35 protein-coding genes and 3 pseudogenes are annotated in these 40,444 nt (G+C 73.5%); 20 read left to right on the top strand and 18 right to left on the bottom strand.

The features are described from left to right. The 4 genes from ACZ4UB_RS04480 to ACZ4UB_RS04465 form a co-directional block, all read left to right on the top strand. On the top strand, nt 1-1,393 hold a 1,393-nt coding region (locus ACZ4UB_RS04480; RefSeq protein WP_468068169.1), incomplete at its 5' end, for a tetratricopeptide repeat protein. Continuing rightward, nucleotides 1,390-2,202, top strand: a complete 813-nt coding sequence (locus ACZ4UB_RS04475) for a CHAT domain-containing protein (RefSeq protein ID WP_468068168.1) — start codon at nt 1,390-1,392, stop codon at nt 2,200-2,202. The genes ACZ4UB_RS04480 and ACZ4UB_RS04475, both read left to right, overlap by 4 nt. Before the next feature lie 88 nt (nt 2,203-2,290). Beyond that, complete coding sequence (locus ACZ4UB_RS04470) at nt 2,291-3,280, top strand: hypothetical protein (RefSeq protein ID WP_468068167.1); 990 nt, start codon at nt 2,291-2,293, stop codon at nt 3,278-3,280. Between the two features lie 104 nt (nt 3,281-3,384). Next, nucleotides 3,385-3,777, top strand: coding sequence for a hypothetical protein (locus tag ACZ4UB_RS04465; protein ID WP_468068165.1), 393 nt, complete (start codon nt 3,385-3,387; stop codon nt 3,775-3,777). On the opposite strand, the gene ACZ4UB_RS04460 is transcribed toward ACZ4UB_RS04465, so the two are convergent. Genes ACZ4UB_RS04460 through ACZ4UB_RS04450 form a run of 3 tightly spaced genes read right to left on the bottom strand, consistent with a single transcriptional unit; the run spans nt 3,764 to nt 5,738 of the window. Then, nucleotides 3,764-4,432, bottom strand: a complete 669-nt coding sequence (locus ACZ4UB_RS04460) for a phosphatase PAP2 family protein (protein WP_468068164.1) — start codon at nt 4,430-4,432, stop codon at nt 3,764-3,766. The genes ACZ4UB_RS04465 and ACZ4UB_RS04460 overlap by 14 nt on opposite strands. Next, nucleotides 4,429-5,070, bottom strand: coding sequence for a phosphatase PAP2 family protein (locus ACZ4UB_RS04455; protein ID WP_468068162.1), 642 nt, complete (start codon nt 5,068-5,070; stop codon nt 4,429-4,431). Before ACZ4UB_RS04455 ends, ACZ4UB_RS04460 begins: the two co-directional genes overlap by 4 nt. Next, nucleotides 5,067-5,738: a DedA family protein gene (locus tag ACZ4UB_RS04450; protein ID WP_468068160.1), complete on the bottom strand. Its 672-nt coding sequence runs from the start codon at nt 5,736-5,738 to the stop codon at nt 5,067-5,069. Before ACZ4UB_RS04450 ends, ACZ4UB_RS04455 begins: the two co-directional genes overlap by 4 nt. Nucleotides 5,739-5,993: 255 nt before the next feature. On the opposite strand from ACZ4UB_RS04450, the gene ACZ4UB_RS04445 reads away from it, so the two are divergent. Next, nucleotides 5,994-6,590, top strand: coding sequence for a hypothetical protein (locus ACZ4UB_RS04445; protein WP_468068158.1), 597 nt, complete (start codon nt 5,994-5,996; stop codon nt 6,588-6,590). A 150-nt stretch (nt 6,591-6,740) separates the two neighbouring features. Continuing rightward, a pseudogene (locus tag ACZ4UB_RS04440) lies at nt 6,741-6,881 on the top strand (DUF4158 domain-containing protein); the annotation flags it as partial. A gap of 196 nt (nt 6,882-7,077) precedes the next feature. Here the strand turns inward: ACZ4UB_RS04440 and ACZ4UB_RS04435 are convergent. Continuing rightward, nucleotides 7,078-7,554 (bottom strand): MarR family winged helix-turn-helix transcriptional regulator, encoded by a 477-nt coding sequence (locus ACZ4UB_RS04435; RefSeq protein ID WP_468068190.1) that lies wholly within the window; start codon nt 7,552-7,554, stop codon nt 7,078-7,080. Nucleotides 7,555-7,713: 159 nt separating this feature from the next. On the opposite strand from ACZ4UB_RS04435, the gene ACZ4UB_RS04430 reads away from it, so the two are divergent. The 3 genes from ACZ4UB_RS04430 (at nt 7,714) to ACZ4UB_RS04420 (ending at nt 10,843) form a co-directional block, all read left to right on the top strand. Next, entirely contained in the window at nt 7,714-9,216 is a 1,503-nt protein-coding gene (locus tag ACZ4UB_RS04430) for an MFS transporter (protein ID WP_468068157.1), read from the top strand. Between the two features lie 351 nt (nt 9,217-9,567). Continuing rightward, a complete protein-coding gene (locus tag ACZ4UB_RS04425) occupies nt 9,568-9,852 on the top strand; it encodes a hypothetical protein (RefSeq protein ID WP_468068156.1) in 285 nt (94 codons plus the stop codon). A 55-nt stretch (nt 9,853-9,907) separates the two neighbouring features. Then, nucleotides 9,908-10,843: an NAD-dependent epimerase/dehydratase family protein gene (locus ACZ4UB_RS04420; RefSeq protein ID WP_468068155.1), complete on the top strand. Its 936-nt coding sequence runs from the start codon at nt 9,908-9,910 to the stop codon at nt 10,841-10,843. A gap of 20 nt (nt 10,844-10,863) precedes the next feature. Here the strand turns inward: ACZ4UB_RS04420 and ACZ4UB_RS04415 are convergent, their stop codons facing one another. The 8 genes from ACZ4UB_RS04415 to ACZ4UB_RS04380 form a co-directional block, all read right to left on the bottom strand. Further along, complete coding sequence (locus ACZ4UB_RS04415) at nt 10,864-12,102, bottom strand: cytochrome P450 (RefSeq protein ID WP_468068154.1); 1,239 nt, start codon at nt 12,100-12,102, stop codon at nt 10,864-10,866. 25 nt (nt 12,103-12,127) lie between these two features. Further along, a complete protein-coding gene (locus ACZ4UB_RS04410; RefSeq protein ID WP_468068153.1) occupies nt 12,128-13,519 on the bottom strand; it encodes an NAD(P)/FAD-dependent oxidoreductase in 1,392 nt (463 codons plus the stop codon). Beyond that, on the bottom strand, nt 13,512-13,760 hold the full coding sequence (locus tag ACZ4UB_RS04405) for a ferredoxin (protein ID WP_468068188.1): 249 nt from the start codon (nt 13,758-13,760) through the stop codon (nt 13,512-13,514). Before ACZ4UB_RS04405 ends, ACZ4UB_RS04410 begins: the two co-directional genes overlap by 8 nt. Before the next feature lie 128 nt (nt 13,761-13,888). Continuing rightward, nucleotides 13,889-14,488 (bottom strand): hypothetical protein, encoded by a 600-nt coding sequence (locus ACZ4UB_RS04400; RefSeq protein ID WP_468068152.1) that lies wholly within the window; start codon nt 14,486-14,488, stop codon nt 13,889-13,891. A gap of 165 nt (nt 14,489-14,653) precedes the next feature. After that, entirely contained in the window at nt 14,654-17,044 is a 2,391-nt protein-coding gene (locus tag ACZ4UB_RS04395) for an ATP-binding cassette domain-containing protein (protein ID WP_468068151.1), read from the bottom strand. A gap of 134 nt (nt 17,045-17,178) precedes the next feature. Next, nucleotides 17,179-17,595, bottom strand: coding sequence for a VOC family protein (locus ACZ4UB_RS04390; RefSeq protein WP_468068150.1), 417 nt, complete (start codon nt 17,593-17,595; stop codon nt 17,179-17,181). A gap of 10 nt (nt 17,596-17,605) precedes the next feature. Continuing rightward, nucleotides 17,606-19,003 (bottom strand): uracil-xanthine permease family protein, encoded by a 1,398-nt coding sequence (locus ACZ4UB_RS04385; protein WP_468068149.1) that lies wholly within the window; start codon nt 19,001-19,003, stop codon nt 17,606-17,608. Then, nucleotides 19,000-20,121 carry an aryl-sulfate sulfotransferase gene (locus ACZ4UB_RS04380; protein ID WP_468068148.1) on the bottom strand — a complete coding sequence of 374 codons (1,122 nt, stop codon included), beginning with the start codon at nt 20,119-20,121 and terminating at the stop codon, nt 19,000-19,002. Before ACZ4UB_RS04380 ends, ACZ4UB_RS04385 begins: the two co-directional genes overlap by 4 nt. A 132-nt stretch (nt 20,122-20,253) precedes the next feature. On the opposite strand from ACZ4UB_RS04380, the gene ACZ4UB_RS04375 reads away from it, so the two are divergent. Beyond that, nucleotides 20,254-20,823 carry a helix-turn-helix domain-containing protein gene (locus tag ACZ4UB_RS04375; RefSeq protein WP_468068147.1) on the top strand — a complete coding sequence of 190 codons (570 nt, stop codon included), beginning with the start codon at nt 20,254-20,256 and terminating at the stop codon, nt 20,821-20,823. Nucleotides 20,824-20,866: 43 nt separating this feature from the next. On the opposite strand, the gene ACZ4UB_RS04370 is transcribed toward ACZ4UB_RS04375, so the two are convergent. The 3 genes from ACZ4UB_RS04370 to ACZ4UB_RS04360 all read right to left on the bottom strand — a co-directional run bounded on the left by ACZ4UB_RS04370 (nt 20,867) and on the right by ACZ4UB_RS04360 (nt 25,606). Continuing rightward, on the bottom strand, nt 20,867-22,849 hold the full coding sequence (locus ACZ4UB_RS04370) for a Dyp-type peroxidase (protein WP_468068146.1): 1,983 nt from the start codon (nt 22,847-22,849) through the stop codon (nt 20,867-20,869). Between the two features lie 237 nt (nt 22,850-23,086). After that, nucleotides 23,087-24,655: an oleate hydratase gene (locus ACZ4UB_RS04365; RefSeq protein WP_468068145.1), complete on the bottom strand. Its 1,569-nt coding sequence runs from the start codon at nt 24,653-24,655 to the stop codon at nt 23,087-23,089. A 207-nt stretch (nt 24,656-24,862) separates the two neighbouring features. Beyond that, on the bottom strand, nt 24,863-25,606 hold the full coding sequence (locus tag ACZ4UB_RS04360) for a hypothetical protein (protein WP_468068144.1): 744 nt from the start codon (nt 25,604-25,606) through the stop codon (nt 24,863-24,865). 263 nt (nt 25,607-25,869) lie between these two features. Between ACZ4UB_RS04360 and ACZ4UB_RS04355 the strand changes: the two genes are divergently transcribed. Together ACZ4UB_RS04355 and ACZ4UB_RS04350 are read left to right on the top strand one after the other, a co-directional pair. Beyond that, nucleotides 25,870-28,971: a helix-turn-helix transcriptional regulator gene (locus tag ACZ4UB_RS04355; RefSeq protein WP_468068143.1), complete on the top strand. Its 3,102-nt coding sequence runs from the start codon at nt 25,870-25,872 to the stop codon at nt 28,969-28,971. 270 nt (nt 28,972-29,241) lie between these two features. Then, nucleotides 29,242-31,101 carry a M1 family aminopeptidase gene (locus ACZ4UB_RS04350; RefSeq protein ID WP_468068142.1) on the top strand — a complete coding sequence of 620 codons (1,860 nt, stop codon included), beginning with the start codon at nt 29,242-29,244 and terminating at the stop codon, nt 31,099-31,101. 36 nt (nt 31,102-31,137) lie between these two features. Here the strand turns inward: ACZ4UB_RS04350 and ACZ4UB_RS04345 are convergent, their stop codons facing one another. Continuing rightward, nucleotides 31,138-31,701: an HPP family protein gene (locus tag ACZ4UB_RS04345; RefSeq protein WP_468068141.1), complete on the bottom strand. Its 564-nt coding sequence runs from the start codon at nt 31,699-31,701 to the stop codon at nt 31,138-31,140. Nucleotides 31,702-31,990: 289 nt separating this feature from the next. On the opposite strand from ACZ4UB_RS04345, the gene ACZ4UB_RS04340 reads away from it, so the two are divergent. The 6 genes from ACZ4UB_RS04340 to ACZ4UB_RS04315 all read left to right on the top strand — a co-directional run bounded on the left by ACZ4UB_RS04340 (nt 31,991) and on the right by ACZ4UB_RS04315 (nt 37,984). Then, nucleotides 31,991-32,557, top strand: a complete 567-nt coding sequence (locus ACZ4UB_RS04340; RefSeq protein ID WP_468068187.1) for a cupin domain-containing protein — start codon at nt 31,991-31,993, stop codon at nt 32,555-32,557. 265 nt (nt 32,558-32,822) lie between these two features. After that, nucleotides 32,823-33,308, top strand: coding sequence for a hypothetical protein (locus ACZ4UB_RS04335; protein ID WP_468068140.1), 486 nt, complete (start codon nt 32,823-32,825; stop codon nt 33,306-33,308). An 83-nt stretch (nt 33,309-33,391) separates the two neighbouring features. Beyond that, the gene (locus ACZ4UB_RS04330; RefSeq protein WP_468068139.1) at nt 33,392-33,943 is read left to right on the top strand and encodes a hypothetical protein; all 552 of its coding nucleotides are present in this window, start codon (nt 33,392-33,394) and stop codon (nt 33,941-33,943) included. Between the two features lie 15 nt (nt 33,944-33,958). Next, complete coding sequence (locus ACZ4UB_RS04325; RefSeq protein ID WP_468068138.1) at nt 33,959-35,182, top strand: MAB_1171c family putative transporter; 1,224 nt, start codon at nt 33,959-33,961, stop codon at nt 35,180-35,182. After that, the gene (locus ACZ4UB_RS04320) at nt 35,179-36,750 is read left to right on the top strand and encodes an amidase (protein WP_468068137.1); all 1,572 of its coding nucleotides are present in this window, start codon (nt 35,179-35,181) and stop codon (nt 36,748-36,750) included. Before ACZ4UB_RS04325 ends, ACZ4UB_RS04320 begins: the two co-directional genes overlap by 4 nt. Before the next feature lie 94 nt (nt 36,751-36,844). Beyond that, entirely contained in the window at nt 36,845-37,984 is a 1,140-nt protein-coding gene (locus ACZ4UB_RS04315) for a hypothetical protein (protein ID WP_468068136.1), read from the top strand. On the opposite strand, the gene ACZ4UB_RS04310 is transcribed toward ACZ4UB_RS04315, so the two are convergent. Further along, nucleotides 37,981-38,253, bottom strand: a complete 273-nt coding sequence (locus ACZ4UB_RS04310) for a hypothetical protein (RefSeq protein WP_468068135.1) — start codon at nt 38,251-38,253, stop codon at nt 37,981-37,983. The two genes, ACZ4UB_RS04315 and ACZ4UB_RS04310, sit on opposite strands and share 4 nt — an antisense overlap. A 117-nt stretch (nt 38,254-38,370) precedes the next feature. Next, nucleotides 38,371-38,775: pseudogene (locus tag ACZ4UB_RS04305) on the bottom strand (type II toxin-antitoxin system PemK/MazF family toxin). Nucleotides 38,776-38,824: 49 nt separating this feature from the next. Here ACZ4UB_RS04305 and ACZ4UB_RS04300 point away from each other — a divergent pair. Both ACZ4UB_RS04300 and ACZ4UB_RS04295 read left to right on the top strand, forming a co-directional pair. Then, nucleotides 38,825-39,237: pseudogene (locus tag ACZ4UB_RS04300) on the top strand (transposase); the annotation flags it as partial. A gap of 468 nt (nt 39,238-39,705) precedes the next feature. Next, complete coding sequence (locus ACZ4UB_RS04295; protein WP_468068134.1) at nt 39,706-40,110, top strand: aggregation-promoting factor C-terminal-like domain-containing protein; 405 nt, start codon at nt 39,706-39,708, stop codon at nt 40,108-40,110. Nucleotides 40,111-40,444: the final 334 nt, after the last annotated feature.

Raw genomic sequence — 40,444 nt, 5'->3', positions numbered from 1 at the left:
AGCCGCCACCATCCACCGCGCACTCGCCCAAGCCAACCCCGACGCCCACCTCCCCAACCTCGCCAGCTCCCTCAACAACCTCGCCAACCGGCTCGGTGAAGTCGGACGGCGCGACGAAGCACTCGCCCCAGCCGAAGAAGCCGCCACCATCCACCGCGCACTCGCCCAAGCCAACCCCGACGCCCACCTCCCCAACCTCGCCAACTCCCTCACCAACCTCGCCAACCGGCTCGCTGAGATCGGACGGATTGACGAGGCCCTCAGGCTGTACGCGGAGGTCATCGGCTCGTGGCACGGAGAGCCGCATGCCGTAGCTCAGATCTCCTACCGGCGAGCCGTGTTCGTCCTGGACCACATCGGGACAGTCGAAGGGGCCGAGGCGTTGTGCGCACTGCTGGCTTCGCCCGCTGGGCTAGATGGGCCGACCATCTTCCAGGTCCGCCAGCTCCTGCGGTATGTGGTCGAGTCGGACCCCATACAGCGCGAGGCAGTCGTGCGCCTCTGCGGAGAAGGTGGCGGCGCTGCCGAACCACCGACGTGGCTGGACGTCAGCGATACGGCCCTCAAACTGACAGCGGACTGGATGCGCACCAACACCTGGGCCGACTCGCGCGACTTCTTGGCAGGCCACACCGCTCTGCTCAATGCAGGTTCCGTCCTGGCCTTGCGTGAATGGGCGCTGCTGGGCGGTCTTGCGGACCGGCATGCGGAGCTGCTCGAACAGGCGACGGCAGGTGTACCAGTTGACGTGGTGTATCGGCCGCTGTTGCTGAGCGAGACCCTGATCGCATGGATCCGGGCAAGTGCCCGGGACGGAGGCTGGGCGGGATCGGCCGCGTTCCTGGCCGCGCACGCCGAGGACCTCTTCGCTCCCGACGTGGACGGAGTACTGGCCGGCATGGGCGAGGGGCCCGAGGGCGAGAGCCCAGTGATCACCGTGCACCGCGCGATCCTGGCGCTGGCCGCCGGAGACGGCATCGAAGCCGTCTACGGCCTGTTGGAGGACCGGCAGGCGCTGCACGCCCGGGTCCAGCGGGCTCTGGAGGCCGCGGACGCGCAGGCGCTCGGATGGCTCGCGGTGATCGAGGAGATCGTTTTCGACGAGTCCTGGACGGCAACGGTGCACTGGCTGGCCGCCCGCGCCCTGGACGACGCCCCCGAGGTCGCCGACCCGTCCGGGGTGGTGGTGCGTGCGGCCCGGCGGGCCGCCGCACCGGACCCGGGGGACGTGCTGTCTGCCGCGGCGCACGGGGCCGCGCCCGGTGCCGAGGAGCGCAACCGGGCCGTGGCCGAACTCGCGGCTCTGCTCGCGGCCCAGCCCGCGAGGGCCGTCGCGCTGAGCGCCGTCCTGCAGGCGGTCCTGACCACCACGGCCCCGGCGCCCGAAGGGTGAGCGGCCCGCCGCCGGCGAACGTGTTGATGCTGTCCGCGGTCGCCACCCGGCTCGGCGGCCCCGACACCGGTGAGGAGCAGCGCGAGGTGACTCAGGTCGTCCGCTCGGCCCGCTACCGCGACGGGCTGGCGGTGCACACCGCCCAGGCGGTGCGCGGCGAGGACATCCTCGAACATCTGCTGGACCGGGCACCGACGGTGGTCCACTTCTCCGGCCACGCGACCGACGAAGGTCTGCGGGTCCTGACCGTGGACGGCGGTGACGCCCCGCTGATCACCGCGGGGCTCGGCGAGCTGCTGGCGGCAGCCGGCAAGGGCGTGCGGCTCGTGCTGCTCAGCGCCTGTGCCACCGGCGCTGCGGCCGAGGAGTTGGCGCGGACCGCCGGGTGTGCGATCGGCTATCCAGGTCGGGTGGGGGACGTGATGGCCATCACCTTCGCCCGCGAGTTCTACCGGTGCGTCGGTGCGGGTCTGGCGGTGGGACCCGCCCATCGCGCCGCGGTGGCGGTGACCCGGATGTACGGGGCGGAGCCGGGGGAGATCGCCGTCCTGCACCACGGGCCGGAGGTCGACCCCGAGACCTGGCACCTGTTGCACCCCGCCCACCTGGTCCCGCTGCCCGGCGCGGGGAACGTGCCGGATCCGACCGCCTTCCTCGCCCACCGCGCCGGAGCGAAGCGCTTCACCGCCGTGGTGACCGGCACGACGGACTCCGAGGCCCTCCTGCGCTCCACCTTCGCGTCCACCGGCGACCTGGAGGTCCAGTGGATACGGATCGACGACGACACGGGCACGGACCGGCGGGCCTGACGCGGCGCCGCACGTCATCCGGTGAACCGCTCCCCACCAGGGGCGACTTGGGGCAGGATGGGCCGACGCGGACGTCGAGGGGGCGCGGGTGTGGGAGAGAGTGTTCGGGGACGGCCGCTGGGCGCTGGAACTGGTCTGCGTCTGTTACCTGGGGATCGTGTACATCACCAGTAGGGGGCTGATCGCGGCCCCCCGCTACCGGCTGCTCCAAGGCCGCATCCGGGACTGCCGGGCCCGGGCGTCCGTACTGGCCGCCGCGCACGCCGGCGACCCCGTCACGACGGCGGTGCTGGTCGCCGTGACCGGGCGGTTGGACGAGCTGGAGAAGAGCGGCCTGGTGGTGTGGCGGCTGCTGCCCAGCTCATGGGTGATCGCGATCCCGCTGTCCAAACTGGCCGCTGCCTGGCGGATGTTGCACAGCGCGGAGCGCCAGCTCCTGCGCCTGGAGACACCCGAGGAGATCGCCGCGCACGTCCGGTCGCTGCGCCTTCGGCTCGCGGCCTCCCCGCATCCCGGTGACACGGAACTGGCCGCCGAACTGGGCGCGCTGCCCGCCACCGGGCCCGAGACCGGCGCCCTCCTGTTCGCGGCCACCGAGCATCTCCACGACCGGGAGGACACCGAGTCCGAGCGCGAGTACGAGCAACAACGCGTCGCCCTGTGGCTGGCCACGACCGGGCTCGGCGCGGTGCTGCTGATCGGCGCCGTCATGGACCACCGGCTGACGATGGTCTTCGGCGCGCTGGGCGGCTTCCTGTCGCCGCTCGTCGGAGTCATGCGCGCTCAGCGCCCGTCCTCCTGGGGGGTGCTGGTCCTGGCCCCGGTCGGCGGCGCCCTCGCCTCGGTCGGCGGTCTGCTCCTGGTCCGCATGCTCGCCGACCCGGAACTCAACCTCCTCGGCCACGTATTCCTCGACAACTCGTGGAACGCGCCCGCGGCGCCGATCGCCCTGGCCATCTCCCTGCTGTTCGGCTTCTCCGGCACCCTGTTCTCCCGACTGGCCCTGACCGCCACCGGACAGCTCGTGGCCGCCCCGGGCGCCAGCACGCCGAGCGGCACCACCGGGCGCCCTCTGTAGACGGCGTCCTGGACAATGGCACCGGCGATCACGATCACGATCGCGCTGATGACGACGGCACCGGCCGGCCCGCGCCGGGCCCGGCCCTACGGAACGAAGGATCCATGACCCTCCAAGAAGGCCAGCGGGTAAAGCTCGCGGCGGACACCAGGCTCACCGACTGGGTCGCCGTGACGGACGACGCCCCCCGGTCGCCCGGGGCCGTCATCGGATCGCTGTCCCTGGCGGCGGGCGTCGAGGGAACCGTCGAGCGGGTGGTCGGCCACGACCGGCAGGGCCCGGAGGCGGCCGAGTACCTGCGGCTCTCCTCGCTCCTGGAGGACTTCGGCCCGCAGATGCCCCCGGCCAGCCGGCAGCAGCTGGTGGAGAAGGTCGCTTCCCTGGAGCCGCATTGGGTCGCCTACCAGGAGCAGCGGCTGCGCGTGACGGTCCGCGTCCGCCTCGACAACGGCTTCGTCCTGGACGACTCGCCCGAGGACGCCTTCATCCCCGCGTGAGCTCCTGCCCGAGCCCCTCGGCCGGCGGACGCCGCAGGTGGAGGTGGGCGAGGAGGGCGAGCCACGCGGTGGCGAAGAGCCAGCCGCCGAGCACGTCGGTGAACCAGTGGACGCCGAGGTAGACGCGGCTGAGGCCGACCCCCGCGCCCCACAGGCCGATGAGCACCACGGCGGTGCGGGGCACCCGGGAGCCGCGCAGGAACAGCGCGGCGACCAGCAGCCCGGCGGTCATCGCGGCCGTGCTGGTGTGACCGGAGGGGAAGGACCAGCCCGAGGCGTGCGCGGCCCAGTCACCGGCCGCGGGACGCGGGCGGGCGACCAGCGTCATGACCCCGTAGCGCACCACCTGCCCCGCGCCGAGGCACAGCAGCAACGCCGCGGCCGTCCGGGCCCCGCGCCGGGTGGTGCGCCCCGCGTACCACCCGGCCACGAGCAGCAGGACGTACGGGACGAAGCCGGTGCCGGTGTCGGTGAGCGCGCGGGACAGTGTCGCGGCGGGGGCCGGGCGGTGCGTCACGGACCAGCGGTGCAGGCCGGCGTCGGCGGGCAGCAGGTGGTCGGGGGCGCGCACGACCCACAGCGCCAGCAGCGCGAACATCGACGCGGCGGCCAGGGCCAGCCACCCGGCGCGGCGGGCGGCGTCGGTACGGGTCATGCGGCGGCCAGCAGGGGACGCAGCGGTCCGCGCTTCAGGCGGTCGGCCAGCGCGCCCTGGTGGCGCCGGACCGTACGGGCCGCCGCGGCGGCGACCACGGCGCCGACGAGGCAGCCGGCCAGCACGTCGTGCGGGTAGTGCACGCCGACCCACACCCGGGAGGCGGCCATCAGCGCCGCCGCGGCCAGGGCCACGGCGCCGAGCCGGCGCGAGACGAAGAGCAGGGCGACCGCGGCCGCCGCCGCGAGGGCGGCGTGGTTGCTGGGGAAGGACCAGTCGCCGGGGGCGGGGCACGCCTCCAGCGTCACGGTGCGCAGGGTCCGGCAGGGTCGGTCCTCGCGCACGGCGAGTTTCAGCAGGGAGTCGACGCCGAAGGCCGCGAGGGTGATCGGCGCGGCGGCGAGGGCGGTGACCGCCGCGGGGGCGCCCGCGCGCCGGGCCCGCCACCAGCCCACGGCCATCAGCACGGCGAACAGGGCCAGCCCGTAGGCCGACCAGGCCGAGACGAGGGTGTCGAGCCAGCCGGGGGCCCTGTGGGCGAGGCCGGTCACGTCGACGTACGCGGGGCCGTCGACGCCCGAACCGTCATACGCCGGCGCATGCGGGTGGGCGGGTACGAGGAGGTGCGTGGTGGTCATCCAACGGTTCCGTTCCGGTGCTTGACGGCCCGCCGGGAGCGGAGCAGTTCGATCGCCAGGGGAAGCAGGGACAGGGCGACGATGGCGGCGACGATCGGCAACAGGTACCGGTCGACGTCGGGGACGCCGGAGCCGAGCCCGTAGCCGGCGAACACCAGGCCCAGCGTCCACACGAGCCCGCCGGCGACCTGCCAGAGGGTGAAGGCGCGGGCCGGGACCCGCAGGGCTCCGGCGAGCGGGTTCAAGACCGTGCGCACCACCGGTACGAAGCGGGCCAGCACGATCGCCTTGGCGTGGCCGTACCGCTCCAGCAACCGCTCGGCCCGTTCGGCCCCCTCGTGCAGCCGCGGGGACCGGCCGCGGGCGAGGAGGGCCGTGCCCGCCCGGCGTCCGATCAGGTAGCCGCACTGGGCCCCGGCCAGCGCGCCGGTCACGGCGGCGACCAGGACCAGCGGGAGGGAGAGCGTCGTGACCGCTCCGGCCGGGCCCGCGCACAGCAGGCCGGCGGTGAAGAGCAGGGAGTCCCCGGGCAGGAAGAAGCCGATCAGCAGCCCGGTCTCGGCGAACATCACGACCCCGATGCCCACCACGCCGAAGGCGGCCAGGAGCGCGTGCGCGTCGAGCAGGTTCACCGCGAGGTCGGTCGCGGCGGTGACGGAATCGGCCATGGGCGGGCCTCTCGGGAGGTCGGGCGGCGGTCGGGCGGCGGGGGTCCGGTGTCGACGGTCGGTGACCCGTGGCCGTCGTCGTGCGGTGCCCCGCGCGGGGCACCGATCGACTACAGCCACGTAGACGGTCTACTGCACTGTAGACGATGGTCGGGCCGGGGACCGTGCAACGGCGCGCGGCGCGCTCGGCCGCGGCCGCACAATGGGCTCGACGACCAGGAGACGGCCCATTGCCGGGCAGGAGGCGCGCGGAACGTGAACGACCCCGCACCGCAGGGAGCGGCCCGGCCCGAGGGCTGGGCGGAGCGCGTGGTGGCCCGGCTGACCGCCGCGGACGCACTGGACCAGGATCTGATCGACGCGGTCCACGGACAGCCGGACCTGATCGCGGAGACCGGTGCGCGCCGCGCCCGGGCCCTGCACGCGGCCGCCATGGGTCTGGGCCCCGCGGGGTGCGCCGCCGCCGCGGGCGTCTCGGAGGCCCTGCTGACCCGCTGGCGGCGGGACCCGCCCTTCGACGCGGCCCTGGTGGCCGCCACCGCCCTGGCCGCCGCCCAGCCGGTGGCACCGCACGGGCAGCTCAACGGTTTCACCCTCGGCATCCTGCTGCGGTCCCTGGCCCGGGACGCGCACCTGGGCACCGCCGCCCGCGCCGCGGGCCTCACCCGGGACCAGCTCACCCGGATCCGGCGGAGCAACGCCGCCGTCAACGAACTCGTCGAGGCGGCGCTCCGCGAGGCCCGGATCCGCCACACCGAGGAGCGGGGCCGCAAGCGCCCGTACGGCTACCGCCTGGTCCACCGCGCCGGGCCCACACCGCCCGACGACCCCGAAGGGCCGGGTGCCCACTGACCGGCGTGCGCACGGGAGCTAGTGCGGGTGTGGGTGGTCGCGGTACAGAAAGCAGACCGAGGCGTAGGGGACGTTCTCCCAGGTGCCCACGCGCCCGGAGCTGGAGCGGTTCTTCTTCCTCGATTTCGAGTACCGCGGCTTCACCGGCCGGAGGTGGGACGGGAGTTCCGTAGCATCCCGTACGGGCGGGCATGGACGCACACCGAGAGGCCGATGGCGCTGTTCAACCACGCGGTGACGTGGCTGCGGAAGAACCGGGTGCTGCTGCCCGGGGTGACGGCGTTGGCCCGTACGCGGCACCGAGGGGCACGACATCAAGGACGAGGACGTCGCCCGCCTGCCCCCGCTGAAGGACCGGCAATCCGGACGCGCCCGAGGACGGTCGAGGAGGAGTAGCCCATGCCGGCCCGGCGCGCTGGCGCCCGCACGAGGTGCGTAGGGCAGGGCGGGCCAAGAAGGGCCGGCCGGGCGGCGGGCAGTAGGCCGGTCAGGGAGTTCTTTCGGCAGGGCTGCGGGGGGAACGCGGTGCCACCGCGTCCTGTTCCGTGAGGTGGCTGTCCATGGTGGTGTTCAGGTCGGCCATGAACGCTTCGATCTGTTCCAGCAACCGGGGCGGGTAGTGCGACATCGCGGCGTCCAGGCGGTGGGCGAGCGGGCCGAAGAACTCGTCCGCCCGTTCCTGGATGTGTCCGCCGCTGCGCAGTGTGATGACACGCCGGTCGGAGTGCTCGCGGGCCCGCGTGATGTGTCCCGCCGCTTCGAGTCGGTTCAGCAGCGCGGTGGTGGCGCCGGTGGACAGGGAGATCCGCTCGCTCAGCCGCGCCGGTGACAGGGGGATGCCGCGCTCTTCGGCGGCGGCGATCTCCAGGACCGCGGTCGCGTCGGTGGAGTGCAGGCCCAGCCAGGCGGCGAAGCGCCGGCTGAGCTCGGCGTAGTGGCCGCCGTAGATCCTCAGCGACTCCATGAGCCGCTCACGCTGCTCCGCGACACCGTCGCGCAGTGCTTCCTCCACGCCTTCGCCCTTCTCTCCTGCCACGCGGTCCGCACGGCCGCTCCGCTTTGACAACCTACCGCTACCATTTTACCTTCATGATGGAATTACTTCACCATGGAGGTATCTGGAATGCGTGACCCGTCCCCCACCCTTGAGGAGACGACCGAGCCCTACCGGTGGCGGTGGCTGATCCTGGCGGTGATGATCGTCGCGGAGATCATGGATCTCCTGGACGCCTCGATCGTCAACGTCGCCGGACCGGACCTGGAAAAATCCCTCGGTGCCGGTTCCGTCGGACTGCAGTGGGTGATCGGCGGCTACGCCCTCACCCTGGGCGCCGGACTCGTGCTCGGCGGCCGGCTCGGCGACCGCTACGGCCGGCGCCGGATGTTCCTGATCGGGCTGGCGGCCTTCACCGCGACCTCCCTGCTGTGCGCGATGGCGCCGAACATCGAGTCGCTGATCGCCTTCCGCCTGCTGCAGGGCACCGCCGGAGCGATGCTGCTGCCCCAGGGCCTGGGCCTGCTGCGGGAGAACTTCTCCGGCCCCGAGCTCACCAAGGTCTTCGCGATTTTCGGACCCGTCCTCGGCCTGGGCGGCATCATCGGCCCGGTCCTGGGCGGCTTCCTCATCGAGGGCGACTTCTTCGACCTGGGCTGGCGCTCGGTCTTCCTGATCAACCTGCCCATCGGCATCGCGGCACTGATCGTCGCCGCGAAGTTCGTGCCCAAGAAGGCGGGCGACCGCACGGTACGGGTCGACATGATCGGCGCCGCCCTGGTTGTGGGGTCCTGCGCCCTGCTGGTGCTGCCGCTCAACCAGGGGCAGGAGAACGGCTGGCCGCTGTGGACGTGGCTGTCCATGGCCGCCTCGGCGATCGGTTTTGCCCTCTTCGCCCTCCAGCAGCGCCGCACGGCCGCCGCGGGCCGCGAACCGCTGGTGACCCCGGGCCTGCTGCGCAAGCCCGCCTTCACCGTCGGCCTCGGCGGCATCGCCCTGTTCTTCGGCGGGCTCATCGGCACCCAGCTGGTCCTGACCCTGTTCCTCCAGATCGGCCACCACTTCACCGCCGGTGAGGCGGGCCTCGGGAACCTGCCCCTCGCCGTGGGAACCGCGATCGGCGGCGCCATCAGCGGCGCGTTCCTCGCTGACAAGATCGGCCGCAAGGTGCTCCAGATCGGACCGCTGGTCCAGCTGGCCGGCGCCGCCGTGCTGTGGTTCGAGCTCGACGGCCTCGACGCCGCCTCGTTCTCGATCTGGGACATCGTCCCCGGCGTGGCGGTGGCGGGCGTCGGCGCCGGCATGGTGATTGCCGCACTGTTCAGCTTCATCCTGGCCGCGGTCGACGACGACGAGATCGGATCCGCCTCCGGTGTCCTGTCGGCGGTACAGGCGGTCGGCGGCTCCATCGGCGTCGCGGTCTTCGGCTCGGTGTTCTTCGCCCAGGCCAAGACCGGTGACTTCACCGGCGGCTTCCACCGCGCGCTGATCGTCCAGGCGTGCCTGCTCGTGGTCTTCTTCGCGATCACCTTCCTGCTGCCCAAGAAGGGGCGCCCCGAAGAAGAGCAGCACGGCATCACCCCCGAGACGACTGCCGACGACTCCGGCACCAAGCAGCACCTCGCCATCTGAGCCCCGGTCGGGGCCGTGCACAACAAGCGGCCCCGGCCGCCCCGAACGGACCGCACCGGGGCCGCCACCCGAGGCGGGAGAAGACGAGGAGGATGGAAGGGAGCGTCATGACACACCGGAACGTGCCGATCGCGGGAGCCGGCATCGCGGAAGCCGGCATCGCCGGTCCGGCCCTGGCCCACTGGCTCGGACGGCACCCGGGCCCGCTGGCACAACGCCACTGGGGGACGCACGGCGACCCTGCGGCCCGACAACCGAGGCACCACCGGCGCCCACGTCCTGGCGGGCGAACTCGCCCACCACGCGCATCACGGCAAGCACGGCGGCCGGCCACCCGTCATCACCGAGGACATGCCGCACACCGTGCTCCGCCACCGTGCGAACGGCGAGTCGGACGAGCAGATCCAGCCCGACCTGATCGTCCCCACCGGCAAACGCACGGGGCAGGCCCCCAGCGTCGCGAGCATCTACCGGGCGCTCGCCGAGCACGAGAAGCAGGAGACGTACCCCGAAGCCCTCACCCAGGCACACGCCGACTTCGCCGAACTCCCGAACGCCGACGACATCCTGCGCCCGCGCCGAGTCCGCACCCGGCGGCCGGACGACTCGCTGACCCCGACGCCAGCTGGACCATGATCAATCGCGACGGCACTTTGTGTACCGCAACCACCCCCACCCGTAGTGTGCGCCTGTGAGCCATTACGTCGTCGTAGGATTCGGGCCCGCCGGGGCCGCCACCGCCCGACTGCTGGCCGAGCGGGGGCACTCGGTGCGCGTCGTCACCCGCTCGGGCCGCAGCCCCGAACCCGGCATCGAGCACGTCGCGTTGGACGCGACGGACGCCGAGCGGCTGACCGCGGCGGTGCGGGGCGCGGACGCGGTCTTCAGCTGCGCCGCGCCGCCCTACCACCACTGGACGCGTGCCTGGCCCCCGCTGGCGGCAGCCCTGTGCGCGAGCGCCGAGGCGACCGGGGCGGTCCTGGTCATGTTGGGCAACCTCTACGGCTACGGTCCGGTCGACGGCCCCCTCACCGAGGAGCTGCCGCTCGCGGCGACCGGCCCCAAGGGCCGCGTGCGCGCGGCCGTTTGGGAGCGGGCACTGGCGCTCCACGAGCAGGGCCGGATCAAGGCGGTCGAGGTGCGGGCCTCGGACTTCTTCGGCCCCGGCGTGACCGACGGCGGGCACCTGGCCGCCCGGGTCGTGCCGCGCGTGCTGCGCGGCAAGCCGGTCTCCGCCCTCGGGGACCCGGACGCCCCGCACAGCTGGAGCTACCTCCCGGACGTGGCCGCGGCCCTGGTCGAGGTCGCGGGCGAGGAGCGGGCGTGGGGACGCGCCTGGCACGTCCCCACGGAGCCGCCGCGGTCCACCCGCGAGATGGTCGGCCTCCTCGCCGCCCGGGCGGCGACGGGGCCGGTCGCGGTGCGCCCGCTGCCGTCCGCCGTGCTCGGCGTCGCCTCGCTGTTCTCGCCGCTGATCCGCGAACTGAAGGAGGTCCGCTACCAGTTCGACCGGCCGTTCGTCATCGACGCGCGGGCCTACGAAGCGCGCTTCGCGCAGCGCGCCACCCCCCTCGACGAGCAGATCGGGGCAACGGTGGACTGGTGGCGCGCACGCCTGGGGGCGTGAGCGCCGGTCCGTCCGAGCGCTCAGGGGCGGATCCCGTCGCAGCCGATCCTCAGGTGCCGGGGACCGCGCAGCACCGCGTTCTGCCGGTACGGCGGCGGGTCCTCCAGGAGCCGGGGGTTCTCCAGCCGCCGGGCCAGCTCGCTCAGCGCGAACTGCGCCTCCAGGCGCGCCAGCGGGGCGCCGAAGCAGCTGTGGACGCCGCTGCCGAGGCCCAGGTGCTGGATGTCCTTGCGGTGGGGGTCGAACCGGTCCGGATCCTCGAAGCGGGCCGGGTCCCGGTTGCCGGAGGCCAGGATCAACCACATCGAGGAGCCCTTGGGGATGGTGACCCCGCGGACCTCGATGTCGACGAGGGGCGTGCGCTGGGGCAGCAGTTGCACCGGCGGCTCGAACCGCAGTAGCTCCTCGACGAGCGGCACCGCCAGCCCCGGCTCCTCGCGGAGCTGCGCCAGGACGTCCGGATTGCGCAGCAGCGTCAGCATCCCGTTGGTGATCAGGTTGACCGTGGTCTCGTGCCCGGCGATGAGCAGCAGGGCGGCCGTGCTGAGCAGCTCCATGGTGGACAGGGTCTCGTCCGGGCCGTGTCCGACCGCCAGTTGGGAGAGCATGTCGTCGCCCGGGTTCTTGCGGCGTTCCTCGATCAACCCGGCCAGGTACATGCCGAGTTCCATCCGGGAGTCGTGGGTGCTGCGCTGGCGCTCCACCGGGTCGGAGTCCGGATCGGGATCCAGGCTCGCGGCCAGGGTGTCGGCCCAGACGTGGAAGCGGGCCTCGTCCTCGCGGGGCACGCCCAGCAGTTGGCAGATCATCGTGACGGGGAACGGGTAGGCGAACTGGTCGACCAGGTCGATCTCCGCGGGGTCGCCGAGGTTGTCGATGAGCCCGGTGACGATCCCCCGCAGCCCGTCGCGCATCCCGTCGACGCGGTGCGGGGAGTGCGGCGGCCCGAAGGGCCTGTTGGTCATCCGGCGCAGCCGGTCGTGTTCCGGCGGGTCCAGCTTCAGGAAGCTCGGCGGCAGCGCGGTCTCCTCCTCTCCCCCGCCCTCGGCCAGCGGGTCGCCGGCCATGGCGGTCAGGTTGCGGGAGTCGGAGCTGAGCCGCGGGTCGTGCAGCAGGCTCTGGATGTCGTGGTAGGTGCTGATGACGTACGGCCCGGTCCCGTCGTGGTAGACGGGCGTCTTGCGCAGCTCCTCGTACAGCGGGTACGGGTTGGCGCGGTGGGCGTAGTCCAGGATCTGGCTCAGAATGCCGTCGTTCATGGCGGGTCCTCCGTGGGCGTGCGGGTCAGTGCCCGGCGGGGGTGAAGGTGATCCGGCGGTCGGCCGGGGAGTACCCGCTGAGGGTGATGGTCGGGCCGTGCGTGGGCACGGAGGGGTCGGGGAAGTCCGCGGGGATCGGCTTCTGGCCCTCCGGGCGGCGGTCCACGGTGGTGAACGGGAGCGGGAAGGGGGCGGTCGCCTCGATCTGCTGCTCGTAGAACTGGAGCCAGCGCGAGTTGTCGAAGGTGACCGCTCCGATCACCCGGCCCTGGTACCCGTAGACGCCGGTGAAGCGGCGCTCGGCGCGCGAACCCTGGGCGATCATGATCTCGGTGCCCATGGAGGGCACCCCGACGGACTTGATGTTCACCCCGAACTGGGAGGACCAGAAGGCGGGCACCCACAGGTGCGGGCGGCGCTCGGTGCTCTCGCTCAGCATGTTGTGGGCCGCGGTCTCGGCCTGGGCCACCGCGTTGCCCCAGTGCTCCAGGGACAGGAACTGGTAGCCGAAGAGCGCGTGCGGGGAGCGGGCCACGTCGCCCGCCACGTAGATGTCGTCGGTGACGATGCCCCGGATGTCGAAGGCCCGGCAGCCGGCGTCGCAGGCGATGCCGCGCGGGCCCGCCCCCAGCCCGGAGCCGGTCAGCCACTCGGTGTTGCGCTGGGCGCCGAGGGAGACGACCACGACGTCGCACTCCAGGGTGGTGCCGTCGGAGAAGTGCGCCGCCCGGACGCGGCCGGTCGAGTCCCCCTCCAGGCCCGTGACCATGACGCCGGTGCGCAGGTCCACGCCGTTCTCGCGCTGCATCTCGGCGGCGACCGCGCCGATCACCCCGCCCAGGGCGCCGACCAGGGGGCCGTCCCCGCGCTCGGCGACGGTCACCGCCAGGCCGCGTTCGCGGCAGGCGGAGGCGATCTCGGAGCCGGTGAACCCGGCGCCGATGACCAGGACCCGGCTCGGTCCGGCGGCGAGCGCCCGGGCCAGGGCCCCTCCGTCACGGCGGGTGCGCAGGGTGAAGACGCCGCCCAGTTCGCGCTCGGCCTCGTTCGGCCAGGGCCGGGCGCGCACTCCGGTGGCGATCAGCAGGCGGTCGTACGGCACCTCGTCGCCGTCCGCCAGTTTGACCGTACGGGCCGCCATGTCGAGGCCGTCGGCCGGTACGCCCAGGCGCCACTCGGCGCCGAGGTCGCGGCGCCGTGGCAGCAGGGTGTGGTCCGCGTCGGCCCGGCCCAGCAGCACGCTCTTGGACAGCGGCGGGCGGTCGTACGGTTCGTCGGGCTCGTCGCCGATCAGGGTCAGCGAGCCGGCGAAGCCCTTCTCCCGCATGGTTTCGGCGGCCCGCAGGCCCGCCAGCGAGGCTCCGACGATGACGATCCGGCCGGACCGCTTGAGCTGTTCGAGGGCGCTGTCAGCCATCGGAGACCTCCCCGGATCCGGTGGCCGCGCCGGCCCCGGTCGCGGCCAGGTCGAGTTCGTCCACGAGGATCGCCTGCACGGGGCACGCGGCGGCGGCCTGGAGCACGCGCTCGCGCTGGGCCGCCTGGGCCTGTGGGTCGTAGAGCAGCCCCTCGTCCCCGTGCATCGCGAAGACGTCGGGGGCGAGGAAGGCGCACTGCGCGTATCCCTGGCACCGGTTGAGATCGACGACGAGCCTCAGCAAGGTGTGGTCCTTTCGGTGGCCCCCGGCGGCATCCCCGGACCAGCCTGCGGGCCGTGGCCGGGCGGGGCCCGTCGGGCGCCTCCGTCGGAGTGAATCGCCGAGGGTGACGCCGGTCGGGGGGCGGGTCAGGCCGTGGGGCCGGGCGCCCGCGGGCCCGCCAGGCCCGACTTCAGGACGTACACGCTGATCATCAGGGCCCAGGCCGGGAACACCAGCTCGGACCACGGCACCGAGGAACCGACCACCAGCAGCACCAGACCGGCGAGGGTACCGAGGAGGACCAGCGGTCGTGGGAAGACCCCGAGCCTGCGGCCGATGGTCGAGGTCGCGAGGACGAAGACGGCGGCCATCCGCATCGCGTAGGTGGTGAGCAGGGTGTAGGAGAAGTGGCGGCCGAACTCCTGGGGTTGGTCGGCGTCGAGCACCGTGCCGGCGGCCGCGGCGGCGCCGAAGAGGCAGGCGACGAAGACCAGGCCGCTGCCGAGGAAGACGGTGGAGACGAAGCGGTCCTCGGCGTCACCGCCGTGCGCCCGCAGCGCCCCCATGAACCAGAGGAAGGCGATGCCCGCGAAGGGTACGAGTCCCACGGCCGCCGTCACCGCGTCCCGCTGGCCGGAGGTGACGGCGACGCGGGCCGCGCCGCCCCCTTCGGGCAGGGCGATCCGGGCCAGCACGATGGCTCCCGCGAGCAGGATCGCGAAGAGCACCCCCGCCAGCCCGGCCATCCGTGGGGTGCTCAGGCTCTGCCCCGAGGGCGTCGTCGGTCGTGCTGTCGGTGGTCCTTGTCTCATGCCTCCAGCAAGCCGGGGGCCGTGCGGGGCCGCCAGCCGGGCCGGCCCACCCGGGTGACGCGGCGTCACGTCGTCCGGGCGGGTCGGCGCGGCCCGCCGTCAGGCGCCGACGTAGGCCGCGAGGTGCTCGCCGGTGAGGGTGCTCCGGGCCGCGACGAGGTCGGCGGGGGTGCCCTCGAAGACGATGCGGCCACCGTCGTGGCCGGCGCCCGGACCGAGGTCGATGATCCAGTCGGCGTGTGCCATGACGGCCTGGTGGTGCTCGACGACGATGACCGACTTGCCGGAGTCCACGAGCCGGTCCAGCAGTCCGAGCAACTGCTCGACGTCGGCGAGGTGGAGGCCCGCGGTCGGCTCGTCGAGGACGTAGATCCCGCCCTTGTCGGCCATGTGCGTCGCCAGCTTGAGCCGCTGGCGCTCACCGCCGGACAGCGTGGTCAGCGGCTGACCGAGGCTGAGGTATCCGAGCCCGACGTCGGCGAGCCGGACCAGGACGGCGTGCGCGGCCGGCGTGCGCGCCTCGCCGTCGCCGAAGAACTCCCGCGCCTCGGTCACCGACATCGCGAGCACCTCGCTGATGTCGCGGCCGCCGAGGTGGTAGTCGAGGACGGACGCGTCGAACCGCTTACCCTCGCACTCCTCGCAGACACTGGCGACCCCGGCCATCATCGCCAGGTCGGTGTAGATCACTCCGGCGCCGTTGCAGGCGGGGCAGGCGCCCTCGGAGTTGGCGCTGAACAACGCCGGCTTCACCCCGTTGGCCTTGGCGAAGGCCTTGCGGATCGGGTCGAGCAGGCCCGTGTACGTCGCCGGGTTGCTGCGCCGCGAGCCGCGGATCGCGCCCTGGTCGACGTGGACCACCGCGGCGTCGCGCGGGATCGAGCCGTGGACGAGGGAGCTCTTGCCGGAGCCCGCCACGCCGGTGACGACGGTCAGCACCCCGAGCGGGACGTCGACGTCGACGTCCCGGAGGTTGTGCGTGCGCGCGCCGCGGATCTCCAGGGTCCCGGTGCGCTCGCGCACCTCGGCCTTGACCGCGGCCCGGTCGTCGAAGTGGCGGCCGGTGACGGTGCCGCCCGCCCGCAGGCCCTCGACGGTGCCTTCGAAGCACACGGTGCCCCCGCCCGCACCGGCGCCGGGACCCAGGTCGACGACATGGTCGGCGATCGCGATGGTCTCCGGCTTGTGCTCCACGACGAGCACGGTGTTGCCCTTGTCCCGCAGCCGCAGGAGCAGGTCGTTCATCCGCTGGATGTCGTGGGGGTGCAGGCCCGTGGTGGGCTCGTCGAAGACGTAGGTGACGTCGGTGAGGGGGGACCCGAGGTGGCGGACCATCTTGACGCGCTGCGCCTCACCCCCCGAGAGCGTGCCCGACGGCCGGTCGAGGGAGAGGTAGCCCAGCCCGATCTCCGTGAAGGAGTCCAGGGTCTGGCCCAGCGTGGCGAGCAGCGGCGCCACCGAGGGTTCGTCGAGGCCGCGCACCCATGCGGCGAGGTCGCTGATCTGGAGGGCGCAGGCGTCGGCGATGCTGATCTTCTTGATCTTCGACGAGCGGGCCTCGGCGCTGAGTCGGGTGCCGTCGCACTCGGGACAGGTGGTGAAGGTGACCGCGCGGTCCACGAACTCGCGGATGTGCGGCTGCATCGCCTCGCGGTCCTTGGACAGCATCGACTTCTGGATCTTGGGGATCAGCCCCTCGTAGGTGAGGTTGACGCCCTCGACCTTCACCTTGGTCGGTTCACGGTAGAGGAAGTCCTGCATCTCCTTCTTCGTGAACTTCGCGATCGGCTTGTGGGGGTCGAGCAGGCCCGACTCGGCGTAGACGCGCACGGTCCAGAAGCTGTCCGACTTCCAGCCGGGGATGGTGAACGCACCCTCGGCGAGCGACTTCGAGTCGTCGTAGAGCTGGGTCAGGTCGATGTCGGAGACGGCGCCCCGGCCCTCGCAGCGCACGCACATGCCGCCGGTGCGGTGGAAGGTGGCCTTCACCGTCTTCTTCGCGCCGCGCTCGACGGTGATGGCGCCGCTGGCCCGGACGGAGGGGACGTTGAAGGCGAAGGCGCCGGGCGGGCCGATGTGCGGCGTGCCGAGCCGGCTGAAGAGGATGCGCAGCATGGCGTTCGCGTCGGTGGCGGTGCCGACCGTGGAGCGGGGGTCGGCTCCCATCCGCTGCTGGTCGACGATGATCGCGGTCGTCAGCCCGTGCAGGACGTCGACGTCCGGGCGGGCCGTCGTGGGCATGAAGCCCTGGACGAAGGCGCTGTAGGTCTCGTTGATCAGCCGCTGCGACTCCGCGGCGATCGTGCCGAAGACCAGCGAGCTCTTGCCCGAGCCGGAGACCCCCGTGAAGACCGTCAGGCGGCGCTTGGGGATCTCGACGCTGATGTCCTTCAGGTTGTTCACGCGCGCGCCGTGCACGCGGATCAGGTCGTGGCTGTCGGCGCCGTGCGGCGCAGGCGACTGCGCGTCCGTCCTCGTGCGCTTGCTCATCGTCTCTCCATGTCTGCCGCGTCGGCGCGGTCGCGCCGCCGGTCCACTCCCCCCCTGTCTACCCGATCGGCCGGGCGCCCGCGCCGGTCGGCGGGCGCCGGCCGGCGCGGGGGCGCCCGTTCACGGGGCGGAGGTCAGCGCCCCCGCGCCTGGCTGAAGCGCAGCATGTTGCCGGCCGGGTCGCGGAAGGCACAGTCGCGGACCCCGTACGGCTGGTCGATCGGCTCCTGCAGCACCTCGGCGCCGGCGGCGCGGATCCGCTCGAAGACGGCGTCGCAGTCGTCGGTGCGCAGGACGACCCCGCGCAGCAGGCCCTTGGCCAGCAGATCGGCCACCGCCGCGCGGTCGGCGGCCGAGGCGTTCGGGTGCGCGAGCGGCGGTTCGAGGACGATGTCCACATCGGGCTGCGACGGCGCGCCGACCGTCACCCACCGCATCCCGTGCGCCCCGACGTCGCCCCGCACCTCCAGGCCGAGCACGTCCCGGTAGAAGGCGATGGCCGCGTCGTGGTCGTCGACGGCGATGAAGCACTGCGCGAGGTTGATGTCCATGGGCTCCACGCTAGGTTCCCGGGATCCGGTCCGGCTTCTCCGTTCCTGACCGATCGAGGCGGCGTGCGGCGAACAGGGCGTGGAGCAGGACGGCCGCGAGGGTGCCCGCGACCACGCCGGAGCCGAGGACGGTACGGACCCAGCTCGGGAAGGCTCCGTAGAGGTTCGGGGCGAGCACCGGGAGGAGGCCCGTGGCGAGGGCCAGGGCGGCGACCATGGACCGGCTCCCCTCGGCCAGGTCGGCGCGCGCGAGCATCTGGACGCCCATGACGGCGATCACCGCGTAGACGACGAGGGCGGACCCGCCCACCACCGCCGGCGGCAGGCCCGCGACCGCGCGGGAGAGCGGGGAGAGCAGGCCCAGGGCGACGAGGAGGCCGCCGGCCGCGGCGGTGACGAAGCGGCTGCGGACGCCGGTCAGCCGGCCGATGCCGATGTTCTCCGAGCTGGTCACCATCAGGGACGTACCGAGCACGCCGGCGAAGAGCGAGGTCAGCGCGTCGGCGCGGGCAATCTTCGGGACGTCTCGGCCCGGGTCGGCCGCGCGACCGACCGTCTCGCTGTTGAGGACGCTCTGGCCGGTGATCTCGGCCAGGGTGGTGAGGCTGAAGAGGAGCAGGGGCAGGGCCGCGAGGAGGTCGAAGCGCGGCGTCCCGTAGGGGAAGGGGTGGGGCAGGGCGAAGCCGCTGCCCTCGGCCGGGGCGAAGGTCCCGAGCCCCGTCGCCACCGCGATCAGGGTCCCGGCGGCCATGCCGATGAGGACCGCGCTCTGGCGCCAGACGCCGCGCAGGAGCAGGTGGGCGGCCAGGGTCGCCGCCACCGTGACGCCCGCCAGGACGACGGCCCGGGGCGGCGGGTTCCCGGTCGGCCCGGCGATGAGCTGGGCGGCGACGCGGATCATGGCGATCCCGATCAGCAGCACGGTGACCCCCATGACCAGGGGCGGGAAGAGCCGCACGACGCGCGCGTACAGCGGGACCACCGCCAGGAGCAGCGCGGCGGCCAGGAGCACCGAGCCGGAGGCGACGGCCGGGCCGTGGTCCTTGGCCGTCTGGATGAACAGCGCGGTCGCGGCGCCGCCGGGGAGCATGACGAACGGCAGCCGCGCCCCGAACTTCCAGACGCCGAGGGACTGGAGCAGCGATCCGGCTCCGGACAGCACGAGCACCGCGCTCAGCAGTGCGGCGCTCTGCGCGCCGGTCAGCCGCAGGGCACCGGCGGTGAGGAAGACGGTGGAGACGGGCGCGGCGGCCATGGCGAGGACGTGCTGGGCGGCGAGCGGGGCGAGGCGCCGCAGGGGTATCCGCTCGTCGACGGGGTCGGGCGTCGTCGTCGCGGAGGTCGGTGGGGCCGCGGGGGGCGCGGTGGCGGACGTGGCGGGCGGGGCGGGCGTGGGCGTCGCACTCATGATCCGGACTCCAGCCAGGGCAGTTCGTGGGCCGCGTAGCGGTAGGCGCGGAAGACCGCGTTCGGCTCGGCGGGGAAGAGGTCGCGGACCTCGGACTCCTCGTAGCCGCCGAACTGCGGGACGATGAACTCCCAGACCAGCACGCCCTCGGCGGTGACCTCGAAGAGGCGCCCGGCCGGGGAGTCGGTGACCAGCGTGTTGCCGTTCGGGAGGCGTTGCGCGGCGCCCATGAAGGGGGCGAAGAAGGACTCCTTGGCGGGGTCGTGGTACTCCCACACCACCTTCCCGGAGCCGCGGTCGATCTCGATCACCCGTGAGTAGGGGACGTCGTGCCCCGGGCGGAACACCCCGTTGTCGAAGACAAGCAGGTTGCCGTCGGCCAGTTCGGTGGGGTGGTGCTGCTGGGAGACGGTGCCCGGCTCGGTGCGCCACAGGATCTCGCCGGTGTCCCGGCCGATGACCACGACGGCGGAGACGCTGCGGAGGCTGGCGAGGACGTTGCCGTCGGCGAGCGGGACCACGGAGTTGATCAGCGGCCAGTGCTCCCGGGCGTAGTCGGGGTGCAGCGGGTACGCGTCGCGGTCCAGGTGCTCGGCCGCGCGCCAGGACCACACCTCGTTCCCTTCGGCGTCGACCTGCTTGATCGTGTCGGCCCACACGGTGCCGTCCGCTTCGGAACCGGCGGCGCCGCCGCGGACGGCGGCCGCCTCGCGGCCGGTCAGGGGTTCGAGGGCGGTGTAGAGGATCCCGCCGTCGTCCAGGTGGTGGGCGTCGTGGTGCTGGAGCGGGTCGCGGTGTTCGCGCAGCACCGTCCCGTCGGGTGCGTGGACGCCCATGACGCCGCCGCGGTACTTGTGCCACATCGGGAAGAGGGCGTCCTGGCCGGGCAGGACCCCGTTGTAGGCGAGGAGCCCGCCGGGCAGGATCCGGGCGTGGCGGCCGGGGCGGTGCGGCAGCTTCCAGGTGTGCACGCCCTCTCCGCGCAGGTTCACCAGGTACACCTCGCCGCCGCCGGTCAGCGGTGCGTAGAGGGTGTGGCCCTCGAACGCGGCGTCGGGGTCCAGGGCGATGAGACCGGTACCGCGGCGGCGGCGCTGGTTCTGGTCGACGGTGGGCACGACTACCCCTCCTCAAACTTTCTTTGATGAACTCGAACGAGTTCGAAGTTAGGGGGCGGTTGTGTCAGCTGTGTGACGGGCGTACGAAACGTCTCCCGGCCGCACGTAGGGTGGCCCGGGGAGGACGCGATCATGACGGAGACACCCACCGCGGGCGGTGCGGCGAGCCCTGGGCTCGGTGGCGCCGTGCGCCGCCGCCGGCGGGCCCTCGACCTGACGCTGGCCGCGGTCGCGGAGCGCAGCGGCCTGTCCGTGCCCTTCCTCAGCCAGATCGAGAACGAGCGCGCCCGGCCCAGCATGCGCTCGCTCCAGCGGATCGCGGACGGACTGCGCACCACCGCCGTGGAGCTCCTCGCCGCCGCCGACGCCGCGGACCGCTCCGTGGACGTGGTCCGGGCCCGGGAGGAGGCGGGCCTGGCCTCCGACGGCGGGGTCCGCCCCCTGGTCCGGGGTCACCATCAGATGCACGCCCTGGAGTTCACGGGCCCGCAGCAGGCCGATCGCGAATTCACGCACCGGGGCGACGAGTTGATGTACGTCGCGGACGGCGCGGCCGAGGTCGAGGCCGAGGGGCGCACGTACCGCCTCGGCCGGGGCGACACCCTCTACCTCACCGGCGGGGTGCGCCACCGCTGGCGCGCGACCAGCGCGGACACCCGCGTCCTCCTGGTCTCCCTCTCGGACCGCTCCCCCACCGACTGAGCCGCCGGGACCGACGGCGTACGGTCCCGGCGGCGCCCCGTGCTCAGTGGGCCGCGGCGGCCCCCGCGGCGCGCCACAGGACGGTGTCCCCCTGGAGCAGGACCACGTCGCCCGTGGGGCGGACCAGGAGGCGGGTGCCCGGGTGACCGGCGGTCTTGGAGGACCAGCTCACCGCGCCGGCCTCGGTGCGCACGCTCAGCTCCCCGTCGGCGGAGAAGTGCGCCTCGGCGCCCGCTCCGGAGGTGCCCGCGCTCCACAGGCTCCGGTCGTCGCCGTCGCGCAGGACGAGGTCCCCGTTGGACTCCAGGGCCAGCCGGGCGGCGCCCGCGTCCAGGACGTCGCCGGGGCGCAGCACGGTGCCGGGGTGGACCTCGATGGCGGTGTCGAGCCGTCCCCCGGCGAGGGCGCGCAGGGTGGGCAGGGACGGGGTGAAGGCGTAGACCGTGCCCTCGGTGCGGACGTGCCGGCGGAAGGTGAGGGTGGTGGCGCGGCCGCCGCTCGCCGAGGGGCACTCGAAGGTCGCGGCGGAGCCGGATCCGATGACCGGGTCGGCGCCGGGGAGCGGATGGCGGGCCGGGGGGAAGTCCGCGTTGTTGACCCAGCGCTTCGCGATGAACTCGAACTGCTCGACGAGGTCGGCCTGGTGGCTGATGAAGAGCAGTCCGCGGGCGGCGTCGTCGGGGGAGCCGGAGCCGGCCTTGCCGCCCGGACGCAGCGGGGGGCCGAAGGGGATGCCGCGCCGGATGATGCGGCGGTTGTCCAGGACGGAGGCGGGCAGCGGCGGCCGGCCGGGGACCGTGGTGAGGCCGGCGCGGGGGTTGCTCTTGCGGATGTGGGAGAACAGGGGCGTGGTCCAGCCCTGCGGGTCCTCGCGGAAGTCGAGCATGCCGTCGATGTCCTCGCCGGGCAGCGGCACGCGTTCGGCGGCCGGGCAGGTGGCGACCGGCGCGCCGCCGGGCCAGCGGCCGACCATCCGGGAAGCGAGCCAGGTCGTGGTCGCGTCGGCGGGCGCCGCTCCGGACCGCTTCAGCTCCGCCAGGCACTCCGCGGCCTGCTCCCACCAGCCCGCGACGTCCTGCGCGAGGCGCCGTACGACGGTGAACGAGCCGCCGGTGGCCCATGCGGGCAGGCCGGCGGGGCGGGCGCCGACGCGTTCCTGCCCGATCACGAACTCGCCGGCCGGGACCAGTCGGGAGCCGGGCTTGCCGCGCACGCCCGTGCCGTTGACGGGGTCGGGCGCGTCGAAGCCGCGTACGCCGGGCTGGCTGATGGCGTCGAGGAAGCCGAAGTGCTCGTGTCCGCGCAGCGCGCCGGGCAGGGTGGCGCCGTCCTGTCGGAAGAGGACCTCGGCGTCGGCGCGGTCGAGCGCGCGGCCGTGCCGGCCGACGGCCTCGGCCAGGCTCTTGGGATCGTCCGCGGCCAGGGTGAGGACGGCGTGCACCTCCTCGCCCCCGGCTCCGAAGAGCCACCCTTCGGGGGCGCTGTCCCCGGTGTCCCCCAGCTCCTCCGCGCGGCCGGCGGCGCCCTCGCGGAAGGCCTCGGCGGTGCTGCCCGCGAGGACGGCGGGGAAGGGGTCCTTCTCGGCGAGCGCGCTCAGGCCCGGGTGCGTGAGGCTCACGCCGACCCACGAGGCCGACATCGCCGCCGGGTCGACGCCGTTGCGCAGGTGGCGCGCGGCGCTGAAGTCGCTGTTGAAGCGGGTGACCTTGTCCGTGGTGGCCAGTTGGGGAACGAGCTTGCCGAGCCAGCTCCGGCCCTTCGCGGGCGCGTGGAAGTGGATGAGCAGCAGGCAGACGTGGTCCTTGCGGAAACCCGCGAGGACGTCGCCCTGGGTGGTGGTGTCCGCCCGCAGGGGCAGGTCGGGCGCCGCGGCCCGGGTGGCCGCCGGGGTGCCCGGCGCGGCGGGGGGCGCGGCCGCCGTCGCCGGTGCGGGGCAGGCGCCCACGGCGAGCACGGCCGCGGCACCGGCCCCGGCCCGTACGACGTGGCGGCGGGTGGGGTGGTGCGGGGAGGGCGGGCTCTGCAAGGTGTCCTCCGGGCGGGGAAGGGTGGGTGGGCCGCCGGGTGACGCCGGGGAGGCGGGCCGGGCGGCCGATGATCATCACCCTGGCGGATCGGAGGGGCGCGCGCGAGGCGGGCACACCGATGGGGTGACGGAGCGTCGGCTGACGGTCCGCCAGTCGGGGGAGGCCCGGGCCCGCGCCCCGCACGAACGGCCCCCGGTACGGGACCGGGGGCCGCTCCGCTCGATCGGGCGCCCGGCTCAGCGCCGGTGCATGGTGTGCAACGCCTCCAGCAGCACCTTGGGGTCGTGGCCGCCCTTGTACACCGGCGGCGGCCGCCGGTCGAGGTGCAGCAGCTCCGCCACCGCGGTCCAGGCGGTGCGCACCGAGTACTCGACGGTGAACACCACGTCGTCGGGGACCTCGGCGTACTGCCCGATGAAGGCCAGGTTGGTGGAGCCCTCGGGGACGACCTGGGGCCGGTCACCGGCCTTGCGGACCAGGAACTGGCTGGTGATGTAGGGCATCAGCGCGGGCCGCACGACCGAGGATTCGAGGATCTGCTCGCTCTGCGCGAGGCGCAGGTGCCCGAGCACCTCGGACAGGATCTCCCGGCCCGTGCACGCGGCCATCGTCTTGTGCACGTGGTCGCCGGGCTTGTCCGGGAAGAGGGCGTAGCCCCACCAGACGAAGGTGTCGTCGGGCTGCTCGTGGAAGTGCGGCTGGTGGTTGAGCACGATGGTCAGCAGCCAGCCCGAGTCCTTGAAGGTGATCAGCCCGCCCTTGCCGGCCTCGCTGCCGGAGAACTCCTCCATGGCCTTGAAGAACGTCGGGTCCTTGGTGGTGACGGTGAAGGACCCCCAGGTGGAGTCCGCGACGGAGGTGTCGAAGACCGAGGGGTCGCCCAGGTGGGGTCGTTTGGCCGCGAGGGTGTGCCACAGCCGCCACGAGGCGTCCGGCGCGGAGGTGTCCAGCACGGCGGGGGTGTCGGTGGTGCCCAGGGTCGAGTTCGCGGTCATCGAGCCGTTGGTGACCAGGACGAGGTCCTCGGGCGCGAGCGCGATCCGCTCGGCCGCGCCGCCGGCCCGCGCGAGGACCAGGGCGGTGGCGGTGATGCCGTCGCCGTCGGCCAGCTCGACGTCGGTGACGGTGGTGTTCAGGGTGAAGCGGACGCCCTTGGTCCGCAGCCAGGCCTGGAGCGGGCGCACGATCGAGTCGTACTGGTTGAAGCGGGTGCGGTAGATGCCCGACATCGTGTCGAAGGTCTTGAAGAGGTGGACGAACCGGTTGAGGTAGCGCCGGAACTCGATCGCCGAGTGCCAGGGTTCGAAGGCGAAGGTCGTGCACCACATGTACCAGAAGTTCGTGGTGAAGAACTCCGGTGCGAAGCAGTCGGAGATGCGCTTGCCGTCGAGGCGCGATTCGGGGGTGCCCACGCAGGCGACCAGGTCGAGCCGGTCGCGCTCGGAGAAGCCCATGGAGCGGGTGGCGACCGGTCGACCGGTGGCGTCGACCAGGCGCGCCTTGTCGTTCCACGCGAAGTCCTCGTGGAAGGCGAAGGTGTCCTCGGTGACGGAGGTGTCGGGTGCGTCGAGCGAGGGGATGGAGGAGAGCAGGTCGTAGGTGCACTCGAAGTGCAGCTCGAACATCCGCCCGCCGCGCATGGTGTAGCCGGTGTCCGGGTCGCCCGCCGCGTCGAGGCTCCCGCCGGTACGTCCCTGGGCCTCCAGGATCGTGATGTCCGCGCCCTCGAAGCCGCCCTCCCTGATCAGCAGCGCCGCCGCTGACAGGGAAGCGATCCCCGCACCCACCAGATAGGCCTTGGCCACGACGTGTCTCCACTCGCCCGGCCGCGCGGGCCCCGGTCGGCCGCGCGGTCACCCTGCCAACCCAACAGGCCCCGCGGCGCCCCGCAACCCGGGTGGGCCGCCCGGCAGGCCCGCCCGGCGGGCGGATGCGGCGGCGCGCACCCCCGCGGTGCGCCGCCCCGCGTCGTCGGCGGGAGCCCGAGTCGTCGTCGGCGGGCGGCCGCGCCCTCAGCAGGAGCCCGAGTCGGCCGGGGGCTTGAAGACGGCGTCCAGCACCCGGTCCGCGGAGACGTCGGCCAGCGTCCAGTCCAGCGTGGAGTCCGTCTTCGGGAACTGCAGTTGGGACGGCAGCTCCCGGACCGTCACCTCGTCCCCCAGGTACGAGACCGACAGCGTGCCGCCGCACTTCTCGGTGGCCGGGGGCTTGCTGCCCTCGGCGAAGCCGTCGCCCGGACCGGCCGACACGGTGAGGGTTCCGAGGGGCGTGTAGGTGAAGGCGAAGCCCCCCGTCGAGGATCCCGGCGTGGCCTTGGCGATGTGCACCCGGAAGTGGCTGAGCCGCACCCGGATCGGCTCGCACGGGCGCTGGGCGTCCTTCAGCCGCAGGTACACCCCGGTGTCGACCATGAAGAGCGCCGAGTACGAGGACGTCGTGCGGTCGCTGGCCCGCAGGGCCTTGATGTAGGCGCCCAGGCCCGCCGCGTCCAGGGAGGCGATGGGCGTGCACGGTCGGGAGGCCACGCCGGTGGGCACCGGCAGGGTGCCGGGGGCCGGGCCGGAGGGAGAGGGAGTGGGCGCCGCGGACGCGGAGGGCGAGGCCGAGGGCGACGCGGAGGCGGACGGGGTGGCACGGTCCGGTCCCAGGCCCAGGCCCAGTCCCGCGCCCGAATCGGAGCCCGAGCCGGAGCACGCCGTGAGGGCGAAGAGCGGAACGGTCAGGAGCGGAACGGCGAACGCGCGTAATCGGGGCATGCGGACTCCTCGTCGGGCGCGGTGTCGGGTCGGGGCACCGGTGCGTCGTCGGGACCGCACCCGGTACGACACCGGGTGGGTCACCAGGTACGTCGTCGAATGGCGGCCGGGACCGTCCGGCCCCCACTCCGGCGTTCCCGGCCCCCTCGATGCTGACAGCGGCGCCCGCGTCGCGGCATCCGTAGGACCGCCTACGTATCCCCGGCCCCGAATGCGGGTAGCGGACAGCGGTGCGGGTAACGGACACCGGGGGGGGTGGGGCCATGACGCACGGAACCGTGTTGCTCGGCCGGGGGGCCGAGCTGGACCGGCTGGACCGGGTGCTCGACGGGCGCGCCGGCGTGCCGGCCGTCGTCGACCTCGTCGGCGCGGCCGGGATCGGCAAGAGCCGGCTGCTCACCGAGGTGTGCGCGCGGGCCCGCGGCCGCGGCCTGACCGTGCTGCGCGGCCGGGCCACCGAATACGAACAGCACATCCCCTTCCGCCTGTTCACCGACGCCTTCGCCGATCTGGATCCGGAGTCGCTGCGCGCGGTGGCGGCCGAGGCCGAGCCGGTGGGGCCCGTCCTGTACGGGGTCTCCGCGCCCGCGGAACACGGGCCGGGCGCGGACGCGGGCCCGGCCGGTGACCGCGAGCCGGGACCGGGTCCCGGCCCCGGTGCGCTCGCGGGGGCGGGAGCGGCGGCGGAGGGCGCGGAACGTACGGGTCCGGGTGCTCGGGCCCGGGACCGGCGGGACACCTCGGCTCCGGTGGACCGGTTCTCCCTGCACCGCGCGGTGGCCCGGCTGCTCGGCGCCCTCGGCGGCGACCACGGCGGCGGACGCGGCCTGCTCATCGCCCTCGACGACCTCCACTGGGCCGACCCGGCCTCCCTGGAGCTGCTGGACCACCTCGTGCGGCACCCGCCGCGCGCCCCCGTCACGATCGTCGTGGCCCGGCGCGACCGCCAGACCTCGCCCTCCCTCGCCGCCGCGCTCACCCGGGGCGCCGACACCGGCGCCGTACTGCGCCTGGACCTCGGCCCCCTCGACGAGCGCGTCTGCGTGGAGCACCTCGCGCCGGGGCTGCCGCCCGCCCGCGCCGCCCGGCTGTACGCCGCGAGCGAGGGCAACCCGCTCTACTTCCTGGCCCTGCTCCAGCAGCAGCCCGGCCCGACGCTGCCCACCGGCGACCTCACCGCGCTGCTCCTCGACGAACTCACCCCGCTCACCGCCGCCCAGCGCCGCACGGCCGAGGCCGTCGCCGTGCTCGGGGACCGCGCCACGCCCGCGCTGCTGGCGGTCGTCGCCGAGGCTGCGGACGCCGCCGTGCTCGACGCGGACCTGGCCGTACTGGCCCGGCGGGACCTGCTGCGACCCGCGCCCGGCGGCAGCTGGTCCCTGCGCCACCCGGTGCTGCGGACCGTGGTCCACGAGCACACCGAGCACCGGCGGCGCACGGGGATGCACCGGCGGGCCGCCGCCGCCCTGGCCCGGGCCGGCACCTCGGCCGCCGCACGGGCCCCGCACGTCGAGCGGGCGCTGACCGGGTGGGACCCGGAGCTGGCCGCGGTCCTGCTGGAGGCGGCGGGGCAGTCGGAGACCACCGCCCCGGCCAGCTGCGCCCACTGGCTGGAGGTGGTGCTGCGGGTGCTGCCGGACGCCCCCGGCCACACGGCGCGCCGGCGGGACCTGCTGTTGCGGCGGGCGCGGGCGCTGAGCGTCTGCGGCGAACTGCGCGAGAGCCGCGACCTGTTGCGGGAGCTGATCGCCCAGACGTCCGCCGGCGAGGACGACCGGGTGCGCGCCGACGCCGTGACCCTGTGCGCCTCGATGGAGCGCCACCTCGGCCACTACGGGGCCGCGGTCGCACTGCTGCGGCGCGAGCTGGACCGGCTGCCCGCGCCGCGGCCGGCCGCGGCGCTCGCCCTCGGACTCGAACTCAGCTCCTCGGCGCCCCACTCCCTCACCTACGGGGAGGTGCGGAGCACCGTGGTGCGCACCTTCCACCTGGCGGAGCGGCTCGGTGACGCCCCGGCCGCCGCGGGCGCGCTGGCGATCTCGGCGCTCGGCGAGGCGTACGGCGGGAACGTGAGCACCGCCCTGGGGTTCATCGACCGCGCCGCAGCCCGCGTGGACGCGCTGGCCGACCACGAACTCGCCGACATGTGCGAGCCGTTGTCCCGGCTGAGCCTGGCGGAGTTCTACCTGGAGCGGTTCGAGGACGCGGAGCGGCACGCCGATCGCGGACTGGCCGTCGCCCGCCGCAGCGGCCCCCTGCACATCATGGCGCACCTGCTGCTGTGCAAGGCGGCCGTCCACATGAACACCTGCCGGCTCGGCACCGCCCTGGACCAGACGGACGAGGCGGAGAGCATCGCCCGCGGCATCGGCAGCGACCAACTCCTCGCCCTGGTGCTGGCGAACAAGGCGCAGGTGCTGATCGCGTCCCTGCCGCCGGGCGACCGCACCTCCCTCACCGTCGCCGAGGAGGCGGTCGCCCTCGCCGGGCCGTCGACCAGCTGGTGGAGCTCGCTGGTGTGGTACGTGATGAGCTACGCCGCCCTGCACGGCGGCGACCCGGTCCGGGCCCGCGCCGCGATGCTGCGGGCCGGCGGCGGGCCGGAACTGGCGGGCCTCCAGCCCTCGATGCGCCCCCTGCTGCTGGAGGCCCTGGTCACCGCCGCGGTCACCACCGGTGACCTGGCCGCCGCCGCCGGGTGGGCCGCGCTGGCCGGACAGGACGCGGAACGCCTCGGGTTGCCCGGCCAGCGGGCCTCGGCCCTGCGCAGCGCCGGCCAGCTGCTGGCCGGCCGCGGGGAGCCCGCCGCCGCGGCGCGGCAGTACGCCCGCGCGGCCGAGGAGGCCGCGCGCTCGGGCGCGACCCTCTGGGAGGCCCAGGCGCTGCTGATCGGCGCGGCGTTGACGGCGCGGGCCGGCGATCCCGGCGCGGCGGCGGGCCCGTGGGAGCGGGGCCGCGGGATGGCCGAGGCGGGGGGCTCCCGCCTGCTGACGGGGCTCGCGGACCTGTTCCCCCCGGCGCCCGCGGTCCCGCGGCCGCGCGCGACGCTCGCACCGTCCGCCGCTCCCCCGCCCCGGCCCGCCGATGCCCGCGCCGCCTCTCTTTCCTCCGACTCCGACTCCGACTCCTTCTCCGGACCCTCCCGCCCCGCGCCCGCCCCGCCCGCGCCCGCCCTGCCCGGGCTCACCCCGCGCGAGCGGGAGATCGCGGCCCTGGTGACGGAGGGCCTCACCACCCCGGCGATCGCGGCCAGGCTCTACCTGAGCCCGCGCACGGTCGACACCCACCTCTCGCACATCTTCCGCAAGACGGGCGTCGCCAGCCGTTCGGCGCTGGCCGCCCTCGCGGCCCGCACCACCACGTGAGGCACCAACACCCCGCCCGCTGCTAGGACTTCGCCCCGGGCGGGAGGCGGGGAACAGCTGGGGACACCTTTACCTCTCCCGGATGGCATGTCCCGGTCACGTCTGCCAGGCTTCCGCCTGCGCCCCCTGACCCAAGGGGACGGGCCCCACATCTCACCCCAGCGATCGCGCGAGCGATGCGCGCAGCCCGCGGCTGCCCGCCGGCCCACCCGAGCCGGCCGGGCCGCCACCGAGCAGGCCGTCATCCCGGCCGTCTCAAAGGAGTTCCGAGTGAGAACGACCCCCCACACGACCCTCGCCGCGACGGCACTCGCCGTCGCGGCGCTGACCGCCGCCACGCTCTCCGGCAGCCCGGCGACGGCCGCGCCCCGGCCCGCGCCGGTCGCCGCCGCCTGCACCCCGACCCAGGTCGTCGCCAACGGCGGTTTCGAGAGCGGCACTTCGCCCTGGACCCAGTCCCAGACCAGCATCATCACCAACCGCACCGGGCAGGGCGCCCACGGCGGCACCCGGTTCGCCTGGCTGAACGGCGTCGGCAGCACCCACACCGACACCCTCTCCCAGAGCGTCACCATCCCCTCCGGGTGCAGCACCGCCACCCTCACCTTCTGGCTGCACATCGACACGGCCGAGACGACCACGTCCACGAAGTACGACAAGCTGACGGCGAAGATCGGCACCACGACGCTGGCGACGTACTCCAACCTCGACAAGAACACCGGCTACGTGCAGAAGTCGCTGGACGTGTCGGCCTTCGCGGGCCAGACCGTGAGCCTCGCCTTCACCGGCACCGAGGACTCCAGCCTCCAGACCAGCTTCGTCGTCGACGACGTCGCCCTGGACACCTCCGGCGGCACCACCCCGCCCGGGGACTCCACGCGCACCCCGTCCGCGCCCGCCTACACGGTGAACCTCACGAGCAACGCGAGCGGCACCGGCTGGACCGGCCACGAGAGCGCGACCTTCACCAACGCCTCGGCCACCGCGCTCGGCGAGGTGTACCTGCGGCTGTGGGACAACTACCACGGCACCTGCGCCGCCATGCCGATCTCGGTCACCAACGTCACCGGCGGCACCGCGGGCGCCCTCTCGGTCGGCTGCACGGCCCTCCAGATCACCCTGCCCACCCCGCTGGCCCAGGGCCAGAGCGCCACGATCGGCTTCGACCTGGGCATCACCGTCCCCAGCGGTGCGGACCGGTTCGGCTACGACGGCGCCTTCAGCATGGTCGGCAACGCCCTGCCCGTGCTCGCGGTCAGGGACGGGGCCGGCTGGCACCTGGACCCGTACACCAACAACGGCGAGTCCTTCTACGCGCTGGCCTCCGACTTCAAGGTGACCCTCGACCACCCGAGCAGCCTGCTCGTACCGGCCACCGGCGGCTCCGTCGACACGCCCGGGACCAGCGGCCGGACGGTGACCACCGCGACCGCCACCAAGGTCCGCGAGTTCGCCTGGGCGGCCGGCCCCTTCAGCAAGATCTCCGGCACCTCGGCGGCCGGCACCCCGGTCAACATCTACTCCGTCTCGGGCATCAGCTCGACCGACGCGCAGTCGATGCTCAGCACCGCCAAGTCCGCCGTGGACGCGCACGCGGCCCGCTTCGGCGCCTACCCGTACGGCGAACTGGACGCGGTGATCGACAACAACTACTGGTTCGGCGGCATGGAGTACCCCGGCTTCGTCCTCGACCTGGTCAGCACCACGGCGCTGACCCACGAGATCGCCCACCAGTGGTGGTACGGCATCGTCGGCGACGACGAGTACACCAGCCCCTGGCTCGACGAGTCGTTCACCGACTACGCCACCGACCTGGCGCAGAACAAGACCGGCGCGAGCTGCTGGAACAGCGTCTCCTGGTCCGGGACGGCCGAGAAGATCACCAACTCGATGGGCTACTGGGACGCCCACTCGTCCCGCTACTCCACCGTCGTCTACGGCTACGGCAAGTGCGCCCTGCACGACCTGCGCCGCGTGCTGGGCGACACCGTCATGGCCAAGCTGCTCAAGGACTACGCCGCGGCCCACTGGTACGGCGTCTCGACCACGGCCGAGTTCAAGGCGGCCGCCCAGGCCGCCACGACCACGGACCTGACCTCCTTCTGGACCCAGCACCGCATCGAGGGCTGATGCCGACCCGCTAGCGAGTGCTCACCGGTGCCCCGCCTACCACCAGTAGGCGGGGTACTTCGGCGCCTTGGGTCGTACGCGCGAGGCGGCGTACCCCGCGCCGACCAGGAGCACGCTCGCGCCCAGCAGCAGGGGCACGAAGCGGGTGGGAGCGGGGCTCTGGAGCACGACGATGACGGCGGTCGCACAGGCCGGCGAGTGCGGGGTCCGGGCCACCATCAGCACCGCGAGGGTGATGCCGGCCGCCACCGCGGCGGCCCACGCACTGCCGCCGGCCGCGGCCAGGACCCCGTACCCCACGACGGCGCCCAGCAGGTGTCCGACGACCACGCTGCGCGGCTGGGCCAGCGGGAGGGTCGGCACACTGTTCACCAGCGCCGCGCTCGCGGCCAGCGGCGGTATCAGCACCGGTTCGTGGATCATCGCGCCGATCGCGACCAGCCCGAGCAGCACGGCGGTCACCGCGCTGGTGATGTGCAGCGCGGCGAGCGGCCCGGGCCGGGCCGGGGGCCGCGCCGGCAGCGCGTGCGAGTGGGTAGGGGGGTGGGTATGGGGGTGGGGCGGCGCGGTGGGCACGGCGGCGGGGGCGTCGGCACGCATCTGAACGATCTCCGGGAAAACGGCTGGCAGGCCGGGGACGGGCGGGCACGGGGGTGGAAACGGTCTGTGCCGCGAGGGGCGAGCCTGTGATCGACAGCTGCTGTGACCCGGCACGCTCCCCGGTCGGGGCGGGTGCCGTCCGCCGGCGACTCTATCCGGCGGCCCGCGCGGGGCGGCGCGGAGGGTGTATGACATCCCCTGACGCCGTTTCCGACACACCCCCTCTTCGACGCACCCCGTTTCCGACGCACCCCGTTTCCGACGCACCGGGAGACAGACCGCCATGGCGATGCAGCCGCCGCCCCCGACACCGCGGCCCGATCCGGCGCCCGTCCCGCCCGGCGGCCCCGCGCGGGTGCTCGCCGAGCTGGCGGCCGTGGTGGCCGCCGCTGGGCCGGAGGCGGGCGGGGTGCTGTGGCGCATGACGCAGACCCCCCGCGGCCTGGACGCCAACATCGTCCGGCTCCAGCCCGGCGCGGTCATCGCGGAGCACACCGATCCGGCGCTCGACGTCCTGCTGATCGTCTTCGAGGGCGACGGCTTCCTCGGCACGCCCGGGGGCCGCACCACGCTGGGCGCCCGTACGGTGCTCTGGCTCCCCCGGCACGCCCGGCGCTCGCTCGGCGCCGGCCCGGCGGGGATGCTCTACCTGACCGTGCACGTCCGCCGTCCCGGCCTCGCCATCACGTCCGCGCCCGACCCGGGGGCGTTCGGGAGCACGCGGGGCCTCGGGAGGGGCGAAGAAGGCGGAGAAGCGGCTTGCCTGCTGGACCGGGTCTGTGCCGACTGCGGCCGCCTCGCCGGCGAACGGGACGCTCTGTACTGCTCACGTTGCGGAGCGCGCCTGCCCCACTGACCCCGAACGCCCCGGGACGGCTCCCGCGGCCGGTCAATTCCCGTCCTTCGCGGGGGGAGATGGAGATATGCCCTCCCACCCGACTAAGGTGGTCGCGAGAGCCCGGATACCGCACCCCCGTCGGTATCCGGGCTTTCGTCGTGCCCGAATCCGGCTCCCGCCGTACCAACACGCCACTTTCGGACACCTGTTGGCCTGATCCGCTGCGCTGCGCCGGCCAAGGCGTCAACTATAGTTTAGCCCGGTCGAGAGGAAGCAGCGCACCGTGGCACCAGCAGTCGAGGGTCCGGACGACGGGACCGCGGAAAGGTCCCCGGCACCCGTTCCGGGAGCGGGAGCACCGTTCAGCGATCGACTGAACTACCTGTTCGACCGCGTACGCCCGCCGGGCGCGAAGGAGTTCAGCAACGCCCACGTGGCCCGGACCATCTCGTCGTACGGCAAGGAGAGTTGCACCGGTGCCTACGTCGGCATGCTCCGCAAGGGCGAACGGACCCCGACCATCACGCTCGTACCCCTCTTCGCCCGGTTCTTCGGCGTGGAAGCGGGCTACTTCGTCGAGGACGAGGTCACCCGGAAGGTCACCGACCAGTTCGAACTGCTGCGCAAGCTCAGCGAAGCGGGCGTCAAGGAGATCGCCCTGAGGTCGATCGGCCTGTCCGCCAAGAGCCTCGGCAAGGTCCTCGAAGCGATCGAGGTCGTGCGGGAACAGGAGGGGCTGCCCCCGCCCGGTGGGAAGGACGCGCCGTGACGCGCTGCCGCCGCCGATGCCGTACCCCCGACCGTCCGTCCGAGCGTCCGTCCGACCGACCGCCGATCCCGAGAGGAAGCCGCATGTGGCGACGCCGTCGCGACCGTCGATCCGACATCGGAGCCGCCGACGCCTTCGCGGCCGAGCGGCGCAGCAGGGCGTACCTGGACGAGTTGCGACTACCGGCCGTCGACAGCGTGTTGGACCTGGTGCCGTTCATGGAGGAGCGGCTGGAGCGTTCGATCCGGCTCGTGCCCTTCACTCCCGACGCCTCGGACCCGGACGCCCTCGACGCCTCGGCCCCCTGCGGGCTCTGGCTGGCCACCGAGTCCACGGACTACGTCTTCTACGACACCGGCATCAGCAGGCCGCACGCCGAGATCATCGTCGCCCACGAGTTCGCGCACATGCTCAGACAGCACCGCGGCAAGGCGTCCTTCTCCACGGGCACCCTGGGCGGTCTGATCACCGACATCGATCCGAGCACCGTCCAGCTCGTCCTCGGCCGCACCCGCTACGACAACCCGGAAGAGTTCGAAGCCGAGATGCTCGGTTCGCTGCTGCAGGAGTACGTGAGCACGCCCCGCCGCGGCGACCAGGACACCGACCCCATAGCCCGTACGCTGCTGCGCTGACCCGGATACGAGCCCGTGAAAGACATACTGCACCCCTTGTGCCTGCTGATCGCCGGGACGGGATTCCTCTTCCTCCTGCGCGACCTCGGCAAGAGCCGACGTGACCCCGCGCTGGTCGCCCTGGCGTTCACCTACGGCTTCTCCGCCCTCAGCTACGCCATCTCCCTCACCTGGGTGTGGGTGCGCATCGACGGCACGCTCGGCGTCACCAACATCGCCGTACCGCTCGCGCAGAGCTGCGTGGTCCTCGTCCTCGCGCTCCAGGGCACGGTGTTGGCCCACTGGTCCAAGCCGCTCGCCGAGGCCCGGCGCCGCGGCCGCCTGCTGCTCGGCGCGGCCGCCGCGGTCATCGTCTGCATGGGCGTGCTGTTCGTCCTCCTCACGCCCGCGACGCAGCGGCCCACCGACTTCTCGCTCTACTACGCCCACGACCCCTTCTTCCAGACCTACCTGACGCTGTACATCGGTACCTACACCGCCGCCGAGTTCTACCTCGCCCGGTCCTGCTGGAAGTACGCCCGTACCGCCTCCAGCCCCTCGATCGCCCGCGGCCTGCGCCTGACCAGCATCGGCGCCGTCATCACCCTGGGGTACAGCGCGATCCGGATCGGCGCCGTCCTCGGCGCGGTCTTCGACTTCAGCGTCCAGCACCTCGACCCGTACGCCTGGCTGTGCGGCGACATCGGGGCCGCCCTCACCCAGGTCGGCTACTTCCTGCCCACCCTCACCCAGCGGACCACCGCGGTGCGCGACTGGTGCACGGCGCACCTGCGCTACCGGCGGCTGCACCACCTGTGGTCGGCCATGGACCAGGCGGACCCGGGGATCGCCCTGCGCCGTCCGGCCCGCCAGCGCGACGAGCTGCTGCGCGGCCGCAGCGCCCACTTCCCGCTGCTGCGGCGGCGCGTGGAGATCCGCGGCGGCCAGACGCTGCTGCGCCGCTACCTGGACCCCGCCGTACGGGCCGACTCCGAGGTCCGGCACGGCGCGGCGGGCCTGACCGGCGCGGCGCTCGCCGCGGCGGTCACCGCCGACCAGATACGCGCGGCCCTCGTCCGCCACCACGCGGGCGAACCGGTCGACGCTCCGGCCGACTACGCGGACGCCGACCTTCCGCTCGCCACCCCGGAGGACGAACTGCTGCACCTCCAGCGGGTCGCCGCCCACTTCACCCCGCCGGGACAGGGGACGCCCGCCCCCGGCGACCCGCACAGCGCCCCGTCAGGAGCCCGCACGTGATCCTCCGCCGCACCCTGCTCGTCGCGTCGACCGTCGTCGCCGCCGCGGCCGCCATGACCTCCACCGCCGACGCCCGGGCGCGCGCCGCCGGCAGGCCCCCGCGCACCCCCCTGCACCTGGCCCCCGCCCACGAGCAGCTCGCCGCGCTGCGCCGGGGCGAGATCACCAGCCGTGCGCTGCTCGAGCGGTACCTGGAGCACCACGACGCGGTGAACCCCGGGCTCACCGCGGTGGTCACCCTGGACCTCGACGCCGCCCGAGCCGCCGCCGACCGGGCCGACCGGCACCTCGCGCGGACCGGGAAGCCCCTCGGCGCCCTCCACGGCCTGCCCATGACGGTGAAGGACGCCCTGGAGACGCAGGGGCTGCGCACGACCTGCGGTTCGCCCGACCTCGCCGACCACGTGCCCGCCCGGGACGCCGACGCGGTGGCGCTGCTGCGGGCCGCGGGGGCCGTCGTCTTCGGCAAGACCAACGTGCCGGTGCTGTGCCAGGACATCCAGACCGCCAACCCCCTCTTCGGAACCACGAGGAACCCCTTCGCCGCCGACCGCACGGCAGGGGGCTCCTCCGGCGGCCCGGCCGCGGCGGTGGCCGCCGGGCTCAGCGCCGTCGAGATCGGCTCCGACCTGGCCGGTTCGCTGCGGCTGCCCGCCGCCTACTGCGGGGTCTACGCGCTGCGCACCTCCCGCGGCGCCCAGCCGATCGTGCCGACCCGCGGACACATCCCGCGGCCCCCGGGCTGGGCCACCAGCAGCGACATGCTCACCCTGGGGCCGGTCGCCCGTACGCCGGAGGACCTCGAACTGCTGCTGGACGTGCTCGCCGCGCCGGCCCCGGCCGACGGCGCCGCCTGGAGGATCGACCTCCCCGCCGCGCGGAAGACCCGACTCGGCCAGTACCGCGTCGGCATCTGGGCCGATGACGCGTACTGCCGCGTGGACGCCGACACCCGCGCACTACTGGGCCGGGTCACCGATCTCGTGCGCCGGGCCGGCGCGCAGGTCGACGACGCGGCCCGCCCGGTGGACTTCGCCGAGAGCGACCGGCTGTTCCAGCGGCTGCTGTACGCGACCTCGGCCGCCAGCGCGACGGACGCGGCCTACGCCGCCGAGGTCGAGGCGGCGCAGAAGATCCCGGCCGATGATCCCAGCGGCCTCTACCTGCACGCGCGGACCATGCGGCACCGGGACTGGTGCGTGGCCGACGAGGACCGGCAGCGGCTGCGGGCCGCGTGGGCCGCGTACTTCGCCCGGCACGACGTCCTGATCACCCCGGCCGCTCCGACGGCCGCCGTCCCCGACCAGACCTCCGTCCCCGTGCCGGGGCGGTTCATCACGGTCGACGGCGTGCGGCGGCCGTACTTCGACCAGACGAGCTGGGTCAATCTGGCCGGGCCGGTCGGACTGCCCTCGCTCGTCCTGCCCGCGGGCACGACCGCGGCCGGACTGCCCCTGGCCGTACAGGTCATCGGGCCCTACCTGGCGGACCGGACGGTGATCTCGGTGGCGAAGCTGCTCGCCCGGGTCCTGCCCGCACCGCCCCTGGCCCCGGCGCTCCGCGCCTGACGGGCCCCCAGAACCGGGGCCGTCTCGCCTGACACGGGGGTGCAGACGGGACGGCCCCGCACTACGCACGTGATCGACGAACAGGGGGACACACATGCGCAGGACCATGTCCGCGGCCGGGGCCGCGGTCATCACGGCCGGGCTGATCGCGGTGGCGGGACCGGCCACCGCGTCCGGAGCGGATGCGACGGGTGCGACGGGTGCGACGGCGGGTGCCGTGTGCAAGCCGGCCGTCAAGGCACTGGAGGAACTGGGCACCACCGGTGAGACCCGGCCCTACGCGCTGGGCGCCTCGGGCCGGACGGTGGGCACCTCGAACGACGTGCCCGCCTTCTGGGAGGGCACCCGCGTCTTCCGGGTGCCGCTGCCGACCGGCTGGGCGAAGGGCAGCGTCCGCGCGATCAACGCCAAGGGCCTCATGGTCGGCGTCCTGGACCGGGCGAACGACCAGGAGCACGTGCTGTTCAGCTACCGCAAGGGGGACCGGCAGGTGACCCTGCTGACCGCTCCCGCGCAGGGCCCGTACGCCGGGATCGGCGTCAACGACGCGGGACGGGTGGCCGGCTTCGACGGCCTGACCCCCCGGGAGTGGCAGGACGGCCGGCTGGTCCGCGAGCTCCCGGTGCCGCCGGGCGTCCACCCGGCCACCAAGATCCAGCAGGTCACCGGGATCAACAAGCGCGGCGACGTGCTCGGATTGGCGAACGCCTACTACAGCGACGACGGCGGCAATGAGATCTGGGAGACCTACCCGGTCGTCTGGCCCGCGGGCGGCGGTCCGGCCAAGGCCCTCGCGACGAGCGGCGTGCCGTACATCAGCCGCTACAACACGCTCGCGGGCATCGACGACCGCGGTGTGGTGGCGGCCACCGACGTCGACGTCTACCACGGCGGTTCCAACGAGCGGGGCTTCGTCTGGAAGGCCCCCTACACCGCCGCGCCGACCGCGCTGGCGAAGCTCGCGGGGCGCGACGAGCTGGAGGTGACGGGGATCAGCCCCACGACCGACAGGCTGGTGGGGACGGCCCGGACGTACCTCGACGTCAGCGAACCGCACGCCGCGGTCCCGACCTTCCAGGTGGGCGGCGGAGCCGTCCGAGCGCTCCCCGTGCCCCGCCGGAACATCGACGAGGGCCGAGCCTTCGCCGTGTCCGACGACGACCGGGTCGCCGGAACCATCTCGGGCAAGCCGGTGGTGTGGACCTGCGCGAGCAAGCAGGCGTACACGCCCTAGTGGGGCTGTGTCAGCTCTTCGTCGCAACGCCGCAGGGCCATGGCACGGGCCTGGGATCCCCGGGAGTTCCTCAGCAGCGAGTCGACGCACTCGGTGAGGAACGTCCGGGCGGCGCTGGTGAGGGTGGCCGCGTAGTCCAGGAGGCACTCGTGGACGCCCTCGCCTGCGGTGAACGGCTCCTCGGCCGCGGCCCAGTGCTTGACCCGAACGTCGAACCGGTCGATCTGGCCGGACTTGTCGGCGGGCTTGGGGGTCGGGTAGGAGATCACCCAGGCCGCTTGGTACTCCAGCCGTAGTTCGTGATCTCGATCGTGAGGGGCGCCGGCGCCGAGGAGGCAGCTGGACGAGACCGACCACGCCGTCGCGGGCGTCCGTTCCTTCTCCGCCTACCCGAGTCCACCGAGACGGAGGGCGTCCCTCATCTCGCTGAGCTTCGCGGTCGTCGCCGGGGTCCACTCCTTCGTCTACTCACCGAGGCGGAGGGCGTTCTCAATCTCGCTGAGTTTCGCGGAGGACAGAACGCCCGCTCGCTCGATCAGGTCGTCCCGGGACACGGTGGTCAGCCACGTGCAAGGGGTAAAGCCCGGACGCGGCAACGCGAACCGCAGCACGCCTTCAAAGGACAGTCCCTCCACGGCGCCTACTGCCACTTCGACGCCCAGACCGGTGATGTCGACACCCGCCCGAGCGACGACCTGCATCACCCGGATCCCGGACGCGTCGTCTCCCGACAGCAGCACGACCGGCCGCCGCTCGTCGAACTCCACCCACCAGACTTCGCCACGTTGCACATGTCCTCCTGCCGTTGACCATCGGTGTGTGAAGACAAACGATCACGCGGTGGTCGCAGGTCACAGCGTAGACCCTGCCCGCTGGCAGGAGGCGTTCGAGGGCCTGATGAGCCGGATAGCGGGACGGTTCACACGGGTCGAACCCCGCTTCCGGGTCCGGAAGTTGGTGCTCGGACTGCTGTCGGACCTGCCGCGCAGGAACTGCTGGACCACCGCCGAATGGGCCGGGGAGAGGACCCCGGACGGCGTCCAGCGCCAGTACACCGGTACCGCGGGCAGGATCGAAGACGCCCAGGTCGCCGTCTACCCGGTCTACGCCGGCCGGCGCGGGCACGTGGCAGTGGACCGGGAACTGTACGTCCCGCGTTCACTGACCTCCGACCCTGACCGCTGCCGGGATGCCGGGATGCCGGACTCGACCAGGACACCGCCTTCGCCACCAAGCCGGAACTGGCCACTCGTAAGGAGCTGTGGGTGGCGCTATGGAACGTAGCCTTCCAGGCACCTGTCACCTTCGATACGGGGGCCGAATTCACCGGGAGCCTTCCCCGAAGCGGGTAGGGGCGGGTACGGAGGGTGACATTCGGGGCCCTTGGTGGTGACCCGACCCACAGGACCCAGGTCACATACGAAGCGGGATCGTAGTTCCCGTTCGCCCCGCACCGGTGCCCTCGCACCTGTTCCTGCCTGCGTCGATGCCGGTCCGGCCGCGGGGGCCGCCCGCCCCGTCTGCGAGGAACGCTAGTACGCGACGTCGTTGCCAGGGCCCGGGAACCCCCGTAGAACTGGATGAGTCGCAAGGCGGACGGAGATCCCCGGGCTCACCCAAGGTCTCCCGCTCCCGCCGACGATCCCCTCTCCACCGCGTGAGTGGCTCACGCATGTCCTCGGCATGCGGCGACCGTCCCCGTCCCCTTCGGAAGGTCATCCGTGTCCAACGCCGTCATCCGCCGCATCGCCGCTTCCAAGAAGACCCTCGCGGGTACCGTCCTCGCCCTGGGCGTCGCCGGTTCCATGCTGGCCGCGGTTCCCGCGCAGGCCGCCCCGATGAGCGCCAAGGCGATCGCGCAGCAGATGATCAAGGACCCGGCGCAGTTCGCGGCGTTCAACCAGATCATTTCCCGCGAGAGCGGCTGGGACCACACCGCCACGAACGCCTCCTCGGGCGCGTACGGCCTGGTCCAGGCCCTGCCGGCCTCGAAGATGGCCTCGGCGGGCCCGGACTGGAAGACCAACCCGGCCACCCAGATCAAGTGGGGCCTGGACTACATGAACTCCCGCTACGGCAGCCCCGTCGGCGCGTGGAACTTCTGGCAGAGCCACCACTGGTACTAAGCCACCAGCGGACAGCACACGTACGCACGCATGAGACAGCTCGGCCGGGAACTCCCGGTCGAGCTTCTTTGCGTTTACGGCCGCCGAACCCACCTGTCGTGAACTGCCCGGCCACGATGTGATGGCAGCCCGGCGAACAGCGACGTCCGTTCCTCCAGCGGGAGGTTCTTGCCATTGCCTCGCTCCACGTCCAGCCGCCGTTGCCGCAGCGGGACGCAATTCGACAGCGGCCCGTCACCGGGCCTCGTCCGTGGACCTTCAGGTCTCGTGGTCATCAGTGTGGGCGGTGCTGTTCCTTGCCGGGCCTTGGCGTTCCTTGTCGTGCCTTGGCGGA

Source organism: Streptomyces sp. NPDC028419, assembly GCF_055565515.1.
This window is presented reverse-complemented; position numbering and strand designations above follow the sequence as displayed.

Excerpts from the sequence above, each read along its gene's own strand:
- ACZ4UB_RS04465 (WP_468068165.1), top strand. The coding sequence starts at position 3,385 with ATGACCCTCCAAGAAGGCCAGCGGGTAAAGCTCGCGGCGGACACCAGG.
- ACZ4UB_RS04460 (WP_468068164.1), bottom strand. The coding sequence starts at position 4,432 with ATGACCCGTACCGACGCCGCCCGCCGCGCCGGGTGGCTGGCCCTGGCC.
- ACZ4UB_RS04455 (WP_468068162.1), bottom strand. The coding sequence starts at position 5,070 with ATGACCACCACGCACCTCCTCGTACCCGCCCACCCGCATGCGCCGGCG.
- ACZ4UB_RS04450 (WP_468068160.1), bottom strand. The coding sequence starts at position 5,738 with ATGGCCGATTCCGTCACCGCCGCGACCGACCTCGCGGTGAACCTGCTC.
- ACZ4UB_RS04435 (WP_468068190.1), bottom strand. The coding sequence starts at position 7,554 with ATGGAGTCGCTGAGGATCTACGGCGGCCACTACGCCGAGCTCAGCCGG.
- ACZ4UB_RS04430 (WP_468068157.1), top strand. The coding sequence starts at position 7,714 with ATGCGTGACCCGTCCCCCACCCTTGAGGAGACGACCGAGCCCTACCGG.
- ACZ4UB_RS04425 (WP_468068156.1), top strand. The coding sequence starts at position 9,568 with ATGCCGCACACCGTGCTCCGCCACCGTGCGAACGGCGAGTCGGACGAG.
- ACZ4UB_RS04415 (WP_468068154.1), bottom strand. The coding sequence starts at position 12,102 with ATGAACGACGGCATTCTGAGCCAGATCCTGGACTACGCCCACCGCGCC.
- ACZ4UB_RS04410 (WP_468068153.1), bottom strand. The coding sequence starts at position 13,519 with ATGGCTGACAGCGCCCTCGAACAGCTCAAGCGGTCCGGCCGGATCGTC.
- ACZ4UB_RS04400 (WP_468068152.1), bottom strand. The coding sequence starts at position 14,488 with ATGGCCGGGCTGGCGGGGGTGCTCTTCGCGATCCTGCTCGCGGGAGCC.
- ACZ4UB_RS04395 (WP_468068151.1), bottom strand. The coding sequence starts at position 17,044 with ATGAGCAAGCGCACGAGGACGGACGCGCAGTCGCCTGCGCCGCACGGC.
- ACZ4UB_RS04390 (WP_468068150.1), bottom strand. The coding sequence starts at position 17,595 with ATGGACATCAACCTCGCGCAGTGCTTCATCGCCGTCGACGACCACGAC.
- ACZ4UB_RS04385 (WP_468068149.1), bottom strand. The coding sequence starts at position 19,003 with ATGAGTGCGACGCCCACGCCCGCCCCGCCCGCCACGTCCGCCACCGCG.
- ACZ4UB_RS04375 (WP_468068147.1), top strand. The coding sequence starts at position 20,254 with ATGACGGAGACACCCACCGCGGGCGGTGCGGCGAGCCCTGGGCTCGGT.
- ACZ4UB_RS04360 (WP_468068144.1), bottom strand. The coding sequence starts at position 25,606 with ATGCCCCGATTACGCGCGTTCGCCGTTCCGCTCCTGACCGTTCCGCTC.
- ACZ4UB_RS04355 (WP_468068143.1), top strand. The coding sequence starts at position 25,870 with ATGACGCACGGAACCGTGTTGCTCGGCCGGGGGGCCGAGCTGGACCGG.
- ACZ4UB_RS04345 (WP_468068141.1), bottom strand. The coding sequence starts at position 31,701 with ATGCGTGCCGACGCCCCCGCCGCCGTGCCCACCGCGCCGCCCCACCCC.
- ACZ4UB_RS04340 (WP_468068187.1), top strand. The coding sequence starts at position 31,991 with ATGCAGCCGCCGCCCCCGACACCGCGGCCCGATCCGGCGCCCGTCCCG.
- ACZ4UB_RS04330 (WP_468068139.1), top strand. The coding sequence starts at position 33,392 with ATGTGGCGACGCCGTCGCGACCGTCGATCCGACATCGGAGCCGCCGAC.
- ACZ4UB_RS04315 (WP_468068136.1), top strand. The coding sequence starts at position 36,845 with ATGCGCAGGACCATGTCCGCGGCCGGGGCCGCGGTCATCACGGCCGGG.